The following is a 57,671-nucleotide window of genomic DNA, read 5'->3' on the forward strand; positions in this document are numbered from 1 at the left end:
GGCGGGACCACAAGGAGATCCAGGGCCAGCGGGAGCACAAGGCCCAGCAGGACCGGCGGGATCACAAGGAGATCCGGGGCCAGCGGGAGCACAAGGCCCATCAGGACCGGCGGGACCACAAGGAGATCCAGGGCCAGCGGGGACTTCTTTTACCTCGGAAGGATTTTCTGTTACGGGTACGACATACTCAATCGCTAGTAGCACGCTATTTACGAATTGGAGTGAGGCGTCCCCTTATTACGCAAGCCCTGCATTTAATCCTGCTACAGGGATATTTACGGCACCGGCCACTGGCAAGTATGCTATACATGCAACTGTTAACTATAAGACTAACGTTCCAGTTAGTATAAGCTTAGGAAGTGGCATTGATCCATTTTTTACCGTAAAGAAGAATGGCAGCACTGATTTAATAAAAGGTTATATGCCTATCTTGGACGTCAATATAGCGTTAATTTTAACTATAAGGACCGTACTAAGTAGTGCGACGGTGACGCTATCCGGTGATGTAGAGCTGCAAGCAGGTGAGGAAGTTGGATTATATTACGAAGCTGACGGTCTAACCCTTGGTTTCAGTACGGATATAGTATGGTCGATTCATCGGCTATCCTAATACAAGGTTGCATGAGGTGAAGTTGAACCTTTGGTAATAGAAACACATCTTAACAGATATAGAGTCGGGCCATTCTCTTTGGTAGAATGTCTGGCTCTATTTTTGAATAGGACTCTTTAACGAGGATAGTTAAGCAACTGTCTACAACAAATTATTGATCTTTAGGGGTGACTGGTTCAGAGTAGAACTGTTGATATCGTTCCAACAATTTCTTACCATTCTTCTTGACATAGTCTCGTTGCTTTCTAACATTATATCCTTTATAGGAACCATAGAAAATTCCTGAAGATGTGTGTAGATTTACAGCGTTTGATGCCACGCGGTTTGTAGGTTCTGTATTAATTTCTACACTGTCATAAAAGCGACTTCTTTTTGCATCTACAACAGTTGCATTCCAACCTTGCTTGTTTTTAATATCAGCAATCCGTATCCTAGCAACTATTGCTACAACCACTTCTTGCTCATTGTTCTCATCAGTTACAAATGCGTCGATAATATGTTTATTACTAGCTAGGTCAAGAACTTGTGTAACATCAAGTGTTTTTATTCCATTTGATCCGTTCGCCATATAAAACAACCCAACCTTTCATATTCAGATATAAATTGTATCGGAAATATATGGGTAGCTTATTACATCAAATGACGAAGGTAAGCCTGTGATTCAATTTCGGGGCTTTCTCTGACAAAGGAAAAGCCCCTTCCGCTTGTCAATCAGCTTCGTTATCCCTCGTTTGTTTCAAATGAAGAAACAGGCGTAATCGCGATTCGAGCTTCCTGTGCATTTTGACTTAAGAGAGTATACCCCTCCGGATGATCGCCACTTGCGAGTTCATCTTCGATTTAATCATGATCTCGCAGATAAGGTGAAGGAATCCAACTATCATTACATTGAAGAAATGAAAGAGCATCAAGCTGGATTAGATATGGTTTTACGCGTACGCCAACTGGATGAATTACTGCAATGGGTACTCGGCTGGGGAGCGGGTGTAATCTTATTGGAGCCTGAATCATTCCGGAATAAGATTCGTGAGGAAGCCCGAAAAATTTCAGAACGCTACTGACATAACGCTGTCAGTAGCGTTGTTTTATTATCGGGTATGTAAACATAAAGGAGTATAGAAAGGATGGTATTTTGTGAATTTTGCTTCTGTACGCATCATTACCGACGATGTGAATCGTCTCGTCGAGTTCTATGAAAAAGTTCTGGGTGTTTCGGCGGTGCACCCCGCGCCTGTTTTTGCCGAACTCGTTATGCCAGCATGTACCCTGGCAATCGGCCACTCCCAAACGGCGCAGCTATTCGGCGCTGGTTCCGTAGTGGCAGCGAGCAATCACACTGTCATCATCGAGTTCCGCGTCGACGATGTCGAAGCCGAATATGCACGCTTGAAGCCAATTGTCTATGATTGGGTAAAAGAACCGACCACGATGCCGTGGGGAAACCGTTCTATGCTGTTCCGTGATCCCGACGGCAACCTTGTAAACCTCTTCGAGCCGGTGACCGAGGAAGCGATTAAACGGTTTAGTGGCAGGCATTGATTAACTGATCTTCATGAGGGTCATGTCGAGGTCGTATCTAATTAATAGGTTTGTCATGTGGTCCTGATAGTAGTCAAAATATAACTAATTTTGCGTACCTCTCACGGCATAGAACCATCGGAGACAGACTTGCTCTGCTGCCGCAGCACCTGCTCCAGCCATTGACGGTCAACCTGTTGTGTACGAGATTATCTTCCATGATTTTGCCTCCATAATCAGTTCAACAGGGAACGACTGGACGGCCGCGGTGTGCAGCTTCAGATCTTTGCCGATTTTCAAGCGCGGTCTTGGACACGGGGAAAGAGATGCGAAGAAGGCCAGCAGCGATACGGCGATGAGCTAATGGTTGAGCTTATCGTAAACGCCTTTTAAGGTCATACCATAAGAATGGCCTTAAAATTTGCCGTTACAGACAGCGCGGTGAACCGTATCATAAGTAACGGCAAGTTATTGCTTAATTAGTCTGGATGCAGAAAGACCGACCTGCCTTGCATATGGATAGTCCAGCTGAAAGACCGTGTCCAATTGGCGACGGTGAAGCACGAATTTAGCTAACCCTTTGACCTCAGTATATTCATCAAGGAATGGTTCGAAATAAAATGTGCATTGTGCACATAATTTGTGCGATGCACATAATTTCGAATGAGAGCTGGGTGTAATAACTATGAAGGCAGCAATAGTGAAGAAGAAGGGGACCATTCCCGTAATGGGTCATTTTGATTCCCCTGTTGCGACAGGTGGGCAAGTTATAATTAACGTTTCGGCAACAGCCTTGAGTCGAGTTAGCAAGTTCCGTTCAATGGGTAAGCACTACTCATCAGAAGTTAATTTTCCAATTGTAGCTGGTATTGACGGTGTTGGAACTTTGGAAGATGGGTCTCGAGTTTACTTTGCACTGCCAACGGCACCGTATGGTAGTTTGGCTGAGCAAACCGTTGTCAACGAGAAGCTAGTTGTTCGTTTACCAGATGGTATTGATGATCTCACTGCTGCCGCTATTGCCAACCCAGCTATGTCGTCATGGGCTGCATTGGTATTTCGGGCTGGCTTCAAATCCGGCCAAACGGTTTTGATTAACGGCGCTACTGGGGCATCCGGTAGCTTAGCAGTTCAGATTGCTAAGGGCCTTGGGGCCAAGAAAATCATTGTAACGGGACGCAATGAATCGAAGCTACATTCACTTGGAGCCGATGAGGCCATTGCATTTGATATGACAGCTGACTACGGACAAAAAATGTTTGAAAACGGCCTAATGCCAGTTATTGCTGAAGGTGTTGATGTTATATTGGATTACCTTTGGGGTGATAGCGCATTCGCCATCATGGCAGCTCTTTCTAAGAATAATACGGATCGTGTAACCCGCTTTGTAAGCATTGGAACTTCATCTGGACAAGAAAACATAAATTTACCTTCATCTATTTTACGCTCATCAACAATTGAACTGGTAGGTAGTGGAGATAAGAGTGTTTCTAAAGCTGATATGTTATCCGCTGTTCAAGGTGTTTTTGAGATGGCCGCCGAGGGGAAGATAAAGATTGACACAACAGAGTTTGCTCTAGAAAATATCGAAGAGGCTTGGAATGCTCCGCTTACACCACGTCCAGTAGTAAAGGTGCGATAAAAAGAAATGGAGAATGAAATTTTTAAAGCGCTAATTGATTTAGTTTCCATTATCAATCGGCCAGACCGTGATAAGAAAATGATTGCTGATGCTGGTGTAAATTTGGAGGCAGCAGCCTTTCGCGTCTTTGTTGGTATCGAGCATCTCCAACCGACTAGTGTTGGTGATTTGGCTGCTATGATGGGGAAAAACTATTCGAGTGTTAGTCGGCAAATCGATAAGTTAGAGACCGCCGGGTTGGTTTATACTTATCCATCAAGTTCAGACTCTCGAATTCGTGTGTCTGAATTGACAAAATACGGGGAGGAAATCAATACAATGATTAACCTCGCCCGTGAGCGCAATATGCATGAAGCTTTAGCTGATTGGACTTGGGATGAAAAAAACGCATTATTAAATAATTTAAAGCGTTTATTCGAATCGTTGCAAAAGTTCGACTGAGTACTGTTGTTGCAACTTTTTCTCTCCATGTTCGAATGCGACTCTTGTGTTGTGTTGTTTAATCATCCAAACTCATAAGTTCAATAGACGTTTCTCTACGACCAAGAAAGGAGCTGCCACGGCAGCTCCTTTCGCATTTTTCGCCGTTAGCCCTGTTACGGTGAACCGTATCACAAGTAGAGGCAAGTTTTTTGAAGAAAAACTCACAGGAGCCTGTGTTTACAGCAAGCCTAGTGGCCGTATCTGTCTAGTACAAAGAGACGATTGCCTGTACGGTTACGTCTCGGAGTTGGGAAGGGAAGAGGCTAGCTGGGGGCAGCGTAATGAAGTCTTGTTGGGTTTTGAAGATTCGTATATTCAGCTCTCCTGAAACTAAAAAAAGCTCATTCTACATCCGGGTGAACTTTTTTATAGAGTGTATAATAATTATTGGGACACAGATACTTCACTCATTAGAGCATGTACATTTTGGTCGTGGTCATGAAAGAACGTCAATGTAGAAGCAGCGATGTTAAAAATGATAGTAGGTACCTAGGTCACTGGACCCGACTCATGTGGTGTGCAGCCTCTCATGCTGGAAATAGATGAGAAGCACGAAAAAACAAGCCTAGTCGCCAATAACGTGGAGACTAGGCTTGTTATTCTTGAAAATCTCAGCAGCTGAATCAATCATTCTACAGAAGCTCCAGATAACGTCCCTAAGCGTTATATTGTGCCTGATGCAGCCGGCTGTATATGCCACCGGCATGGACTAACTCTTCATGGCGGCCTTGCTCGGCGATGCCTTCTTCGTTCACGACCATGATCCGGTCGGCATTCTTTATCGTCGTCAATCGGTGGGCGATGACGAGTGTGGTTCTACCCACGGACAGATCCGCCAGCGATTGCTGAATCGCTGCTTCCGTTTCTGTATCCAGTGCGGAAGTAGCTTCATCCAGAATCAGGATCGGCGGATTCTTCAGAAACATGCGGGCGATCGCTAGGCGCTGCTTCTGTCCACCGGACAGCTTCACACCGCGCTCGCCGATCACCGTATCCATGCCATCTGGAAGATTCTGAATGAGATCTTCCAGATGGGCACGCCGAGCAGCTTCCCAGATTTCAGGCAGCTTCGCATCCAGCTTTCCGTAGGCAATATTCTCACGAATCGTACCGGAGAATAGGAACACATCCTGCTGTACGATCCCGATCTGCTTACGTAACGACTCCAGCTTCATGTCACGGATATCGATGCCATCTATGGTGATAGCCCCGCCTGTGACATCATAGAAACGAGGGAGCAGGCTGCAAATAGTTGTTTTGCCTGCGCCAGAAGGTCCAACAAAGGCAATCGTTTCGCCAGCCTTAACTTTTAGGCTGATATTTTGTAGAACCGGACGGTCTTCGTCGTATCCGAAAAAGACATTCTGGAAGGTAATATCACCGTGTAAAGTACTTACCTCTACGGCATCCGGCTTATCGCTGATATCTGGCTCCGTATCAATAATTTCTAGATAACGTTTAAAGCCGGCAATTCCTTTTGGATAACTCTCGATAACGGCATTGATCTTCTCGATCGGACGGAAAAAGATATTGGACAACAGAATAAATGCCACAAACTCACCGATTTGCAACTCGCCATTGATGAAGAACCAAGCGCCGCTGATCATCACAAGGATCGTAATGAGGCGTGTCATCATATAGCTGACGGATAAGCTTTTGGCCATGATTTTATAAGCGAGAAGCTTAGTTTTACGGAACATTTGGTTATCTACTGCGAATAGCTCTTGTTCATGCTGCTCATTGGCAAAAGATTGAACAACCCGGATACCACCGACATTATCTTCGATACGGGCATTGAAACTACCTACATTTCCAAAAAGCTGGCGGTAGGTGGAAGTCATGTTGCGTCCGAAGTAGATGATCACCCAAGCCATAATTGGAACGATAATAAAAGTAATAATGGCCAGCTTCAGATTAATATCAGCCATAAGGAGGAAAGCACCGACAAGTGTCATGATGGCGATAAATATATCCTCAGGACCGTGATGCGCCACCTCGCCGATATCATTTAAATCGTTGGTGATTCGCCCGATGAGGTGACCTGTTTTATTGTTATCGAAGAATCGGAAGGACAGTTTCTGGATGTGATCGAACATTTTTTTACGCATATCGGTCTCGATATTAATGCCAAGCATATGCCCCCAGTATGTAACGATATACTGCATAACTGTATTCAAGGCGTAAATAGCTAGGAGCGCGACACACGCAATAAGAATTAGCGGCCAATCTTGACCCGGAAGCAAATCATCAATAAATTTATTGACAGCTACCGGAAAAGCTAGTTCTAGAAGACCTGCAAAAACAGCGCAGGAGAAGTCCAATATAAATAGTTTTTTATACGGACGATAGTAGGAAAAAAACCTTCGAAGCATTCTGTTCACTCTTTTCTATAGGAATATGTAGGAGATCGAATGAAATTGATTCTCAATTGTCTTGATTATATGGATACTAAAGATGTCATTCGATTTTGTCAATAATAGGGTTATAAAATTACTTAAGGCTTGTAACTTTTATAATAATAGTGGATGATAGGTCTTAATGCCATGTAATAAACATTTTTATATTTCTGGCGTAATCGCTCACCGTCCTTACAGGAATGTCAAAGGCGTTTATGCTTGTTGCAATTTAGGAGGATACATGATGAAAGCATCGCAACGAGAAGGAAACATTCAGAATAGAGGTTTAACGGATACCAAATATGATCGCTGGCTGCTAGTGTTGGGGATTGTGTTTATCGCAGCGGCACTTAGAGCGCCTTTCACATCCGTCGGTCCACTGGTACAAATGATTCAGGATGATCTAGGCTTATCGAACACTTTAGCAGGAGCTATAACTACTCTACCATTGTTGGCTTTTGCCATTTTGTCCCCGTTTGCTCCAAAGCTAGCTCGCCGTTTCGGCTTGGCTAATGTGTTATTAATTGCAATGGTTATGCTTGCTATGGGGATTCTAATCCGGTCGGGATCTGGAACGGGACTGTTGTTCACAGGTACGGCGATACTCGGGCTTTCTATTGCAGTATGTAATGTATTGCTTCCGGGTCTGATTAAAGGGAAGTTTCCTCACAAAATTGGGTTAATGACAGGTGTCTACACCGTCTCAATGAATTTATGTGCAGCCGTCGCTTCAGGTATTAGTGTACCGCTAGCTAGTCATGCTGGATTTGGCTGGAGAGGGACTTTGGCGATTTGGTTTATGATCGCTGCGCTAGCAACCCTGTTCTGGATTCCGCAAATGCGCAAGCTCGATCAAGGGACTGGGGCCAAGGGGTCGATCTCTAGTGGAAATATGTGGCGTTCTTCGCTTGCTTGGAAGGTAACGATTTTTATGGGCTTACAGTCGTTGCTCTATTATGTCTTCATAGCTTGGTTCTCTGTTCTCCTTGGTGAGCGAGGGATGTCATCAAGCCATGCAGGTTGGTTACTATCACTAATGCAAATGGCCCAGCTGCCGTTTACTTTCTTCGTGCCGTTGTGGGCAGGTCGGATGAAGAACCAACGTATTCTAGTAATCATCACGGCTATTTTGTATTTCATCGGAATCGGTGGCATATGGTTGGGAAGCAGTGCTTTAATGGCTGTCTGGGCGATCTGTTTTGGGATTGCCGGAGGATTTGCCTTCGGACTTGTGATGATGTTCTTCAGTCTACGGACCAGAAGCACTCAAGAAGCAGCGGAACTGTCGGGAATGGCCCAATCCGTAGGTTACGTGCTTGCAGCAATGGGCCCGGCATTATTCGGATGGCTTCATGATGTAACGAATAGCTGGACGATGCCGCTTGTTTTATTGCTGGGTGCAAGCGTATTGCTGCTGGTTGTCGGACTTGGTGCTGGTAGCGATCGATATGTGGGAGATAGAAGATAGATGGTCATAAAAAGAGTGTACTGGTGCGGACACGCGACAGTACACTCTTTTTTTTGTTGCATAGGAAGAAGCCACGCCCTTCATTGTTAGACGCGTTTGTAAGCGACGACCCGGATTCTTCGATAATCCATCACCCAGCGGCCATCCTGAAATAATGTCGGTCTAAGTTTCTGTTCCATATAAGAGAGGACTTCTTCTCGTTCAGATGGTGTTAGGACACTTAAGATTCCATTAGCAAAAGTGTTCAGCCAGGACTGGAACCCTTGCTCTCCAGCCTCTAGTGGGGTTGGACGGTCGAAACAAAGGGCGAGGTCAACAGTCAGTCCATGTTGTTCTAGTAGTGTTGTATATTGTCCGATGCTTGGGAAGTACCAAGGTAATTGAAGCTTATCACTACACCCTATAGCGGTAAAAGCATTTGGAAGCTCAGTAATGATAGAAGCGATATTGCCCAGCCCACCGAACTCAGCAACAAAACGCCCGCCTGTTCGTAGGCTAGCTGTGATAGAAGCAGCTGCTCCGTTCGCGTCGGTCAACCAGTGTAGAGCAGCGTTGCTGAACACGGCATCGACTGGCTGTTCCGCCACATAGTTTTGCCCATCTGCTAAGATGAAGTTTAGCTGGGGATGCTTGTCACGGGCAGTCTGAATCATTTCGGCTGAAGCATCAATACCTGTTACAGTGGCACCACTAGCAGCGATGGCTGCTGCCAAATCACCAGTTCCGCAGCCCCAATCAACAATTTGTTCGCCAGGCTGGGGGCGAAGAAGTTCAATCAAAGACTCTCCAAACTGAGACACAAAGGCCATATCAGTATCATAGGTTCCGGTATTCCACTGCTGGTTCATACGTATTCGTCCTTTCTGGTTTGGAATTACAGTGATACTTCTGATGCAGCACATTCTTTTAATTATGTTGTATCATACCAGCCTCTTATAAGTGAAATATATAAACTGAATAACTGTGATTGGTTATGCCTATGGGTATTTGAATATGTTATATCGCTTATATCGCTGTTGTTAGATTTATCTGTACATCGATTTAAAAATATGTTGCTATTTATCCGAAAAAAGAGTATAGTCTTATGTACAGTGATTATTTCATTGGTGTACATAATGTGCGGTCGTGGCGGAATTGGCAGACGCGCACGGTTCAGGTCCGTGTGGTAGCAATATCGTGGAGGTTCGAGTCCTCTCGACCGCATCATCAAATAGGCTTATACAATTGCTCTTGGGCAGTTGTATAAGCCTATTTTTTATGTCTGAAGAAAGTGATGGTGGTCCAATTCTAGTGGCTTCTAAGTCCGATACACCCCATGCGTAGTGGAAGGAATAGATTTAATTAGATGGGGTAGATCCAAGTTGAGGGGATTGCGATCATGAACCGTCTATATCCATGGGCTATAGGCTTTTTTTCGTGGTTATGATCGGTTAGGTTTACTAAAAATAGGTATTTTTGTATTGACAATTATATCGGCTTCCGTAATAATATTATTACGGTAACCGATATATCGCTAACAGTAATAGAATGGAGATGGAATCATGCCTGAAAGCTCAGAAAGAGGAGCCTTAACGGAAGCTGTATTTTACATTTTATTGTCTTTATACACCGCAATGCACGGTTACGCGATTATGCAGAATGTGAAGGATTTAAGTCATGGTCGAGTGGAACTTGGAGCGGGCACTTTATATGGAGCTATCAACACCTTGCTTGAGAAAAACTGGATAAGAGCTATAGAAGGGGAAGAAGGCTCCCGAAGAAAGGAATACGAAATTACTGAATTAGGGAAGACAGTGATTCAGGGGGAGCTTATTCGGTTGGAAGAACTGATTGCCAATGGGAAGAGAATAGCTGGAGGTGAGTCCAAATGAAGCATGTGGTTCGCAAGCTGTTTTGGGATTTTGAGAAGGAAGAACAGTGGCTTAATGAAATGTCTGCCAAAGGGTTAGCCCTTTCAAGCTACTCCTGGTGTAAATATGTGTTTACTGACTCGCCTCAGAATGAGTATACGTATAGAATTGAGCTTTTAGATAATGTGCCTACTCATCCGGAAAGCATGGCATACCTCAAGTTTCTAGAAGAAAATGGAGTAGAGTGTGTTAGCAGCTATGTTCGCTGGATTTATCTTAGAAAGAAGTCATCCGAAGGTGCGTTTGATATTTACACAGATCTGGAATCCAAAATAAAACACTTTAAGCGAATCAACACACTATGGAATTCTGTCATGTGGTTAGAGTTCGTTGTTGGTTTGGCCAACATTCTCATTGGGGTAACGAATTATTTCAATTCATCCAGCAGAATTAGTTTGATAAACGTTGTTCTAGGCGGGCTTTTAATCCTTTTAGGACTTGTTTTTTTAAGAGCAGGCGCACCTATCCGTAAGAAAATTAAGAAGCTTCAGCAAGAGAATTTAATAAGAGAATAGTCATTTGAAGTTGTGATATGTACTAACAGCAAGCTTCCCGAGTGTTGGGGGCTTGCTGTTTATTTTTTGTCTGTGAGGATAACGCGCAATCTCTTTGATTTATACCCGCCTATCATTTAGGACTCAGCTATCAAGCTTAATTACCGAAAAAAAGGTATACTGGAATAGATTACGAGATTGTAATAAAGTTTGTCCCCATCTCAAAAGAGGAGGCTACTCAGGTGTCTGAATTTCTTTTTAAGCAACTATACTTACGGTCTTCTATAGGGGTTGCTGTAGTCTCTCCCAAGGAAGGAACCTTGATTCAATCTAATCCAGCACTTTGCCGTATGCTTGGTTATTCTGAAGAAGAGCTTTTAAATATGCACTATCTAGATCTTATTTATCCAGACGATGTAGCTGATGATGATCATTACGTTATCCTGAACAATCTCTTAGCAGATCCTGGGACCGCAATAGAGTTAGAAAGACGGTTCTTATGTAAGGGTGGCGAGATAATCTGGGTAGCTCAACATATATTTCTGATTCTTCAGGAGAACTCTAGTGAACCCCTTGTCTTGATCTCAGAACTTACGGATATCACAGACCGAAAGCTTGCGGAAGATAAGATTCAGGAAGATCAGCATTTATATAATTTGATCACACAAAATACGCCAGATATGATTTCTTTTGGCGGACCAGACGGTACACTGCACTACGTTTCTCCTTCAGTGGAGTTGTTGCTAGGATATCCTCCAGATGAAATGATCGGTACGAAAAGACCTGAGTATTATCACGCAGAAGATGCCCTTGAAATGACAAAACACGGAAAGCTCTATTCTGATACGGATGTGTATACACGCAGGGCCCGGCATAAAGACGGACATTATTTGTGGATTGAGAGCAGCTCACAGGTGGTACGTGATGAGCAGGGGGAAATCAAGCAGATATTAACGATCGGCCGTGATATTACGCAGCGTAAGAAATATGAGGATATGCTGGCGCAAGCCCAATATCTTGCGAAAATGGGATCGTGGGAATGGGATGCGACGAAAACGCGGTTGACGGTTTCTAGAGAGATGCGTAACATTTTTGGCTTTTCATTGGACGACAGCAATCATTCCTATTTTGATTACAAACGAGTGCTTTCCTGTATTGATCCAGATGATTTTACTAGACTTCAAAAGCTGGTTCACCAGTCTTTAGCGAATGGGACGAATGGCGAAGTTATGGTTCGAATTAAAAGTGCGGATGGAAAATTGAAGTTTCTGGATGCACACTGGGAAGTGACTAAAGATGAGGAAGGAAGAGTGCTACAGATCAGTGGGATTGCCCAGGATGTGACTGAACGTCATCGTATGGAGGAACAGATGCGTGATAGTGAGCAGAATTACCGACTCCTGTCGGAAAATTCAATGGATTTCATTTCACGTAATACAGCGGACGGAGACCTCATCTATCTATATGCATCACCCATTTGCCAGACGATGTTCGGCTATACACCGGAAGAAATGTACGAAACGAGAGGTATTGATTACATACATCCTGAAGACAAGGAGAAAGTGGTGTCCTATCTTAGCAACTGTATGGAAGGGAAGAAGCTCGACCCTGTGACCTTTCGGTTTCTATGCAAAGATGGAACGTACATTTGGACGGAAACAACACTTCGCTATATTTACTCGGAGACCTTTGGAGGACGGGAGCTTGTGTGTGTAACCCGGGACATTGCGGAACGGGCGCGGCATTTTGAAGAAATAGAGAAGTTAAGTAACGAGCATGCTCTAATATTGAATTCGGTATCTGAAGGCATATTTGGTATGAATCTTGAAGGGGATACGATGTTCATCAATCCAGCGGCGATTACTATGCTAGGACACGATCCAACGGAATGGTTGAACAGCAAATTCCATACGATTCATCAGACTTGGCTGGATAATGAGCCATTCTTGGGCATTCAGAAGACGCTGATTCCCTCGCACTTCAATAATCGCTCTTTTGATGAGAAAGAGGGTGTGTTTTGGAGGCAAGATGGTTCCAGCTTTTTGGTCAGATATCACATGACTCCTCTTTTTGATGGAGAAGAGCGGATCGGGGCTGTAGTGGTTTTCCGAGATATCACAGAAGAGAAGGAGATTGTGCGAGCGAAGGAGTCTGCAGAGGAAGCGGATCGGGCGAAATCGGAGTTTCTAGCGATCATGAGCCATGAGCTGCGTACGCCTATGAACGGTATTATAGGAATGGCAGACTTGCTCTCAGGGACAGAGTTAAATGAAGAGCAGAGCTACTACACACAAATCATTACAAGTAGCGGAGAAGCATTGCTTCATATTTTGAATGAAGTGCTGGATTTCAGCAAAATTGAAGCAGGCATGATGACACTTGAACTGCAAATGGTGGACTTGCGTGAAGTGATACAGAACGTTAGTGAGCTATTCTATCCGAAGGTCAAAGAAAAAGGGTTGTTATTAACTATCAATATTGCACCTGATCTTCCATTTGTCATTGTGACGGATGAGGCAAGATTGCGCCAAATTCTCGTGAACTTAGTGGGAAATGCGGTGAAATTTACGGAGACAGGTGAAATTAGTATTTCTGCCAGCCTGGAAGATTCTCAAAAGTCAGGAAATATTATCGTTAAATTCATGGTTAAAGATACGGGCTTGGGGATCCCGGTTGCCAGTCAAGGGTTATTGTTTCAATCGTTCTCGCAATTGCATCCTTCCATTAATCGAAAATATGGCGGAACAGGACTTGGACTGGCGATTAGCAAAAAGCTGGTGGAGCTGCTCGGAGGAGCGATTGGTGTGAGGAGCTGTGAGGAACATGGCTCAGAGTTCTTTTTCACCGTGGAGGTCTCTTTGCCAAAAGAGGAATGGAATCAGAAGGTTACGCTCCACCCTTCAGTGGATACAGACAAAAGCAATAAACCTAACGCCAGAGCATCTGATACGGGAGAATATGGACCGATGTCTATTCTCATCGCTGAAGATCATCCTGTGAATCAGCAGCTGATGCTGGCTTATATGAAGAAGAGGGGATACTTCCCTGACATTGCATCAAATGGCGAGGAAGCAGTTCGAGCTGTGCTGTCCAAGGATTATGATCTCGTCTTTATGGATATCCAGATGCCTATTATGGATGGGATAGAAGCAACAGGAATCATACGTGAGAAGCTTGGGCTGTCTCCCATTATTATTGCGGCCACAGCTTTTGCCAGAAATGAAGATAAAGACATGTGTCTGAGTGCAGGAATGCAGGATTTCATCTCCAAGCCTATCTCCATAAAGGAGCTTGACAGGGTATTAAAAGATTGGTCTACTCGGATTCGTTAAGGATGAGGAGTGTCATTGACAAAAGGGCGTAAGATTAATATATTTGTAATCGTAATTATTACGAATATATTGTCAATGAAAGGATCCATACCTTGTTAAAGATGAAGCGTGGCGATTTTGTAATCATTTTTTTAGCTCTATTCGCAGCGGGTTTGATTTACGGAATCAAGTGGTGGGACACCCATAATGAACAGTATCAACAAGGCGATTTGAAAGCTATAATTACGGTTGATGGTAAGGAATACAAGACCGTTTCTTTGACCAAAGAAGAGCAAATTATAGATATTCAATCGAAGTTTGGTCACAATACCTTAAAGGTATTTGATTACGGGATCCAAATGACATATTCTGACGCTCCTTTGCGAATCGCTTTGGAAATGGGGTTTATTTCTAGGCCAAAGCAGCAAATCATCTGTATACCCGCCCGTATTATGGTTGAAGTATTTAACCCTAACCGATCTGTGAATGATGAGGATGAGCTGGACGCAATTATTTAGTAGGGTTGGCCGTATTCGTCAAAGCTTTCCATGCGGTTATGGAGTCAGCACTCGTGTAAATGTAGGGTGTTGTTGGTTGCGCGATAGGTGTAATTGCTTCTGCGCGTATTTGCATCATTTCTTGGCCTTTGTCTTGCACAATTTGAAGCTTGCCCCGAACCTCTATCCAGGTATCGGTGGGCAAGCTTTTTAATTTGCCGGAATCAACCAACATCCCAAACGGAGTAGCATCGGCGGTACAGCACTGAACCAGAAATCTGCCAATGGCAAAAGCATTCTCTGGCGTTTCACTGTCATCGCGGTATAGAAAACCGGAAACGGAAATTTCTTTGCCTTCAAATTGTTGTTTATACATGTCAATAGCGCCTAGTGTTTCAGAAAAAATATCAGAATACACAGGGATAGTAGGCTGCCCATATAAGATCTTAGCTAGCTCGGTGAGCTCCTCATGATAAGGATCAATCGATTCGAATCTAACAGCGTTGGTAGTCTCTGATGGTAAAGAGGAGAACGAAATCCCCTTTTTACTAGCGGCCATACTTCCCAAGGCACGATCAGGAAGTGCAAATCCAAGCAGCAGTGGAAACAGGAATAATCCATAAAGCGCTGTACTTTTAAATATGGAATGTGGGAGGCGATGCTCGCAGTCACATAGCACACTTCCCTTACCAAATAAGGCTTGAATGGCCAAGCTGAGCGCCATTAGTGTCAGAGGAATCGGACATAACTGAACCCAGCGTGCTAGCTTAGGCGCTACATAATAATGCAAAGCGTCCTGCTGCACTAAATGCCCAATATAGAGAGCAAAGGCGAGCAGAATGACCGCCCTTAACAAATAGTGAAATCGGATGCTTGGAGAGTCATTCATGCGCTTCCTCCTAACAATGGGGTAAGCATCTGCTTGCCACCTCTATGATTACAGCCATAAGGACATGAGTACGGCTCCGATAAATACGCTCGAAAAGATAAGAAAGAACAAATAAAGAGCGAATTTGGTCTTAAACAGCGAGAGTAACATCAATGAATTTTTGAAATCTAACATCGGCCCAAATACCATAAAAGCGAGCAGTGCTCCTGCTGGAAAAGAATGTACAAAGGTGGAAGCTACAAAGGCATCTGAGGTGGAACAGAGCGAAAGCACAAATGCCAGTCCCATCATGAAAAAATAAGACCCGAGCGGCTTATCTCCGATCGCAGCCAAACTGTCCTGAACCATAAACGTCTGAGTGCCAGCGGTCAATAGGCAGCCAATGATTAAGTATTTTCCCATCTCGAAAAACTCATCCGAGGTATGCACGAAGACGGCGGCTAACTTTCCTCCACGAGAATTATTATGATGTGTGTTATCGGTTTCGCGCTGAACGCTAAGGCGTATCGGGGACTTTTTCACCGTTGCATAGATAATCAAGCCTATAATACAGGCGACTACAAAAGCTAGACCCATCCGGGCATAGGCCAGTTCTGAGTGGTTGCGAAATGCCGTCAGTGTTGCTCCATAGACGACTGGATTTAGGATGGGTCCGGATAAAATAAACACGATCGCCACGTAGACAGGCATCCCCTTATGGATTAGTCGGCGGACGAGAGGAATCATTCCACATTCGCATACTGGAAAAATAATTCCGAGCAGGCAAGCGAATAAAATGGCCGGAAGCGCCTGCCGTGGAATCCAGCGGGAGATCATTTCATCTGGGATAAAGACGCGAAGCAGCGAGGATAATAAAGCTCCTGCTAACACAAACGGCAAGGCTTCTAGCAAAATCCCGATAAAGCCGGTTTTGAACGTGTCGATGTACGCGTTGTCTAGTAGCTCCAGGTGATTTGGCACCCATATAAAACCAATGATAATCAGGAATGAGATCGGTAGAAGCAGCGGCAGTAGTTTTAAAGGGGAAAGGGTAGTCAAGGTTCGAATAAGGTGGACCACCGATCTGCCAGCAGTTCCTCATCTAAATTTATCCCGATGAATACCACATAAGGCATTCCGGGGTAACGTGATGCCTCCCAGCTTGTACGCATTCCCGCATATTGGACAAGTTGAACCGGTTCCTGTTCGGACAAAAGGATATGCCCTTTGGCACGGAGCAGGTTGTCACCCCATTCTTGAAAGAATGCCTCTAGCTGTTCTTTGGAAGGCATTGTAGTCACTGCTTGCGGAATGGTTAACGTGATGGCGGTCACTTGGGAAAAAGAAGCGTGGGGCTCTTCTTGCCGTTCTTTTACTGCTGTAGCTCCCTGTTCTGAATTCATTTGTTTAAGTGTTGCGCCTTTAAAGGTTTGAGGTGCTCGTTGTGGCGCGGGAGCGATGATTTTACGTGGGATGATTCCTGATAATATCGGAGAAAGGTTGATCTCGCTGTAATGGGTATATACGATTTCAGCCTCTGTATTTTGTTTTCGGACTCCCTTTTCAATTCGCCATAAGGTTTCAGGCTCTACAAGATCGCTCTTATTAACAACAATGAGATCGGCAGTGGACAGCTGCTTGCGAAGGGTACGAACCAGCTGTTTGTCAGAGGAGAGTCTGCTGTTATATTCCAAGGCGTTTTCTGCATCCAATAAGGTGATCGTAAAATGCAATTCGACCCTTTCTTGAAGAGCGGCTTCTTGTAATGTTTTGGCGATTTCTTCCGGATTCGCGACGCCAGTAAGCTCGATATAAATAGCATCGGGGCGTCCTCTTAGCAGTACCAGTAGGCTGTCTGCCAAATCCTCTTTACGGCTACAGCATACACATCCGTCCAGTAGCTTAGTCACGGTTGTACCCGTATGCTCCTGCAGAATATACCCATCTACATCTCTCTTTCCCAGCTCATTCATAACTACGCCAGGGTTCAGACCCCTTACCTTGCTCTCTTTCAGCAGGGACAACAGCAGAGTTGTCTTCCCGCTCCCCAGAAACCCGCTCAAAATAATTACTGGTATCTTCATGATCTCCACTCCTGCCTGATTCTCTTGGAAATACAAGAATCATATTTTTATATTTCCATCTATACGTGATTTGTTCGCAAGAAAGACCACAAAATTAAGAGAGTTGGAATTTTTACAAGATCATAGTTGACAGATTGTGAATAAAACGTGTACGATATGTTAATCGTAATTATTACGATTTAAAAAGGAGATGGAACAATGAGAGTAATCATTACTTTGGCATGCACGGAGACAGGAGACCGTAACTATACCACTACCAAGAATAAGCGAAATCACCCAGAACGTATGGAAATGAAGAAATATTGTCCACGTCTGAAAAGAGTTACATTACACCGCGAAACCCGGTAAGAGCATAAATGCCAAACATAAATGCTAATCAATGATAGGAGTGATCGGAATGAAAAAAATCCCCGTTACGGTGCTAAGTGGCTACTTAGGCTCTGGAAAAACAACACTGCTAAATCATGTCTTGCACAACCGTGAAGGCTTGAAAGTTGCTGTTATCGTTAACGATATGAGTGAAGTGAATGTGGACGCCAACCTGGTGAAGTCAGGTAATGTGCTTTCTAGAACGGAAGAGAAATTAGTGGAAATGTCTAACGGTTGTATCTGCTGTACACTCCGCGACGATTTGATTGTCGAAGTACAAAAGCTGGCTGCTGAAGGCCGTTTTGATTATATCCTCATTGAATCATCTGGCATTAGCGAGCCTGTTCCGGTGGCACAGACTTTTACTTATGCGAACCCAGAACTGGATATTGATTTGACTTCACTCGCTCAATTGGACACGATGGTGACCGTTGTGGATGCTGGACGATTCTGGCATGACTTCTCTTCTGGTGATAGTCTGATCGATCGTAATCAAACGGCTGGCGAAGACGATTATCGCGATATTGTGGATTTGCTCATTGATCAGATCGAAACTTGTGATGTGTTATTGCTTAATAAGTGTGATCTGCTAGAAGAAGAAGAGCTTAACAAGCTTGAAGCTGTGCTTCGCAAACTTCAGCCGACAGCCAAGCTGATCCGTACGGTTAACGGAGTGGTAGATCCGAAGGAGATTCTTAATACTGGATTATTTGATTTTGAAAAAACAAGCTTGTCCTCCGGTTGGATTACGGAGCTTAACAAGGAGACACATACGCCTGAGACGGAGGAATACGGAATATCTTCTTTTGTCTATCGCCGGAGAACCCCCTTTCATCCGCAAAGGTTAAGCTTTTTCTTTAGTCATTGGCCGGAGGAAGTTGTCAGAGCGAAAGGGATTGTATGGGTTGCCGCAGAGGGTGATCTTGCAGCGAGTATCAGCCAGGCTGGACCCTCGATTCAGTTCGGACCTGCCGGCTACTGGCTAGCTACAATGCCTGAGGATCAGCAGCAGGAGGTATTGGAAAGCGAACCTGAAATGAAAGCCAAGTGGGACGAGCTGTGGGGCGATCGAATGAATGAAATCGTGTTTATCGGTGTTAGTATGGACTCAGCACAAATCGAAGCGAGATTGGATCGATGTTTGTTGACGAAAGATGAGTTGAAGCAGGATTGGACAACGTTTAATAATCCGCTTCCGTGGCCTGTTGAAGAACTCCTTGCGGCAGCGGCTGAGGAATAGAAATTCAGATGAAATAGCAGATGAAAATCCGGAATCCAGGAGGTTGAGGTTCCGGATTTTTGCTGTGCAATTATAGTGACTATGAATTATCATAGAAGGAATATATTTCAATTAAAAATAGAGGTGATGCCCATGAGTTATACAAACACTTTCATACGTGTAGCAGAGGATTGTCCTGAGGAAACGGGAATCCCGCCGATGTCTTGTCGTACACTCCCGCCTGCGCATGTGATTCAATATGAGCTGCTTATTAATGAGCCTTACAAATACAATCATGAAGAGCTTCTGTTTGAGGTTCATGTACGCCATAAACAAATTCCGCTAGAAGATCGTGTGACCCGTAGGGAAGAAATATGGAAGGAGCTATTCTCTAGAAACCATCCATGCCTGCGAGCCTCTCTACTTCCGAAGCGATTCGGCTGGGGTGTCCATTACAACCATGAGGGGAAAATAGCCATTTATGGTAAGGAGTCTCCCGAATATGACTATTATATTTCGTATGCTGATGAAGCAGTGAAGCTGCTACCAGCGATGCGTAATAAGCGGGAACATGGCTAATAAGGAGGAGATAACTTGTATAAAGCGATTGAAGAAATCACACTTAATACTTGGCCAGCGGAGCAGAGTGTTCTCCTGAATGGCTGGGTTCTGCGCACAGCAGCTGGATATACGAAAAGAGCTAATTCGGTCAATCCGTTATACGGAGAAAAAAGCTCTCTTGCGGATCTTACAAACCAAATTAAGCTTGCTGAGCAGTACTATAAGGATGCTGGATTAAAGCCAGTATTTAAAATAACGCCGTATATCCAGCCTGCGAACCTGGATGAGGCGCTAGCGGAGCGTGGTTACACAGTTGTCGAGCCATCATCTGTTAGGCTATTAGAACTGGAGGGATTAGCTACTCCTGATCTTCGATATGAGATACAAGTTCAGGAGAGCTTAACTGAAGAGTGGTTAAATGCATTTACAAAGCTCTCTGCGCTCTCAAAAGACAATCGGAGCACCTTAACTAGAATGTTATCCGCTTGTCTTTTGCAGCAGGGCTATATTCTGTTGATTAACAATGGCGTTCCTACCGCTTGTGGTCTGGGTGTTATTCAGAACGGCTACATAGGTCTCTTTGATATTATCACTGCTTCCGATCAGCGTAGACAAGGTATGGCGGAACAACTGCTGCTTGCATTACTACACTGGGGCAAGACGCAGGGTGCAACAACCGCTTTTTTGCAGGTTGTACAAGCTAATACTGGAGCTTCGGCTTTGTACGACAAGCTCGGATTTAAGGAGATATATCAATATTGGTATAGAGTGTAGTCTTGAATGATGCGGGGGCGCATTGGCTATTTCAGCAAAATGGGACCCCGTAAGGAAATCACACGAACTTCCCTTGACCCGGCAACGCCATTTCCTTGAAATTCTTGCATAAATGAGCAAGCTGAGTAGATAATTTTTCACCCTCCATAGGCACCCCATGTCCAGAGAGAACGATATGAGGATCTAGCAACGCAAGTGTGCGGACCGACTTTTCCGCGTCTTCCCAGTCCGTCGTGAAATAAGAGGGTGGGCCGTGCACCACCTGATGCTGGGTAGCTACTGCGAATACGGACTCTTGTTTGACTGTAAGAAAGGTGTCACCAGCAATCAGTAACTTATCTTCTGGTCTGAATAGTGAAATATGTCCGGGACTATGTCCAGGTGTATGGATCCATTTCCAGCCCTTTGCTCCGGGGACGGTTCTGTCTTCGGGTAATGGATGTATGGCTGATCCAAGGTCGATGCCATGATGTGAAAATAATGAGGACACCATACTCATCAGCCCGCCGCCTACGGCCGGATCGGCTGGAGGATAATCCGCTTTACCTGTTAGATAAGGAATTTCTAGTGGATGAGCATACACGGGTACATTCCATTCCTCAATAAGCTTTTTCACACCCCCGATATGGTCGAAATGCCCATGAGTCAGGATAATTGCCACCGGAGGCTTCTCATACTTCTCCTTAGCATAATCTATAATTCTGTTTGTGTAAGAGCTAAGTCCCGTATCTACAATGATCCAGTCCGAATTGGGCTGGCCGATGAATGCGCAATTTACGAACATGGTTCGTAGTCCGATGACACCGGGGGCCACGTCCCAAGTATCGGTGTAGCCTTCAGATAGTATTCCGTCAAGTCTCATCTTACGCCTCCTGTTCCGTTCTTTAGTACTGAACAATGTACCTAAACAGTAGTATGACCCTTTTTTAAGAAAAAAATATGGCAAAAAACCCTTCTCCTAATTAAGGAAGAAGGGCTGGCCTTGAACTTATTAAGCGATAGGATCACATTAGAGCGTTCCGCAGTCTGCAAATAGAATATGTCGTGGAATTCGGAAGAAGGTTTCGGCTTTTTCCTGCAGAGCAGGGGTAGGCAGATGGCTGCTGTGCAACCATTTTCGAAACGTCCCGGGATGAACACCTATCCAAATACTTACATCGGTTACGGAAAAATCGTAAACCATACAGAGGCCGGTTAGAATCACATTGCTGCGGGGCGAACTGGTAATACTTCTTTTCATAAATCGTGAAGGAGTTGGTTGACATACAATTGGACTCTGACGAATCAGTGCTTCATTGAACAAAATGTGGGGCGGGTACCCGAGTAGGCGGCAGGTCTTGTCAATGTTATTGTTGGAAGGGATACGACCTTCGTATACCCAGGCGCTTACGCTGCGAGAGGATATACCAAGATCTTCTGCGAGTCGTGAAAGTTTGATATCCTTAGCCATCAATACAGCAAGTAACACACGGTTTCTAATCTGGCTGCGCTTTGGACGGCGGAATCTTTTTACACGAACGCCTTGTCCAAGATATTTGCGGTTGATCAGAGACCACGCCTGGATATTATGAGTTTCTTGTTGGTTACTAGGCATAATTCCTCCGATTTTTTAAAAATATACTACAACACTTTCATATACATCGGCAATGGTTAATGCTGCTATTTCTGACATCACTTTTTAAGTTTCTTCCAGAACGCGTACGCTTATGATATATTTTTAATATCTAATTACAATATTACAACAGGGAGCGAGATAGAATGATCAAGCATATTGTGTTTTTTAAATTGAAGGACCGGTCCGAAGAAAGCGTTGCGGCAACGGTAGCCGTACTGCGAAATATGGAAGGTAAAATCCCGCAGCTCCTTTCGATTGAAGTGGGTGCTGATATCATTCATTCTGATCGATCCTTTGATATTGCTTTAGTTACGGTGGTAGCTTCTCTAGATGATTTACAGGCTTATCAGGTTCATCCGGCGCATAAGGAAGTTATAGCTCATATTAATGAAGTTAAAGAACTTTCAATTGCTGTGGATTACGTAATTTAAGCGATCTACTGATTAACAAGCATCATCATTTTATACCGGAAGCGGTGACAGGAATGCGTGAGCTCGAGTATCCGATGGAAGCGTTAACTTATTTGGTCGTTTTTCTTGCGGCATGTTTCATTATGTTCTTTTGGCTGAAACGCCGCGGCAAACGCGGTAAGTAGGGATAATGCAGATTTCTCTAACTATTTTTGACATGGGGGTATTGCTGTGTATTATGTCAACCGCAAACAAATCGAAACCATTCTTGCTCAAATCCCAGATATAACTACAGGTCTTCGGACTGTAACAGCTTCATGGGATGGCAATACTTTAACCGGACTAATACAAGAACGCTGCCTTCATCTGGCGATAGAGGTGGTTACGGACGTTGGTAGTTGTCTGATTGACGGTTTTATTATGCGTGATGCCGGAAGTTATGAGGATATCATTTCAATTATACATGAAGAAAAAGTGCTAGGTAAAAGTGAGATCTACGAGCGATTGATAGAGCTTGTCGCACTTCGTAAGCCGCTCGTGCAGGATTATTTTGCCTGGGAAAGAGAAGCACTACACCCGCTCACACCAATCCTTTCAGAGGTGCTAGAGAAGTTTGCTGTTGAAGTAGGGAATTATTTGGATCAGGAACTTGGGTCCGGTGTAACGCTATAATAGCATAAGATAGAATCATATAAAATAGGCGGTAGCCGTGAAAGAGAGGGGGTTCCTTTATGATGAAGATGGGGCAGGAAAATGGATCGACAAGGCACTTGATTATGACGCTCCTGAAGACGAAAGGACCACTGACCATCGGCGCGCTGGCAGAAGAATTGGGAATTACAGAGATGGGTGTCCGTCGTCATGTGCTTCAGCTGGAGCAGGAGGGACTTGCTAAGACAAAAGTGGTTCGGCAAGCGATGGGGCGGCCTTTACATATGTATTCTTTAACGGAGAAGTCCGAAGAGTATTTTCCAAAAAGCTATCACAATCTGGCTTTGGAGCTTTTGCGTGAATTGGATTATGGCAGTGGATTGGAAGCTGTTAATACATTGTTTGAGGGACGCCGTCGCCGGATGCTCACCCAGTATGCACCGATGATGGAACGCCGGAATTTGGAAGAGCGAGTAGCTGAGTTATCGTCGATCCAAAACGCTGGTGGATATATGGCAGAGTGGAACCGTGAAGAGGATGGTTCGTATGTCATAAAAGAATACAACTGCCCGATTCGCCAGGTGGCTACTCAGTATCGTAAAGCTTGTCAATGCGAGCATAGCCTATTTGAGGAATTGCTGGATGCTAAGGTTACACGAAGTGAATGTATGGCAGAAGGAGGACAATGCTGCCGATACGCAATTGCACCCAAAAATGTAACAGACAAAACTTCTGAAAAGTCGTAATAATTAGTCACAAGACAAACTCCTGCTGCTTATGATATAGCAGATATAGGCATTAGCCCGGTAGAGCGGGGAGCAATGAATTTAAAGGAGAGATGAAACGATGAAAAAGGACACAAAAGGTTTGTTATGGGGAGCTTTAGTCGGAAGTGTGGTTGGATCAGTGACAGCACTTCTGTTTGCGCCTAAGCCAGGTAAAGAGCTGCGCAAGGATATTGCGGAAGGAACAGCTGCTGGCATTGAAAAGGTACAGGGAATTGCCGTGCAGGCTGGAGACAAGAGCGTTGAGCTGTATGACAAAGCTAAGGATTCTATAGGTCATGTAGTCCATGAGGTTCGCGAATGGAGCAAATCATGTTCGAATGCTGTAGAAGAAGATACTGCTACTGTAGCAGTAAGTGGAACTGTTACGGAAGAAACGATTCAAGAGGCAGCGGCCACTTTGGAAGAGGTAACGGAGTTAGAGGTATCGCCTGTAAATGAAGAAGTAAGCAGTGAAGAAGCTAGTCTTGAAGAAGCTCAGCCAGATGACAAGGATAATAACGAAATCGCATAATGAAACAGTGGATGGAGTGTTTGGTTTTACGGTCAAAAAGTACTTATTCTCTTTTAATAGAGCCGCTTTTTCGCATTGGGCGGAAGGTGGCTTTTTTATTTCATTCTTATAGACCTGTTAAATGATGGAAAAAGTCTTGGCTTGAACTAAGAGTCCAAAAGGAGTAATATCTGCAATTGGGGCTGAAAGTCAGGTACATTTTGTTTTCGGCTTACATAAGCTACACAAAACAAGTAGAAGGAAGCGGTGTGTTCGTGCAGCAAGCTATTGCAATATTAGACTCAGGTGTGGGAGGGCTAACAGTTGTCAAAGAAGTGATGAGGCAGCTCCCGCGGGAGAAAATCATTTATTTCGGAGATACGGCCCGAGCTCCGTACGGACCCCGTTCGACCGAGGAAGTAACACTGTTTACAGAACAAATTGTAGATTATTTGATCCAGTTTAATCCTAAAATGATTGTTATCGCTTGTAATACCGCAACAGCAGCGGCACTCGATTATATCTCAGCCAAGGTCTCTATCCCTGTCATTGGGGTGATTCATCCCGGAGCCCGTGCTGCAATTAGCGCGACCAAAAGCGGACATGTCGGCGTGATCGGTACAATAGGAACCATCGGCAGCGGGGCTTATACTAACGCACTAAAGCAGCTGTCTCCTTTTGTTGAGGTTGTAAGTCAAGCCTGCCCAGCACTTGTCCCACTCGTTGAGCAAGGTATGTTCCGCTCTGAGATAAGTTATGAAATTGTAGAGCAGGCATTGGAAGGCATTAAAGATAATAACATCGATACTTTAATTTTAGGATGCACTCATTATCCATTTCTTGTTGAGCCTATTGGAGAGACCATGGGACCGGGAGTCAAACTGATCAGTTCCGCAGATGAGACAGCTCGTGAGATCAGCACGATTTTATACGATAAAGGCAAGCTGTCCATCGGGGATGAAAGTCCAATTCATCAGTTCTTCTGCAGTGGTGATGCTGAAATGTTTCAGCGAATTGCCCGAGACTGGCTTGGAGAACAAATTAAACGTACCCCAGTAGTATGGCAAGTATCCACGTTATAAGCAGAGCAATGTTGAATTGAATAGGGACAAACTCTACGGAGTGTAAGATAAAATAGGCTGAGAAGCATAATTCCCAGCCTATTTTCTTGTGATTCATTTCTCCTTCATGCAGGGTAGTGGCTCTTGCATACAATAGAGTTAAGTGCTGTTTGCTGCTATTTTTGTATCCACCGTATCAGCAATTTAAGGCCGAGAGGATGAGACCTAATGCGACAATATATTGCAAGCAGGGGAGATACCGTAAGCCGAATTGCCGCCCTGCATGGATTAACCCCTGAGCATGTCATTCAAGGCAATCCATGGGTTGGGAGACAGTCTTATTTATATCCGGGTCAGGTTTTATTCCTACCGTCTTCGCCGCGTAAAAGGTATGCGGTGCAGGAAGGGGATGATCTTGAACGCATAACCTCATTATTCAATGTGAGTTTAGATGATTTGGAGAAGCTTAATCCAGGTGTGTCCTCAGGGCGCTTCTGTACACCGGGAAAAGTCCTCGTCATTCCGCCTCCGATTCCAGAGCGAGTGGTATTCTTACGTGGAGAGTACGGTCCGGTTGATGTTGAGAACGACATCAGCAGCCTGATTGCACAATATCCTTTTATACAAGCACATCCAATTGGCAACAGTGTGCTCGGCAAGCCAATTCCTGTGCTTAAAATAGGCAATGGAACCCGCCATTTGCATGTTAATGCGGCTCTACATGCTAATGAATGGCTGACCTCGCCTTGCCTGATGTCGTTCATAGAAGAGTATGCAGCAGCTTATGCTAAAGGTTTGGCATGGAATGGTCATCGTCCAGAGGAATGGTACAATAATTGGACCCTATGGGCTGTACCCATGGCTAACCCTGACGGCGTGGAGTTAGTGCAGGAGGGCGTTTTACCAGGCCACCCTTATTATGAGGACCTTATGAAATGGAACGGGGGACGGCGGAGTTTTCGCCATTGGAAGGCCAATATACGCGGTGTGGATCTCGGGGATCAGTTCCCTGCTCATTGGGAAGAGGAACGGGAACGCCGTGGTGTAATCCTGCCCTCTCCGCGTGATTACAGTGGTCCTGAGGCGCTAAGTGAACCTGAGGCAGCCGCTCTAGCGGTACTTGCTGAGAACGCGCCCGGAGAAGCTGCAGTGTCTTTGCATAGCCAAGGGGGAGAGATCTACTGGAATTACCGGGGATATGAACCTCCCGAAAGCCGCGAATTAGCAACACGGTTGGCCGCTGCGAGCAGCTATCGTGCAGTCGAATTAACTGGCAGCGATGCCGGGTATAAGGATTGGTTCATCCAGACCTTTCGTAAACCAGGATTTACAGTAGAGCTGGGGATCGGTAAAAATCCGTTGCCATTGGCAGATTTTGAGGATATGGCGCTAGAAACGGGTCTAATTTTGGGAACGATACTATCCAATGTGAAATAATTATGAAACAATTACAGTAAACTTGCGTAACATAAACCATAGGGTATGGCCGCTGTCGTCACTACACGTTATCCGCGGCTGTATCCTTTTTACTTGGGAGGAGGGTCACTATGAAACTGAAAAAACTGCTGTCACTGAAACAATGGTCTACTATCTTCAGTAGTTCCTGGCGATATGTGATCTCCCCTAAAGTCGCAATAGGGGACAAGCTTTTATTCACAATCCCAGTACTGCTCTATTGGGTGTTGCCGGATTTTATGCCTTTTTTACCGATCGATGATATTGGTGTGACGATGCTTCTTATGGGCTGGTTCGTGTCACGGATGGGACGAAAATACCCGGCACTTCAGGCCGGAAAATGAGGCAGTGAAGTGAGATCTACCTCGGATTGTGTATCTAATTTGTTAATATAGTTGCTTTTAGATATCATTTACCTTTAAAATAGGTAATTGAGTATTTAATTTAAGTACTAGGAGATGGATGATAGATGAAGGTCAAAATTACCCGCAATGCGGCTAAAGTGATAAAGAAACAAATGGAACTTGAAGGAAACAGCGAGTTGAAGCTTCGCGTAGCTATTACGCATGCTCACGGTGATCATGCTCACTACGGACTGGATTTGGACACGCCTAATGAGAATGATGTTGTAGTCTCGACAGATAAAGAAATCGATGTTATTCTTGATCCGAATCAACCGCTCCTTGATGGTGTGGTCGTTGATTATTTATATCTTCCTGAAGAAGGTTTTGTTATTACTAATCCGTCTAAAGGTAATCACGGCGATCACTAAACGTTTCGCCTTAAATTTGGGACATAAAGAAGGGTTGCTCCATGGCTAACGATATACAAGTGTGCGATGAATGTAATTTTATGAAATTGAAGAGTATCATACCCAAACTGCAAAAGATGGCGCCTGATGCAGAGATCAAGGTCGGCTGTAAGTCGTACTGTGGTCCATGTGGCAAACGGGCCTTTGTATATGTTAATGGTCGTTATGTGAGTGCTCCAACAGAGGAAGAAGTGTTGAAGAAGGTAGAAGCTTTTATCAAGCAACCGGCCGTTCAGAAATAATGCAGAGGTCTTATCCATCAACTTAAAAAGCCCTAAACCCGTGTTGATGACGGAGTTTAGGGCTTTTTGTTTTATAAATGAAATTTTTATGGTGCAGATTCTTCCTTTCGGAGCATCTTGATGCCATCGTATTTCATGATATCGTCTGAGATTTGCAGTCGCTGCTTACTTGTCTCGAACCCGGTGCTGCACCCCGCAACGTCAATGGCTTCGCGGCTGTCGAGGCTATAACAGGTGCCACTGTTGAATTGTCCATTTTCACTTGGAAGATAGGAGCGCTTCGCATCGGCAAAGGCACCGGTTCGCAGTGTCACAAGTCGCTCTTTGCCACTGAACAGATTATTACCCATGAGATAATAAGGATCTTGTGAGATCCCAAGCAGATGGAGTAAGGAAGGTGTGAGATCCAATTGACCAGCCGGATTAGAATCAATCACCGAGGTGTTATTACCCGGCAGATGAATGAGTAATGGAACTTGATGCATGATTTGATGCATGTCGAGCTTATTTAAGCTTTTACCAAGAAATTGTTCGTAATAAGAGGTTTCTTGGATCGAGTTATCATGATCTCCATAAAAGGCAAGGATCGTGTTATCCCACAACCCACGCTGCTTCATATCACTCACCAATTCACCTAGAGCTTCATCTGTATAATGAACAGCCTGCAAATAATCTCCGAAGATGGTACCTTTAAACTCCCCGGTATCAAGCCCTTGCTTAGCCGCAGGGAGAGAATATGGGTGATGACTAGATAGTGTAGTCAAAAAAGAGTAAAAGGGCTTCTGGATCGATTCTACAGAATCCATAATATTTAGGGACTGCCGCAGGAATGATTTATCTCCCAATGACCAGCCTAGGGGCTCGTCGATCTTAAAGTCTTTTTTGCTATAAAAATGGTCGTACCCCATCGCCTTATACATAATCTGCCGATTCCAGAAGCTTCCTTCATACGCATGGAAGGCATTGGTGCTATAGCCCTTGGACTTCAAAATGGCAGGTAACGTGTCAAATTGATGATCCGGGTAACGGACAAATACTGAGCCGGAGACCAGCGGATACAGTGAACCATTCGAGGCGAAATCCGCATCGGAGGTTCGTCCTTGTGAGGTCTGATGATAGTAATTACTGAAGTAGGTATTCTCTTTGATTAGAGCGTTCAAATTAGGTGTGACCTCTTGTCCATTGATCGATCGTCCCACTACAAAATTCATAAAAGCTTCGGCCTGAATAACAACGATGTTGCTTCCGCTGTATTTTCCAAAGCTGTCGTTAAGAACACTTTGCTCAGCATTGTGTTCATTGAACCAGAGCTTCATGGAGCTGGCTTCCTTTTGTGAAAGCTCAGGCTGCGGGCCTAAATGATCTTTGGCATACAAGTAAATATCATAACCGTGAAATCCAATGAGTCCAGTAACGTTATACATCGCCAAGCTCCACCAGTTACCAGTGAATAAACCCTTGGCCCACGTAGTGGCGTAAGAGTGGATAGGGCCAAAGGTCAGAATACAGCCTAATACCAATGCAACGACCCCGTTAACGCTCCGTCTTAGTCCTCTCATAAAGCGTGAAGAGGGACGAAAATGACTTGTGCGAGCATAATAGGAAGGCTGTCCATTATTATAGGCAGGCGTGTTCCGACGGAATAACACTACCCAAATGGTGTAAACCAGAAATATCAGCCAATCCGCGAACAAGTAGAGATCAGAGGGACGGAGTAGTGCAAAGATACTTCCGCCAAGTGCATCCATCTGTCCGGCTTGAAAAAGAACGGGAACGGTGATGAAATCCTGAAAGTAGCGATAGTAGACAATATCAGAATAAATAAGTAATGTCAGGAGCACGTTTATGATTATCAGGGCTATGGTTTGTCCACGTCGGGGGAGCCATAACACCCAAAATGATAACAGCATAACTGAACCGAGAGCAATGAGCTTGTCGAGACGGTTCATATCAATATTAGGGGCATGCAGGCCGCTGTGAAGAAACATTAGCTTAGCGAGCATAAGGACAAGAAAAAGGATGTAACCAATATAACGGGAGCGGACAATAGTGATCATTCTATCCGTTATGGATGAGCTGATCCTACTAAATGGATCTCGTGACACGTTAAAGCCTCCTAGCACAGAAGTTGAGTATGTAAGAAGAAACGGACACCGTCCTCAATCGAGGTAGATGTCCGTTCTTATATTTCTCGCATAAACGCTTACCGTCCTTTTAAGGACGCCGAAGCCGTTCATGCTTGGCGTAATTGTCTTCCGAATTATTTCGGATTTCTAGGTGGAAGTGGACCCAAGTATTGATAATATTGACACTCAATACGTCCGTTATACAACTTGCGACGCTTGTCCGCTTTACGGCCGTAATATTGTTCGAATTCCTTATAAGGACTAATCGCGAAGAATGACCAAGTCGGTAGGTACAGCATCATTTCACCAAACTGGCGAGTCAGCTTCTCCACCTCTTTATCATTACTGATCCGTTCACCATATGGCGGGTTGGTAATGATACAGCCGTATTCGCCTTGGGGTCTTGCTTTGGCGGCAGCCATCACGGTGAAGGTTATTTCTCCGGACAGGCCGGCGCTTTTAGCAGCGGCTTCAGCAATTTCTATAGCAGCAGGATCGATATCCGTGCCGGTTAGCTGCAATGGATAATCATCTCGCACGGCATCGAAAGCTTCTTCGCGAGCTTCCTCCCACAGATACTTAGGGATGACTGGCCAATGTTCTGAAGGGAAGGAACGCCGTAGTCCCGGTGCGATATTCCAAGCGATCATCGCGGCTTCTATCAACAATGTTCCCGAACCACAACATGGATCATATAGCGGACGGTGGCCATTCCAGCGGCTAAGCTGGATTAAAGCGGCTGCCATCGTTTCCTTCAGTGGCGCTTCTGTAGCCTGTCTGCGGTATCCGCGTTTGTGAAGAGCAGGTCCGGTGGTGTCTAGCGTAATAAGCGCGATATCGTTTAACAGAATCACTTCGATCACATATCGAGGTCCGTTCTCTGGGAACCAGTCCGTATGATAGGAGAGCTTCAGCTTCTCGACGATAGCTTTTTTGACAATCCCTTGGGAAGCGGGTACACTCGTTAGTTGTGATTTATGGGATCGTCCTTCAACCGGAAATTCTCCATTCTCGGGAATCCAGTGTTCCCAAGGCAGCGCTTTAACACCCTCAAATAACTCATCGAAGGTTTTAGCGGGGAATTGACCCATTTTTACTAATACGCGGTCGGATGTACGCAGCCATAAATTACAGCGACAGATGTCGATATAATCACCACTGAACAATACACGACCGTTCTCGACCGTGGTCTCATAACCCAGTTCGTTTAATTCGCGCGCTACTACAGCTTCTAATCCCATAGGGGCAGTAGCGATTAATTGTAATTTGCTCAAATACTCTCAACTCCGTTTAACTTGTAGATAAATACAAAAAGCCAGTACAATAAGAAGAAACGACATTGTCGTCCTTTAAAGACGATAAGCGTTTCTCGCAAAAATATAAGACATAAACAATAGCGTGAAGCTATGGTTTCTTATATTTTAAGAAAAGCATCCATACAAGTATAGGGGAATGCGGGACACTTCACAATGCCCGGCATTCCATAAATCATAAAATCTTCCCCGTCATCCCTTCATTCGAGAAAACGGGGGATCATCAAAGGAGAATCTTTATGCTTACCCAAGAAGAATACAGTGAACAACTTTATACCGAGGACGAAATCCTGCTTCAGGTAAAAGAAGCTATCGTCCAAGCGGGTATGCCGGAGGTGTCTGTCGAGCCGGGGTACGGAAGACTACTCACTATGCTTGTTAGATTGTCTCGCTCCACGCGTATTTTGGAGATTGGAGCACTTGGCGGCTACAGCGGGATTTGCTTATCTCGCGGCTTCACTGAAGGTGGCACGCTGACTTCGCTAGAGCTGAGGGCCGATTATGCCGAGCTTGCTCGCCGTAATTTAGAACTGGCCGGATTCGGTGATTCTACGGAATATAGAATTGGTCCTGCAATGGACAGCCTGAAGGCACTTGAAGCAGAGGGCGCTAAGTTCGATTTCTTCTTTATCGACGCAGACAAGATTAACTATACCAATTACTTGGAATATGCCATCAAGATGGCTAATCCAGGAGCGATTATTGCTGGTGATAATATCTTTCTCCGCGGACGGACGCTAAATACAGATCGAAATGGACCTGCCATTCTGGCTGTACGGCATTTCAATGAAATGATCGCCACCGATGACCGTCTGATCAGCACTTGTCTGCCAGCCTATGATGGACTAGCGTTGGCAATGGTGAAATAGCAGAAGATTAGCGAAATAGCCGTGGCGGAGTAGCTTTGTATAGCTTAACCCGGACCCATACGGTGTTCAACAGCAACAAGCTTCCGGAGATGATAAACAGTCCCTCAATACCAATATAACCAGATAGAAAGCCGCCTATGATAGCTCCCAGCATATTGCCCAGTGACAATGTGCTGCCGTTGAAGCCGAATGCGCGGCTTTCTTTCCCGTCAGGGGTATAAGACCGGATAAGCGCATTAACGCTGGGCAAAAGGCCGCCCATAAAAATCCCCATGAGAAAACGGACAATAATTAGCTGCCACACGCTAGTAACGAATGCTTGCGGAATCAGGAATAGCGAAGCCCCGATTAACGCGTAGGTCAGAATGCGGTGTGCGCCGACTTTATCACTCAGCTTGCCGAGCAAGGGGGAAGCCAGCATGTTGGAGATCCCTGTAACTGCGCTGACCATTCCGGCTAAAAAGGCTATATTCTCAGCAGGCCCATTTAACTTTTCAACATAAAGTGGCAGCAAGGCCATGGGGCTGATCATTGCAAATTGCAGCAAAAAGGTTACACCAAACAGCGCCGGGAGCTGAGGGATTTTGATCAATTCCTTCAAGCCCTCCATTACTGACACCTGTGGCTCTTGTGCCGCTTCTGCACGATCGAATTTCTCTTTAACGAGAAATAATGCCAGCAGAGAGGCGATGAAGAGCAAGGCGCCAACGACATAAAAGATAGGACGAAATCCGATTAAATCAGCAAGAAAACCACCAATAAGTGGTCCAAGGATGGTACCTGCAACAGAACCCGACTGCATCAGCCCCATCGAAAATCCCATACGTGCTTTCGGAGTAGTACCCGAAACGAGTGCGATGGAAGCGGGATTGAAGCCGGAGATTGTACCGTTTAGCAGTCGCAGTAAGAGCAGCTGCATAGGGGATTGTGCGAAGCCCATCAACACCATAACGATAGCCATACCAAAGCTGGAGCGCAGGAGCATGATTTTACGTCCATATTTGTCAGCAAGTTTTCCCCATAGTGGCTGGAAAATGAAAGAAGTTAAAAAGTTTGCGGCAAAAATAAGGCCCGCCCAAATTCCAATTTCATGCTCACCCTGAACTCCAAGATCCTTAGCAAGATACAAGGTCAGGAACGGTGTGATCATCGTCATTCCGGCATTTACCAAGAATTGTCCGAACCAAAGCACTAAGAGGTTGACCTTCCATGTCTCCCATTTCTTCAAAGTGCTTTCACTTCCTTTCAAAGAATTTCAGAAAATACATGATTCACAGAAAAATAGACATTTTATCAGTATATCATTTTTTTAGCTTCAAAAGTGCAATACATGTCATAGTAATGTCATAGGATTGTCATTCCACGATCTTCGTTTTGCTTGTTACAACCTTTTAAAAAGGGCATAATAGTAAGTATGCCGATCAAGCATAAACGCCATCGGCGTCCTTGTTAGGACGGTAAGCGTTTATTTTAAAAAATCTTATAAAATATAATGGAGATCTTATCATGACCTACAACGACACTTTTATCCGCGCCTGCAGAAAGCAGGATACGGAGCACGTTCCCGTATGGTACATGCGGCAGGCCGGCCGTTATGATCCCGAGTACCGTAAAATCAAGGAAAAGTACTCATTGCTTGAAATCTGCAAACAGCCTGAGTTGGCGGCTGAAGTAACCTTGATGCCTGTGCGCAAGCTAGGTGTGGACGCGGCCATTTTGTATTCAGACATTATGAATCCGGTCGCTTCTATCGGTGTGAAATTTGATATCGTCAAAGATATTGGCCCTGTGATCGAGAATCCGATTCGCTCTGCAGCAGATGTCGAGAGACTGAAGCCCATTGATGTTGAAGGCGATCTCGGACATATTTTGGAGACGATTGCAATTCTGGATAAGGAGCTGGACGTGCCCTTGATTACTTTCGCAGGCGCACCGTTTACAATTGCCAGCTATCTGATCGAAGGCAGACCTTCCAAAGGATATATTCGGACTAAAGAGCTAATGTACAGTGAACCCCGTGTCTGGGAAATGCTGATGGACAAGCTCGGCGATATGATTATCGCTTACCTCCGCAGTCACGTGCGTAGTGGTGGAAAAGCGTTTCAATTGTTCGACAGCTGGGTCGGTGCCCTTGCGCCTCGCGATTTTGAAAAGTATGTGTTACCGACGGTTTCTCGTATTTTTTCCGAATTATCCGATCTTGATGTACCGAAAATATACTTTCCTGGCGTAAGCTCTGGCGAATTGCTACCGAGTCTTACGAAGCTTCAAGCGGATGTAATCGGGGTGGACTGGCGTGTGAGCTTGTCCGAAGGTCGACGCAGAACCGGTGGGAAATTTGCGATTCAAGGCAACCTGGATCCGTATTTACTTACAGCGCCGATGGACGTCTTGAAGGAGCACGCGAAAGCGTTAATTGATGAAGGGGTACAAGAGCCGGGATATATCTTCAATCTGGGTCATGGTTTATTCCCGGAGGCTTCTTTAGAGAAGCTTAGAGAATTAACGGAATATATTCACGAATATTCACAGGAAGTATTGAAAGAATCAGCCAAACTGCGTTCTTAAAAATAGCCTATTAAATCTATAAGGGGATGGAATCCGTGACAGCAAAAATAGGTGTTCTCGTCATGTCGTATGGCACTCCTAAAAGCTTAGAAGACGTTGAAGCATATTACACTCATATTCGGCGAGGTAATCCGCCGACAGCGGAGCAGCTTAAAGAATTAACAGATCGCTATGAAGCGATCGTCGGGGGTGTATTCCCGCTGCGGGAGAACACAGACCGTCAAGTAGCTGCATTACAGGCAGCATTAAACGCGGATAAAGCTGGGGCGGATGTTGAATTTGTCTGCTATCAGGGTTTGAAGCATGCCTATCCGTTTATTGAGGACGGCGTCGAGGCTATGGCGAAGGACGGCATTACCCAAGCGGTTGGTGTTGTGCTTGCCCCTCACTATTCAAGCATGAGCGTGGGTGGCTACATCAAACGTGCTCAGGAAAAGGCTGATGCATGTAAAATCAACATGGGTTTTGTGGAGAGTTACCATATGCACCCAGTATTAATCGATGTTCTAAGCCGGAGAGTAACTGCGAAAATAGATCAATATATCGAAGCAGGCGCTACTCGCGATGAGATAAGGGTATTATTTAGCGCGCATAGTCTTCCAGAGCGTATTCTAGCTATGGGGGATCCTTATAAAGATCAACTATTGGAGACCTCAAAGGCTATTGCAGATCAAGCGGGGATAACCAATTGGCAGTTTACGTGGCAAAGTGCAGGACGGACTGCTGAACCATGGCTTGGACCAGATATTCTGGATACACTTCAGCAGCTTAGCAAGGAACAGGTAGAGTATGTTCTAGTGGCACCGATCGGGTTCGTATCCGATCATTTAGAAGTGCTGTATGACCTTGATATCGAGGCAACAGCCGTAGCTTCAGAGCTGGATATGCGTCTTATGCGGATTGAATCATTAAACAGCGATCCTGCGTACATGTCCGTATTGAGCGATGTTGTTCGTACAAGACTGAATCAAATGTCGGCCGGTCAGTCATGACTGGTCCCTCTAGGCGAATTGTTATCATAGGCGGTGGGCTGAGTGGACTCAGCGCCGCCTTTTACATTCGTAAGTTTTACAAAGAAGCTGGCGTGAAACCTGATATTGTACTGCTAGAGAAAGACAAGACTCTTGGTGGGAAGATCGAAACATTGCACCGGGATGGATTTGTGATTGAGAAGGGTCCGGATTCTTTTTTAGCTAGCAAAACAGAGATGATTGAATTGGCTAAGGAATTAGAGCTAGATCACGAGCTTGTGAACACAAATCCAAAGGCAGAGAAGACCTATATACTACAGCGTGACAAGCTTCATCCTATGCCTTCCGGTCTTGTGCTTGGAATTCCTACTGAACTAAAGCCATTTCTATCAAGTGCTCTGGTTTCATTCGGTGGCAAAATACGCGCGCTGATGGACTTGATCCTTCCTCCTAAGCGGAGTAATGACGATGAATCCCTCGGACAGCTGATTGAGCGACGTTTAGGTACTGAAGTGATGGAGAATTTGACCGAACCGCTATTAGCCGGTATGTATGCTGGGGATTTACGCAAAGTCAGCCTACAGGCTACCTTTCCGCAATTTGGAGAAGTAGAGCGGCAGTATGGTGGTCTTATTCGTGGAATCATTAAAGAACAGAATTCCTCCAAGACAAATACGAGCACAAAGAACAGCACTTTTCTGACATTTCGAAAAGGACTACAAAGTCTCGTGCATGGCTTGATTCATGAACTGCATGATGTAGAACAGCGAACTGAAGCTGCGGTGGTCTCTATACATGCTACAGGAACTAATGCTTCTCGTTATGAGCTAGAACTGGAAAGTGGCGAACGGCTGCTTGCGGATGAAATATATATCACCACACCAAATTCTTTTGCTGCCGAACTTTTGCGTCCACATGTGGATGTTTCAGCACTCGATGTGGTAAATTATGTATCGGTTGCGAACTTAGTCATGGCCTTCGACAAGAAGGATATCGAAATTGATGATGCTGGAGCAGGTTTTCTTGTGCCACGTAAGGAAGGGCGCAATATTACTGCCTGTACATGGACGTCAACGAAGTGGCCGCATACGAGTCCAGATGATAAAGTACTTATGCGCTGTCATGTAGGCCGTTCCGGAGATGAGCAGAATGTTCAACTTCCAGATGAGGCTCTTACGGAGCTAGTGAGTAAGGATTTACGAGAGATCATGGGCATTACAGCGAAACCTATATTCACGGAAATTACTCGTTCGGAACATTCGATGCCACAGTATCCTGTTGGACATCTTGACAATCTTTCTAAATTCCATAGGGAGCTTGAGACCACACTTCCTGGGATATATGTCTTTGGAACTGGATATGATGGAGTGGCAATGCCCGATTGTGTTAAGCAGGCTAAGCTTACAGCACAAAGCGCTGCAAAGCGTATATCGAATTAATTGTTCATTTACGGGAGAGTTAGAATTATATAATGAACGGTGAAGCGAAGATTTTTTTGCTTCACCGTTTTTGTTTGAAAATTAGATTATACTATTTTAATGGACTCTCGTATTTGGAGGGACAGGTGCTAGGTATGCTATAATAGAACCAATTTGAGAGTAGAGGAGATCATAGAAACAATGTATCCGCCGCGATCGCGTTCTAGACAGAAGAACAAACATAAGAGCAAACGTAAGCGCAGAACGGCCTGGATGTGGGTCAATGCAGGTCTACTTCTGTTGATTATTGTGGCGCTCAGCTATAGTTTTATGGATGACAGATTCAAGGGAAGTTCTGAGCCACCTCCAGTGGCGCAAATGACGGCTTCGCCTACGCCGGATAGTACTGCTCAGGAGACAGCACCTATAGTGACTGCAACGCCTGAAGCCACGGAGTCTCCCATCCCTTCTCCAACGGTAACCCCGGAAGCTACACCTACACCAGAGCCAAAGAGAGAAGAAAATGTTGAAACACAGGCGCCTGTACCAACTGAGACCCCTTCGCCAGATGAAGGTAGCTCCCAAGTCGCAGATGGTGGTTCTGTGTCTGGACTTCCATCAGATGACCAGGCTTCTGGCAATACAGTGACCTTGAATTTTGGTGGAGATGTTATTTTTTCGGGGAAAGCCGGGGAATTGCTCGAAAAGAAAGGTTACGACTATTCGTATGCCGCGCTCGATGGAATGTTCAAGAAGGATGATCTTACGATTGTGAATCTGGAGACTCCTGTGACCACGGGTGGGGTTGGCGCCGCTAATAAGCAATACGTATTCAAAGGCTCGCCCAAAGCACTAGATGCTCTTAAAGCAGCCGGAGTGGATGCAGTAAATATGGCGAACAATCACACGCTTGATCAAGGGGAGGAAGGCCTGCGAGACACGCTGAGTCATCTCTCGGAAAGAGGCATTCCTTATGTTGGTGCTGGACTCAATAGTAAAGAAGCATTCTCAGCGCAATATTTTGAGCGTAAAGGGATTAAGATCGCCTTGCTGGGGTTCACACGGGTGATTCCTGCATCTGATTGGATGGCGGGAAAAAATAAACCCGGGCTTGCTTCAGTATATGATAGTAGAGAAGGACTTAAAGCGATTGCTGCAGCTAAACAAAAAGCTGATTTGGTTGTCGTAGTTGTCCATTGGGGTAAAGAACGGGTAGAGCAGTTCGATAATACTCAGCAGACCCTTGGACGTAGCTTTGTTGATGCGGGAGCTGATCTTGTCATTGGTGGTCACCCACATGTATTGCAAGGTGTGGAGCCGTACAAAGGCAAGTGGATCGCCTACAGCACTGGTAATTTTATTTTTACGAGATCAACGGTACCTGCCACTTGGGAAACTGCTGTATTTCAGGCGGAATGTAGTAAAAAAGGTCAATGTTCATTACAGCTGAAGCCTATGACTGCTGAGCTAGCTCAGCCCGTGCCCATGAATCAGGTGAACGGACAGCTTTTGCTGAAAAAAATAGAGTCTTTATCTGCTGGTCGAGTTAAGATCAACAGTGACGGCAAAGTGACTCAAGTTACAAAATAGGGTTCCTGGGAGGTCCTTATGATGAACAATTTATGTGTTGCCCATCGGGGATTTTCCGGTAAAGCTCCGGAGAATACATTAGCAGCGATCCGGATGGCCATTGCCATGCCTTTTGTACACTGGATGGAATTGGATGTCCAGCTCTCGAAGGACGGTGTTCCTGTTGTCATTCATGACTTTACACTGGACCGTACAACCAATGGTCATGGTAAGGTGAAGAATATGGATTGGGAACATATCCGGCGTCTCGATGCGGGTAGCTGGAAAGGGCGTTCTTTTCGGGGAGAGCGGGTGCCTTCCTTGGAAGAGGTGCTCTCATTAGCCTCCGGTAGACTTCGTCTCAATATTGAACTGAAAACAGTGGGCAATATGTATCCTGGCATCGAACAGAAGGTGACGGATCTTATTTCCTCTAAAGGCATGCGGGACGACGTGATTTTGACCTCTTTTGACACAGATGTGTTGAAAAAAATCAAGGAAATAGACCCCCGCTTTCGTACAGGCTTAATTTTTGATTCAAGGTTTGGTAATCCTGCTCGAAGGCTGCATGAACTGGAGTGTTCTCTTTTGTCGATTAGCTTCTCGCGTTTAAATCCTAGATTGGCTAAGGTTTTGACGGAGCAAGGTGTGAAGATTATGGCTTGGACAGTGAACAAAGGAAAAGAGATGCGTCGCTTAGCAGATATGCATTCTGATATAATGATTTGTACAAACCGTCCGGATATCTGGGGCGATACATTTCTAAAAGTATAAATAATCCAATTCGATGGGAAAGAGAGCTGATTGTCTGTGTGCGCTGCTGTTAATAATTTGTATTGTGTTGGACGGAACTACAAGCTACATGCGGAGGAATTAGGAAATAATGTCCCCGTAGAGCCACTCATTTTTTTGAAGCCCTCACATGCGGCGGTTTCCCTCGATAAAGCAGTCATTCAGCTTCCAAAGGATTCAGGTCAGGTTCATTATGAAGGAGAACTTGTGCTACGGATCGCGCGTGATTATGTACCGGGTATGAGCGTGGAGGATTTGGTGGATGTTATGGCTCTGGGACTGGATTTCACACTGCGTGATGTGCATAATGATCTGCAGAAGAAAGGTCTGCCTTGGACTCCGGCTAAAGGCTTTAAGAACGCTGCTCCACTCACACCTTACATTGCGTTTCCTGACAAGGAAGAGCTGGAAGGAACGGATTTCACGGTTTTAAAAAATGGTGTTGAAGTTCAGCGAGGTAATGTTAAAAATATGATTTTTTCGCTCCAAAAAATTGTCGATTTTATCGCTGCGCGTTACGGGCTGGGTAAAGATGATGTGATATTCACAGGAACACCAGAAGGTGTAGGCTCTACCGTATCAGGAGATTCGTTTGAATTGTACTGGGGTGACAAGCTGATGGGGACTTGCCTGATCGGCTAAAAACATCTGTTGGAGATGAATCTATGTTATGGATTATCGGCGCCCTTGGCGCTTTGTTAGTTGCGGGGGCGGCTTATAGGAAACAATCCTTAAGCCTTTCCGGCATGCTTGCCGCGGTAGCCATGGGGACCATTTATTTTGGTGCTGGAAATGCCTTTTGGTTTGGAATATTGTTGGTTTTTTTCATCTCTTCAAGCCTGTTGTCTAAGCTTCATCATGATAATAAGGCAGAGCTTGAGCTGACTTATGCCAAGACAGGTCGCCGAGATGCTGGGCAGGTCTTTGCTAATGGTGGGCTTGGGATGGTTTTCGTTCTATTGAATGCGATTGTTCCGATGGAACATTGGGAATTTTTATTTATCGGCGTTATGGCAACGGTAACCTCTGATACATGGGCTACGGAGATTGGTACACTCAGCAAGAAGCTGCCTCGGTCTGTCCTGACAGGTAAAATACTTCCTGCCGGTGCCTCAGGTGGCGTATCAAGCCTGGGTACGCTGGCCGCCGCCGCAGGAGGTGCACTTATCGGTGCATCTTCATGGCTGCTACGGATGATATCTGGCATGCCAGATCAATCCTTCTTGTTGCTTACATTGGCAGGACTCACAGGTGGACTTGCGGGTGCGTTCACGGATTCTATTCTAGGGGCAACCGTTCAGCTGATGAATCGTTGCACCGTTTGCGGACGCGAAGTGGAAAGTACACATCACTGCGGTAAAAAGGTTGAATACGCACGTGGCTGGAAGTGGATGACTAATGATGCAGTCAATGCTATTAGCTCTATCGTCGGAGGGGCTATTGCCTTATTGTGTGGGATGATGTTTTAAAGGAGGAACCGATGAGCAGCACGTCCAATCATAAACATACTGCCATTCTGGATGCCGCATATGAGCTCTTCGGTTCAGGTGGATTTTACGAAACGAAGATGTCGGAAATTGCGGTTCAGGCCGGAATTGCTAAGGGCACCGTTTATTTATACTTCAAGAGTAAAGAAGAATTGTTCATGGCGGTAACGCGCCGGGATTGTGAGGGATTCCTTCAGCAATTACAGGAAAAGCTGAAGGCTAGTGATACTTTGGCAGGTAAACTGTCAATTATCGCCAAACATCATCTTTACTATTATTATGAGCGTAAGCGACACACGAAGCTCTTTTTCCGCGCACCGAACAATAACCCAGAGCTTGTGGCGTATATGACACTTTTTATGGAAGAATATATGCAGGCAGTGGTGAAGGTATTGCTGGAGGGCGGAGTGTCTGAGCCTGAGCTTATGGCGCAGTCCTACATAGGGATGTTGGATCGACTGAAGATGGATATTTTGTTCGATCCATCTTTTAAGGAAGAAGATGCGTATAAACGCGCTGGTTTCGCTGCGGGTCTTTTTATTAAAGGGGCTATGGATTACTTGAATTTAGGTCAGGATGATAGACCGGTGGAATAGCAGCTTCATGCTGCGACCGGTTTTATGAAAATATAAGGCAAGCGAGGAAATAGCATGAATATTATGACCGTGGAACATCTTTCCAAAAGTTATGGAGAGAAAGTACTTTTTAGTGATGCTTCATTTGGTATGGACGATCGGGATAAAATTGGTTTGATCGGTGTGAATGGAACGGGTAAATCAACGTTTTTACGTATTATTGCCGGTCTGGATACCCCGGATGGTGGGCAAATTGCGATCGGAAATAATGTTCGAGTGCAGTACTTAGCACAGAACCCTCCTTATGAGCCGACAAATACAGTACTGCAACAGGTCTTCGCCGGAGATGATCCAGATCTTGCCATCATGCGTGAGTATATGGAGATCATGTCTCGCCTTGAAAAAGAGCCAGGTAATGCAGAACTGGAAGGCAAACTGGTGCGGATTGGGCAGGCTATCGATGCAGCAGGTACTTGGCATTTGGAGAGTGAAGCTAAGAGCGTACTTACTAAGCTGGGTATAGTGAAATTCGATGCGCTGATGGATACGCTGTCTGGTGGTCAACGGAAACGTGTAGCACTTGCGGCTGCCCTGATTACGCCATCTGAGCTTCTTATTCTGGATGAGCCTACGAACCATATTGATACGGACTCCGTGGCTTGGCTAGAGCAATATTTACAGAAACGGCGCGGCGCTCTCTTAATGGTAACGCATGATCGTTACTTCCTGGAGCGTGTCGCAAGTGTCATGCTAGAGCTGGACGGAGGAAAGTTATACCGTTATGAGGCCAACTATTCCCGTTTTCTAGAGCTAAAAGCCGACCGTGAAGAGCGTGAAGCCTCTGCGGAGCAAAAGCGTAAGAACCTGCTTCGTACGGAGCTTGCTTGGATTCGTCGTGGAGCTAAAGCACGATCAACGAAACAAAAGGCAAGAATCGACCGTTTTGAGAAGCTGAAAGAAAGTACAGGAAGCAGTTCGAACGGTTCGCTGGATATTTCGGTGGCATCCACACGTTTGGGTCGCAAAATCATTGAAATCAATGAACTGTCGAAATCGCTGGATGGTCGTCAGTTGATTAAAGATCTGACCTATATTGCTGTACCACAAGATCGCGTAGGTATTGTAGGTCCAAATGGTAGCGGTAAATCAACACTTCTGAATCTGATTGCAGGTAAGCTACAGCCGGATAAGGGTGAGGTTCAGCTTGGCGCGACGGTTAAGTTGGGTTACTTTACGCAAGAACATCAGGATATGGATGACAGCATGCGAGCTATTGAATATGTGAAGGAAGAGGCGGAAGTCATACGTACAGCTGATGGTAGCGTCATTACGGCAGGCCAAATGCTCGAACGCTTCTTGTTCCCTCCTGCGATGCAATGGACGCCGATTTCCAAACTGTCTGGTGGCGAAAAACGACGCCTGTATCTGCTTCGTGTATTGATGGGAGCACCAAACGTATTGCTGTTGGATGAGCCTACGAACGACTTGGATATTGGCACGTTGGCTGTTTTAGAAGACTATCTGGATGAATTCCCGGGCGTCGTCTTTACCGTATCCCATGACCGTTATTTCCTGGATCGGACTATAGACAAGCTGATTGCCTTTGAAAATGGAAAAATTCGGCTTCATGTTGGCGATTATACGGAATATGAAGAATGGCTGGCCAAAAATGTTCCTTCACGCAATGCAGAATCGAACAAAGATGACGGTAATGCAAAGGGTAAAGAGACTACAGAAACAGTCAGTAACACAGCGGCATCATCAGCTTCCAAGACCAAACTCAAATTCAGTTTTAAGGAACAGCGTGAATATGAAGGAATTGACGAGCAGATCGAGCTTGCAGAACAGCGCTTGACTGATATTAGTGCGGAGATGGAAGCAGCGTTTGCTGACTCTGGGAGACTGCAGGAGCTAGTGGAAGAGCAGCGGCTTGCCGAAGCCGAGCTGGAGCGTCTAATGGAGCGCTGGACCTATCTGAATGAGCTTGCAGAGAAAATCGCTGGTAAAGCATAAAACGGATTGTCCATGTGTGACAATAAGGGAGGGCTCAGTTTGGAGAATCAACTTGTGGAAGCTGTAGCCCTGCGAAACGAAGGTAAAGCTGAAGAAGCCAGAGTGATGCTGTTAGAGCTATATGAGCAGAATAGTAATGATGCAGAACTTCTGTATCAATTAGCGTGGACGCATGATGTGCTCGGTCTGGAACGCGAGGCAGTACCCTATTATGAGAAAAGCTTAACACTAGGCTTATCAACGGAGCAGAGAGTCGGCGCTCTATTGGGACTGGGCAGCACCTACCGAACACTCGGAGAATATGAGAATTCCAAAGCAATATTGGAGCAGGCCATTCAAGAGTACCCAGAGAATAAGGAATTTCCGGTGTTCCTTGCAATGACCTTGCACAATCTCGGAGATCATAGTCTGGCTATGGGGATGTTACTAAAATTGCTGGCTGAAACCTCAGCGGATGAAGGAATAAGAAGTTATAGTAAGGCCATTTCATATTACTCAGATAAGCTGGAGCAAGTCTGGGATTGAATAAAATCACAAAAAGAAGCGATCTCTAATAGTAGAGTATCGCTTCTTTTTGCTTTATTTCGTTCCGTCCACCGCGATCATTTGCACCACGGCACGAGAGTCGCCAGGTAAGATGATTTCATCAGCATTCATCTGTGAGGAGCCATCACCATCTAGAAAAATACCTTCGAGACCTTCAGCAGGCACGCTCTGTAGGATGGCTGAACGGAACTCTGCCGCCGTCGAGAGTGTTGGCGTAACAATCAGCCACAGCTTGCCATTATCGTCATACAGCATGCCTGAGCGCATTCGTTTCTCATCCGAATAAGGAAGATGTTCTTTCGCTATCACATCTTCCCAGAGATCCTCATCTTGCAGATTCATACTAATGCCGCCTTGCGCAAAATAATGCTGGCGATCCGTAACGTTCAATTCTTCTCCCGATGAGACGACCTGTACGGAAAAGCTACGACTGGCACCATCCCAGACCAGGGTTCCGCGCACATATTTAGCGTTAAACCAGCCGGAGCCGTACGCCTTTTTAACACCGTTAGTGGGGATATCATTCATGATGGCAATGGATAGAAGTGCATCTCCATAGAAGAAACCTCCATTAATCCCATAAGCAATCACTTGCTGAAGGGGTGCACCAGCGGCTCTGAGTTTAATATCTTCGGGTGAAAGTGACATCATATAGAGTTGAACATTTTCTGGACTCACGGTCTCTAAGTAAGTGTAAGCGTGTGGAAGACCATCAAAGGGATTTTCCTTGTGGCTTCTGGAAAACAGGAACATCGAGATTGCTAATGCTGCTATCATGAGCAGCAGAAGTGAGACTATCAGCCATTGTCTACGTCTCCAGAGCTGCTTTAACTTGCCAGTGCTTGCCTCAGTTAGTGCCCACATAAGCAGCGAGAAGCTTAGCAGTGTTTACTACAGCTTGCTTATGTGTACGTTCCATGGAGTGGGAGGCGTGTACGCCTGGGCCGATCAGTGCGGCACGAATATTGTTGCCGCCTCGAAGGGCAGCGGAAGCATCGGAGCCGTACATTGGATAGATATCAACGGCATAAGGAATAGCAAGTGCTTCTGCCAGCTCAATCAAACGGCCAGTCATAACATAATCATAAGGGCCGGAAGAATCTTTTGCACAGATGGACACATCGGTTTCTTTACAGCTAAGATCGTCGCCCATGGCGCCCATATCGACTGCGATCATTTCATTAATCTCGCCAGGAATCCAAGCTGTGCCATGTCCTACTTCCTCGTAGTTGGAGATGAGGAAAGAAAGGTTGTGGAGTGGTTTCCAGCCCTCACGTTTCATACTTTCCAGCAGGCCAAGAAGGGCAGCAACGCTTGCTTTGTCATCCAGATGTCGGGATTTAATATACCCGCTAGGTGTAATCACCGCACGTGCATCGAAGGAAATGAAATCACCAACGGAGATGCCTAGCTTAAGTACATCTTCTTTGTTAGATACTAGCTCATCAATCCGTACTTCCATGTTCTCCTCTGAACGTTTGAAATCACGAGCATCTGGATATACGTGAACGGATGGATGGCTGGTTAAGATGGTTCCAGTATAGGTTCTGCCGCTGCGGGTATGGATCACACAGTATTCGTTCTCGATGCTGTGCATAGTGAAGCCACCAACAGAGGTCAGTCGCAGTGTACCATCAGATTTTATAGAGCGAACCATGCCTCCAAGTGTATCCACGTGAGCGCTGATGCCGATAGTACGGGAAGGATCTAGGCCTGGGACGGTTAGAATTACGCCGCCTTTTTCATTCCAGCTTAGCGGTACATTTAATGCTGCCGCTTCTTCGGCAACAAGGTTCATTACTTGTGCTGTGAAGCCGCTGGGGCTCGGTGTATCCAGCAATTTTTTTAGGATTGAGAGTATGTAATCTTCGTTTGGTTGAATAGTAATCATTAGTTAAGTCCTCCTGTCAGGCCATCATTGTCTGTGTTAAAAGAATCTAAAGAAGTGTCGGCATCACGAAGTTTGGTTAGCTCAGCATTTAAGCTTTTAATTTGTTTTTGTAGTTTGTACTGGCGAAAAATACCGTAAGAACCCACGATGATTCCACCAATTAACGCGCAGCCCAGAATAACTAGGATCAGCGGTATATTAACTACATCAAAACCGAAATTGACTTGAACGGGATCCACGTTGATGACTGCAAATATGGCTGTTAGCAGCGCAAAGATTAGACCTGCAATTAAAGACCATTGAATTCTCATTGAATTCTTCCTCCTCAGGGGATATAACAGAATAAAATCCCTTGCCCAAATAGGGCAAGGGATTAATGCAATACTAAGCTCTCTGCCTTATTTGGTCAACTGTTCCATTTGAGCGATAACATCTTCGAAGACACTCATCGCTTCGCGAATCGGCTCAGGAGAAGACATATCAACACCAGCTTTAGACAGAATATTAATGGAGTAGTCACTGCCGCCACTCTTCAGGAAGCCGAGGTAACGATCTACCGCAGGTTTACCTTCTTCAAGAATTTGTTTGGCAAAGCTAGTCGCTGCTGAGAAGCCGGTTGCGTATTTATAAACATAGAAGCTGTTATAGAAATGCGGAATCCGCGCCCATTCCATCTCGATATCCTGATCTACAACCATTTCTTTACCATAGTATTTAACATTCAGGTCATAGTAGATGCTCGAAAGATCTTGTGGAGTAAGCGATTCACCTTCTTCAACACGCTGATGAATGATTTTCTCGAACTCAGCGAACATCGTCTGCCGGAAAATCGTTGTCCGGAACTGATCAGCATAGTAGGTGAGCAAATACATTTTTTCTTTAGGATCTGTAGACTTTTTGAGTAAATAATCCATTAGCAGTGCCTCGTTAGTAGTAGAAGCAACCTCTGCTAGGAAAATCGTATATTGCGCATCCCGATAATTCAGAGCGTTATCCGAAAAATACGAGTGTAATGCATGGCCCATCTCATGTGCCAGTGTAAACATACTGTTTAAATTATCATTATGGTTCAGCAGTACGAAAGGATGCGTACCGTATGGCCCCCAGCTGTAAGCCCCGGACCGTTTATTCTCGTTCTCATACACATCGATCCATCCGTTGTCGTAGCCTTTTTGCAGCACATTCAGATAATCTTCACCGAGCGGTTTGAGACCCTCTTTAGTGATTTTCTTGGCTTCTTCATAGGTGATATCTAATTTATATTCATCAACAAGCGGTGCAAACAGATCATACATATGTAACTCATCGACACCCAGCAGCTTCTGACGCAGTTTCATATAACGGTGCATCAATGGAAGGCTTTCGTGAATCGTATCAATCAAGTTGGTGTAAACCTCTTTAGGAATGTTATCACCATAGAGTGACATTTCCATTACAGAAGGATATTTGCGAATTCGTGAGTAGAACACATTTTTATTCACATTCGCGCTAAGCGTTGCTGCGATAGTGTTCTTCTGCTTCCGGTAGGTATCGTAGACTGCCTTAAAAGCATTTCGGCGAACCTCACGGTCGTTACTTTCGAGAAACTTGATATAGTTGCCATGAGTCAGCTCAACTTCTTTGCCATCCTCATCTTTGATCTTAGGGAATTTCAGATCCGCATTGTTCAGCATACTGAAAATATTCTGAGGTGCTTGAGCTAAATTTCCGACCTGAGCTAGCAGTGCTTCTTCAGCCTTAGAAAGCACATGGGCTTTTTCACGTTTCATTTCAGTTAAGGTGAATTTATAAGCGGATAGGTTCGGATCAGCGATGAACTGGTCCAACTTCTCAACTGGCAACGCCAGAATTTCTGGGGTTACAAAAGATAAAGCTTCACCTGCTTCAATACCAAGCTTTTTCGCTTTGGAGGACAAAGCTTGAGAGTCAGGATTAGCTGTGTCTTCATCTTGACGCATATGTGCATACACGAAGAGTCGTTCAGTTAGGATGGACAGCTTGTCATCCATTTCAAAACATTTTTTTAGAGCATCCGCGGAATCTAGTGTACCCTGAAAATCCGCAGCTTTTTTGATTAAGGATTTAGCTTCAGCAAATTCTGCATCCCAATCCTTCTGAGAAGCAAACACATCTTCAAGCTTCCAACGATTCTCAGCAGGTACTTCGCTTCTTTTCAATAATTTTTCCATAGAAACCCTCCTAGAATGATGAGATGTAGTAGGCATAATCTCCCTCGGCAATACTGTAGATGATAAATCACCCGGTAGCAAGCTGAGCACAAGTAGAAGAGGGATGGACTTGGGTGAAATAGGCATAACATCCTCCTCTTGAAAGTAGAGTCGGCTTATTATGCCCTATTAAGTCCTGATTATTAATATTTAGTCTTCTTTAAATATATGAAAGTATAAGTTATGCCAATAAGCTATAAATAACAAAGATGAAGGCGAACAGAATCATAATGACTGCAGTTAAGGCCATGCCCCGCTTAAACTGCGGCGGGACACGATCCTTGGTCATAATTAGAACTGCGCCTAGACATAAGACTAGGACAACATAAATCGCGATATTTTCTGTGTTCATGTTCTGTTATACCTGTTTGAAGGCTGCGATGATATTTTTATACTCTTCTTCATTATCTTTATAAGATTCTTTGTTGAATCGGTTGTTCACCCACTGCATCATAGCTGGACGACTAAGGAAAGTATGTGTTTCTTCTCCCCATTGATCGGAGATTTCGCGAAGTACGATATAACGTCCTTGAACTTCTACCGTCATCATATTCCATTTGTCTGTTTTGTATATTTCATGTTTTTTGATCATTATCATTACCACCCTGGCGATTTTTGGCTTTTGGCTCAATGATAACGCACTGGTCAAGGGAAAAGCAAATTAAATCACATATTTAAAGATCCAGATAGATTGATTTGAGTAGAAGATTGCAGTATAATATAGTTATACGCCATATATGGCGGTTATTTTTAGGAGGTTGTTCAATTGAAAGGTACAGTAAAATGGTTTAACGCAGAAAAAGGTTATGGTTTTCTTCAAGTAGAAGGCGGCGAAGATGTATTCGTACACTTCTCAGCAATTCAAGGTGAAGGATTCAAAACTTTGGACGAAGGTCAAGAAGTAGAATTCGATATCACTGATGGTAATCGTGGACCGCAAGCTGAAAACGTAGTAAAATTATAAGAAACGGCAAAGACAGTTAAGCTGTCTGCTATAAATATATAATTTACTTGGCAAGCCCTTGCAAGAGTGGTTACCATATAGAACACAGTTCTTTCGGGAACTGTGTTTTTTTACGTCTAATAGACATCAATTTAAATGAAAGGTCTTTGCATTCCCAAGTGAAGGGATAGCAAAGACCTTTTAATATTTTTGAGTATCAGAAGTGTTCTATTATAGGGAAGCTTTTTTGTTCTTATTCTTGAAATAGCGCATTGAATCTCGATGGGTATCCAATAAATGCTGTCCTAAAAAGCCTACAAAAGCAAGAAGGCTGAAGCCAACCGCTACCATATAGAAGGTGAAGCGTCCAGCTTCCTGATAGATCATTCCACCAAATGTACCACTTAGAAGTCCAGCTGCACTTGACCAAACAACTGTGTAGATTGCAAGACCGGTTGCTCGGAGACGATCAGGAATAATCCGAGTGATATAACGGACACATGTTACAAAAAAGACGCCAAATGTCAGGCTATGCAAGGCTTGAATCGCGATTATAGAGCCTGGGTGATCGGCGAGCGCCATTAGTAGAAAGCGAAGGGCATACATGAGACTGGCTAAAATTAATAAGGGCAGTTCTTTAAATTTGTCGCCGTATTTGCCGAGTATAAATAATACAGGGATTTCACTTAGTGCCGAGGCAAGTAATGCCCAGCCGATCACTTCCTCACCAGCGCCCAGGTTCTTTAAACTGATGGTGAGAAAAGCTTCGTTCATTCTATGTCCCAGTGCGAGTACAAAGACACATCCGAAGAACCACAGCACTTCTTTTCGCAAAAGAATATCTTTAAGCCCATGCTCTTTCTTGCCTGGTTTGGTAGTAACAGCCTTCTGATTGGGGAGCTCTGGAACAGTTTTTTTGACATCCTTTAGGCCAATTGTAATTAGAAGTGCGATTATAATGATAATAATACATAAGGTAAGACTCCAAGTAGCACCTAAAGCTCTAAGCGCATACCCGACGGTTAAAGCAAAGAAAGAATAGCCTAATGAGCCAAATACACGAATTGTAATGAAGTTTCGTCCGTGTCGCTCCGCAATTTTGATGGCCATTGTATCAGCAAGCGGAAAAACTGGGTAATAGAAGAAGTAGAAAAAGGACAAAATAAGCATAACGGAAGAAAATTCGGTCGCTCTGGCTAATAGAAGTCCGGTTACTAATTGCCCCGCGAGTAAAATAAACATGATTTTTCGAATGGTACCTAGCTTATCGCTCATCATACTCCAGAAGAGATTGGATAGGATGGAGATGAGGGGACCGAGAGAATACAAGTAGCCCACCTGAGAACTGCTAAACCCTAAATGTGTGTAGAATAAAGGAAAGTAGGATACTACAAGAACGCTAGTGCCATAAATCGTAAAAAGAAAGGAACGAAGCCAATTCTGATCACTGTAAGGGCTTCCGGTCCGTTTTGAAAACATGAAAGTGCACTCCTCTGAGATTGAAATATGGCTAGTATAGCATAAAGCAATGGAGGGTTATGTGTTTTATTCTTGAATTGCGTTATTTCTGAATCTTTCATAATTTTACGAAAGTGATTTTGTTGTTTGTACAAATACGTCTGATCATATTATAATAAGTGGTGATTTGGATAAGGAGACAACAATGTGGAGGCACTATCATTGAGTGAATTAGAGCAAGGCCGTTACCTTAGCCCGCGTGGCCCTATTGGGCTTATGAACAGGGTCTATAAGTACGTGCTGCCAGAAGTGAGAGAAAGTCTGGACTTCTGGCGCCAAGATGCGAATGGGATTCCCGATCCCGAGCTCCGGAAGCAAGCACTTGCCAGCATTGAAACAAAGGAGTTTCACTGCATAGGTGGAGGTATTTATGCCGCCGGCAATTTATCGATGAGACATATACTTATTCCGCTTATTGTTGCTTATCAAACTATCAGTGATTATCTAGATAACTTATGTGATCGCAGTACTTCGCTTGATCCTGCAGATTTCAGGCTGCTGCATCAATCTATGCTGGATGCCATTGATCCAAACGCTGAACCTGTCAATTATTATGCGCTTCGTGATGAACAGAATGACGGCGGGTACTTGTATAGGCTAGTTCGAAAATGCCAGGAGATGATCTCTTTGCTGCCAGGTTATTCCGCTGCTGCAGCGGAGATTCGTGATTTGGCTGTGCTGTATACAGATTTGCAGGTATATAAGCATATCCGCCCGGAACTCAGGGAAACAGCCCTGAAGGAATGGTGGGAGCAGCAGGGTAGCCGTGCTCCGCATCTGCATTGGAACGAGTTTGCAGCTGCAACGGGCTCAACTTTAGGCGTATTCATGCTTTTTCTATCTGCATGTGATCCGAAGCTAAGTAAGTCTTCTTCGGAATCGATTCGAGCTGCATATTTTCCACATGTTTGTGGATTGCACATTATGCTGGATTATTTGATTGATCAGGAAGAGGACCGAGCAGGCGGCGATCTTAATTTCTGCAATTATTATGACGACACGGATACCATGTTAAGTCGGATCGCTTCCATGGTTGAGTGGGCCCGTAAGGATGTACGTGAACTTCCGGAATCATCTATGCATCGTATGGTGATTGAGGGATTGCTGGCACTTTATTTATCTGATCCGAAAGTTAGCGAACAGCGGGAAGTTCGCTCAGTGTCTAAAAGCCTGATGAGAGGAAGTCCGCTTACAAGGCTGTTCTTCTTCGCTAATAGCCGCTGGATACGCAATCGTTTTTTGTAACAAGGCTGCGAAGCTTCATCTATACAACGGATGGGGCATTGCACAACTTTAAGGAGGAACAACAGAATGTCAAAAATCAAAAAAATTGCAGTACTGACTAGTGGTGGAGATTCACAAGGTATGAACGCCGCTGTTCGTGCGGTTGTAAGAAGCGCACTTTATTATGGCATTGAAGTTTTTGGAGTTCAACGTGGATATCAAGGTCTTCTGAATCGCGATATCTTCCCTATGGATCTTCGCAGTGTTGGTGACATTATTCAACGTGGGGGAACCATTCTGCAATCTGCAAGATGTCTGGAGTTCACAAAACCAGAAGGTCAGCAAAAGGGTGCAGATATTCTTAATGAAATGGGCATCGATGGCCTAGTAGTTATAGGCGGAGATGGTTCTTATAAAGGTGCTAATAAACTAAGTAAACTCGGTATCAAGACGATGGCATTACCGGGAACTATTGATAATGATATTTCCTACACGGATTACACCATTGGGTTTGATACAGCAGTTGGTGTCGTTGTAGATGCTATTAACAAGCTGCGTGACACGATGTCCTCCCATGAGCGTTCTTCCATTGTAGAAGTTATGGGACGTCATTGCGGAGATATCGCGCTACATGCAGGTCTGGCTTCTGGAGCAGAAACAATTCTCGTGCCAGAAATGCCATATGACTTGAATGAAGTTGCGGATCGTATGCGCGACAACTTTGTCAGAGGTAAACGTCACAGTATCGTCATCGTTGCAGAAGGTGTGGGTAAAGGCGAAGATGTGGCCCAAGCGTTGAAAGATCGTCATGCTTCTCTGGATGCACGGGTTACTGTACTTGGACATATTCAGCGGGGAGGAACACCAACACCTGGAGACCGGAACCTTGCTAGCCGTCTTGGTGACTTTGCCGTTCGTAAACTAATTGAAGGTGAGTCTGATAAAGGTTGCGGTATCATCAAGGGAGAACTAACCCTTACAGATATCGATCTTGTAGTGAATACGAAGAAAGACTTTGACGTGGAGTTGTACGAGCTTGCATCCCGTCTTTCTCAATAATTAACATACAAAAAAGGAACAGCTGCGAATTTCGCACTGTTCCTTTTTTGTATTCTTTTGATTATTAGTGATGTGCTTGAGCGTCTGCATATTGTGTGGCATAACGGCGTTGAACTTTAACAAGCCGAGTCAAGAGCAATGTAGCCCCAATCGCAAGACCGGTGATCAAGCCGATCCAATAACCATAAGCTCCTAGATCCGTATAAGTAGCAAGTACATAGCCTGTAGGAAGCCCTATAACCCAATAAGCTATAAAGCAAATAATGAAGGCTGGATTAACATCCTTATAGCCACGAAGTGCTCCTTGTGTAGGTGTTGCAATCGCATCGGAAATCTGGAAAAAGATCGCATAGATTAAGAAATGCTGAATTAATGAAATGACATCAGGTTCATCAGTGTATAAACCAGCTACATGATGGCCGGCAAATAAGAGCAGGAGTGCAGTTGCCAGGGAGAGGATAGCCGCAAGTCCAATTCCCATAATGGCATATTGACGGGCATCCTTTTGCCTGCCGGATCCAGTCTCGAAGCCGACGAGAATGGTAAGGCTCATACAGATACTGAGCGGAATCATATATAACGTAGTTGCAAAATTAATGGCTGCTTGATGAGCTGCAATCGTTACAGTATCGAACCGACTCATCAACAAGGTTACAGCGGAGAAGACTGCAGTTTCAAAAAAAATCGAGAAGCCAATAGGTACACCGATCTTCAGTAGATCTTTGAAGCTTTTTAGCGATATAAAGAAGAACTTTCGGAAGATTCTAAGGCTTGCAAAGGGTTCTACCCGATAAATGAACAGCAGGGCAACCGAAAAAATTACCCAGTAGGTGATAGCTGATGCCACTCCAGCTCCAACACCACCAAGTCGAGGAAACCCGAATTTTCCGAAGATTAGTAAGTAGTTCAAACCAACATTCACGGGTAGGGCTATGAGTGTGATCAACATGGACACTCGTGTTTGTCCCAGAGCGTCTATACAACTACGGAGAACTGTATATCCAAACAGCGGGATAATTCCGAAGGAGATCGCACTTAGGAAACGAAATGCAACATCTCTTACAGTCGGCTCCAGATTCATAAAATTAAGGATAGGTGACAAGGCGAAGCTCCCGATTAGTAAGACAATTACAGAGACGATCAGTGATAACCAGATTCCCTGTGTGACTTGATAGGCTACATCCTTTTCTTTTTTGCTTCCGATGAGCTGAGAGACGATGGGGGTAATCCCCATAAGGATTCCACTTAAGCCCGTTTGAATTGGAATCCAGAGACTGGTTCCTATCGCCACACCTGCCAGATCGGCTGTACCAAACTTACCTGACATGTTTGTATCAAAGAAGGTTATCGCTGACAAAGCAATCTGTGTAACCAGAATTGGAAATAAAATATGAAAGAATTGTATTGCTTTTTGTTTTAAAGAGGTGGTTTGTATCATCGTTCTTTGCCTCATTCTTTGTTGGTTTTTAATGATTACAGTAAAAGTTCCCTTTTTCTCCATTAAAAGACCCGGCAAATGCCGGGTCTTTATCTTTATATATCATACCTGATTTCAATTATACATAATTAGGGCTATATACATTATTTCTCATAATCGACATCGGAGGTATATCGGTTATTGGCGTTCCAGAGTAGAAACTCCTCTACATTTTCATCTTTTAAAGCGCGTATTTGATCTTCCACCTGTTTTTTACCGTATTTAATATAATGACCTTTACCGAGCCAGCTTGCTGTAAAATCTTGAATCCAAGGACGAATAACAGGTTTGTAGCTGCCTAGAGGATCAAGCTTCTTATGGGTATCAACCATGGAGCCTTTAATGGTAGCATACGGATCTAAGTCAGGCTCTTTCACTCCAAACCATCCTGTTGAATAATGACTCGGATAAATCATCGGGCTGATGACATCCACATTCTTGGATATTTTAACGAAGTCTTGTCCTATGCCCTCAGCAGGAGCAGATGCGGCATATCCAAAAATATCTACGGATACACGAACACCAAGTGGAGCAAGCTCTGCTTTTGCGTATTTTACAAAATTAGAAATGATATCTACGCGAGAATCGCTAGTTTTGGTGTATTTAAGTGTGTCTGCACGTTTTTCGAATCCTTCAGGAAAGCGCACATAGTCGAATTGAATTTCTTTAAAGCCGAGTTTGACAGCTTCTTTGGCGATATCGACATTGTACTTCCAGACATCTTCATTATAAGGATTAACAAAGCTATCGCCGCCTTTATTCTTCCATACTGTGCCGTCTGCATTAACAAAGGATAATTGCGGATTCTTTTTGGCAAGTATAGAGTCCTTAAAGACAACAATTCGAGCGATAGGATATACATCATGTTTATTCAATCTTTCCATCAGTTTGTTGATGTCGCCAATAAATGGCTGCGGATTACCGAGTTTCTGAAGTTCAGGATTATCGGTTTTATACGTGATGTAACCTGCATCATCCTTAATGTCGATGACCATAGAATTTAGTTCCGTCTGATCAAGTAAAGAAAGAAGCTTTTCCATTCGTTCTCCACCGGCACTGTATGCGGTAACATAGATGCCTTTTACTTTTGGCGCATCCGGCTGAGGATCTGCGTGTAGCATGCTTTGTGAGTCATTTGCTTCTGCTGTAGCATTTGGAGCTGGAGTTGAACCATTTGAATTATTATTTTGCGTAGCGATGATGGGGGGATTCATGGCGGACTTCAATGCAATTGCCACTTCAGCGTCATGTTGATTCTGTTGCACGCCTACACTTCCCAAGGCCATCATCAGTAGAGCCCAGGTGATGTTCATTCGTATTCTCTCCCTTTATGTACATTTCCTAAATTATATAGGAACGGTTGCTTCTAAAAAGAACAGTGTTGTAATAATGTTGGCTCAGATCGGGTCTGAAAATCCATCCTTGATGTATATAACCGGGACGCACAGATTCTAAACGTATTGTTAAAAAGTAAATGCCGCCTCAAAACGGCAACATGGCCGAACTTAAGGCGGCAACTATCAAGACTTCTCTTGCGGCTTACTCATTGAAGATACGCAGAATTCTGATGTTCACAGATACTGTAATGGATGATATCCATGGCATCTGCAGGTTCCAGAATACTAAGCCCGTCACGCAGAACGATTACGGAATTTAATTCGTCCTGTTTGAGAAACGGCATCATATCAGGATACCACCTCATGACGATTGCTGACAGCTTTACCGTTTCCATTTCCACAAAAATCACCCTTTCCTTTTTCGATAGGTCTGAATGGAATTCAGTAATCATCGGAAAACGAAGTGCTTGGAAAAAAGAGGGGTAAATCTCAATCTTTATGAAATTGTTAGGGTTCTGCGTGATTATAATATATCACAATTCTGTGATTGGTGCATTTTCCAAATTAATACTTTTCATTGCCAGTTTTTATCTTTTTCGGAAGGAGCCCATAACACCAACTGTCTCGACAATATTTACAAATGCTTGAGGATCTGTCGTGCGGATAATACGTTGCAGTTCAGCAAGTTCGTAGCGGGTTGTTACTGTCATTAGCATGTCCTTTTCAACATGAGAATAAGCGCCTTCTGTTTTAATCTTTGTGACACCGCGTTGAAGCCCCATTAAGTGCTGAAGGAGCTCATCTGTACGATTTGTTACTATATATACGGTTACCTTTAAATGGCTGATGTGAATCATGTCCAGTACCTTACCAGTTACGTATATAGATACCATCGATGCAAGAGCCAAGTTCCAGTTGTTATCAAAATATGCCGCGGCAAGAATAACGAGTCCGTTTAAGCTAACCACCACGTTTCCAACTGGGAAATCGCGGAATTTAGTGATGATGGATCCCAGGATATCAAAACCTCCGGATGAACCACCTGCACGGAAGCTGAAGCCACAGCCAATACCGACCAGCACTCCACCAAATACAGAAGAAAGCAGCATATCAGTAGCTACCAAATATTCGGGAATGATCGTCAAGAACCAGGTTGTTGCCACAACGGATAACATGCTTAGCATAATAAATCTCCGGCCTAGCTGGAACCAACCAGCTACAAGCAATGGAATATTAAAGAGAAAGTACAAGAGGCTTATGTTTAGTGGTGTAAAGTAACCCACTAACATCGAAAGCCCGGATACTCCTCCGCTGAGTAAGCGATGAGGGATTAGAAAAAGATTAAATCCACTGGCGATCAACGCTGCCCCAAAAATAACTGCAATACAATTCCAAATCTGTCTTAACAAGCAAATCCACCTCTATAAATAAATTTAAAAATAAACCATGTATGCAATGAAAAGAAAGGAACCCACTGGTATTCCTACTTAGAGTTGTGATATAATGTACAGGATATTCTTGAGTAGGACGTTACAATGGTATTTTTGCATTGCATCGGATGTAAAGCTACAGTTGCTCAGGTACAATGAAGTACCTGATGAAAGGGAGGCTTTTCGTCCCAAAAGCGCTATATCATGCAGAAAAAAGAGCATGATTGGACAGCATATAAATGTGTTTACCGCTACTTAAGAATACAGACAAGCATGTGGAATGTCCACTGTATAGAAGGAGCATGAATAATTTGAAAACATTCGCAGAATTTGGCTTGGAGCCAAAAGTGCTACAAGCAATCACAGAGTTAGGATTTGAGGAGGCAACACCGATACAGGAGCAGTCAATTCCATTGGCATTGACTGGGTCGGATCTGATCGGTCAAGCACAGACTGGTACAGGTAAGACTGCTGCTTTTGGTATCCCCCTCATTTCGAAGATTAATCGCGAAGACGAAAAAATTCTGGCACTTATTATGGCACCAACACGTGAGTTGGCCATTCAAGTATCAGAAGAAATCGGTAAGCTA

59 protein-coding genes, 1 tRNA gene and 1 pseudogene (1 of these 61 running past the window's edge) are annotated in these 57,671 nt (G+C 44.6%); 39 read left to right on the forward strand and 22 right to left on the reverse strand.

The genetic code is table 11. The annotated features are described in order from the left end of the window. Positions 1 to 610: pseudogene (locus MKX60_RS30280) on the forward strand (collagen-like protein); the annotation flags it as partial. A gap of 151 nt (positions 611 to 761) precedes the next feature. Here MKX60_RS30280 and MKX60_RS30285 read toward each other — a convergent pair. Further along, positions 762 to 1,178 (reverse strand): hypothetical protein, encoded by a 417-nt coding sequence (locus tag MKX60_RS30285; RefSeq protein WP_341061974.1) that lies wholly within the window; start codon positions 1,176 to 1,178, stop codon positions 762 to 764. A gap of 253 nt (positions 1,179 to 1,431) precedes the next feature. Between MKX60_RS30285 and MKX60_RS30290 the strand changes: the two genes are divergently transcribed. The 4 genes from MKX60_RS30290 (at position 1,432) to MKX60_RS30305 (ending at position 4,211) form a co-directional block, all read left to right on the forward strand. Beyond that, on the forward strand, positions 1,432 to 1,671 hold the full coding sequence (locus MKX60_RS30290; protein WP_443189889.1) for a WYL domain-containing protein: 240 nt from the start codon (positions 1,432 to 1,434) through the stop codon (positions 1,669 to 1,671). A gap of 73 nt (positions 1,672 to 1,744) precedes the next feature. Further along, on the forward strand, positions 1,745 to 2,149 hold the full coding sequence (locus tag MKX60_RS30295; protein ID WP_076283207.1) for a VOC family protein: 405 nt from the start codon (positions 1,745 to 1,747) through the stop codon (positions 2,147 to 2,149). 664 nt (positions 2,150 to 2,813) lie between these two features. Next, positions 2,814 to 3,770: a quinone oxidoreductase family protein gene (locus tag MKX60_RS30300; protein WP_341061975.1), complete on the forward strand. Its 957-nt coding sequence runs from the start codon at positions 2,814 to 2,816 to the stop codon at positions 3,768 to 3,770. A gap of 6 nt (positions 3,771 to 3,776) precedes the next feature. Then, entirely contained in the window at positions 3,777 to 4,211 is a 435-nt protein-coding gene (locus MKX60_RS30305; RefSeq protein ID WP_341061977.1) for a MarR family winged helix-turn-helix transcriptional regulator, read from the forward strand. Between the two features lie 698 nt (positions 4,212 to 4,909). On the opposite strand, the gene MKX60_RS30310 is transcribed toward MKX60_RS30305, so the two are convergent. Then, positions 4,910 to 6,625 (reverse strand): ABC transporter ATP-binding protein, encoded by a 1,716-nt coding sequence (locus MKX60_RS30310; protein WP_340968657.1) that lies wholly within the window; start codon positions 6,623 to 6,625, stop codon positions 4,910 to 4,912. A gap of 268 nt (positions 6,626 to 6,893) precedes the next feature. Between MKX60_RS30310 and MKX60_RS30315 the strand changes: the two genes are divergently transcribed. Beyond that, on the forward strand, positions 6,894 to 8,117 hold the full coding sequence (locus MKX60_RS30315; RefSeq protein ID WP_076283203.1) for a CynX/NimT family MFS transporter: 1,224 nt from the start codon (positions 6,894 to 6,896) through the stop codon (positions 8,115 to 8,117). Between the two features lie 86 nt (positions 8,118 to 8,203). On the opposite strand, the gene MKX60_RS30320 is transcribed toward MKX60_RS30315, so the two are convergent. Then, complete coding sequence (locus MKX60_RS30320) at positions 8,204 to 8,965, reverse strand: class I SAM-dependent methyltransferase (RefSeq protein ID WP_341061978.1); 762 nt, start codon at positions 8,963 to 8,965, stop codon at positions 8,204 to 8,206. A 271-nt stretch (positions 8,966 to 9,236) separates the two neighbouring features. Between MKX60_RS30320 and MKX60_RS30325 the strand changes: the two genes are divergently transcribed. The 5 genes from MKX60_RS30325 (at position 9,237) to MKX60_RS30345 (ending at position 14,350) form a co-directional block, all read left to right on the forward strand. Further along, positions 9,237 to 9,320: transfer RNA gene (locus MKX60_RS30325), tRNA-Leu, on the forward strand. Positions 9,321 to 9,658: 338 nt separating this feature from the next. Continuing rightward, entirely contained in the window at positions 9,659 to 9,988 is a 330-nt protein-coding gene (locus MKX60_RS30330) for a PadR family transcriptional regulator (protein WP_042186765.1), read from the forward strand. Then, positions 9,985 to 10,542, forward strand: a complete 558-nt coding sequence (locus tag MKX60_RS30335; RefSeq protein ID WP_076283200.1) for a DUF2812 domain-containing protein — start codon at positions 9,985 to 9,987, stop codon at positions 10,540 to 10,542. Before MKX60_RS30330 ends, MKX60_RS30335 begins: the two co-directional genes overlap by 4 nt. Positions 10,543 to 10,763: 221 nt before the next feature. Further along, positions 10,764 to 13,853 carry a PAS domain S-box protein gene (locus MKX60_RS30340; protein ID WP_341061979.1) on the forward strand — a complete coding sequence of 1,030 codons (3,090 nt, stop codon included), beginning with the start codon at positions 10,764 to 10,766 and terminating at the stop codon, positions 13,851 to 13,853. Positions 13,854 to 13,954: 101 nt separating this feature from the next. Then, positions 13,955 to 14,350, forward strand: coding sequence for a NusG domain II-containing protein (locus MKX60_RS30345; RefSeq protein WP_076283407.1), 396 nt, complete (start codon positions 13,955 to 13,957; stop codon positions 14,348 to 14,350). Here MKX60_RS30345 and MKX60_RS30350 read toward each other — a convergent pair. From MKX60_RS30350 to MKX60_RS30360, 3 genes are all read right to left on the reverse strand, one after another. Next, positions 14,343 to 15,218, reverse strand: coding sequence for a TIGR03943 family putative permease subunit (locus tag MKX60_RS30350; RefSeq protein ID WP_341061980.1), 876 nt, complete (start codon positions 15,216 to 15,218; stop codon positions 14,343 to 14,345). The two genes, MKX60_RS30345 and MKX60_RS30350, sit on opposite strands and share 8 nt — an antisense overlap. Before the next feature lie 48 nt (positions 15,219 to 15,266). Continuing rightward, complete coding sequence (locus MKX60_RS30355) at positions 15,267 to 16,184, reverse strand: permease (RefSeq protein WP_445670780.1); 918 nt, start codon at positions 16,182 to 16,184, stop codon at positions 15,267 to 15,269. A 68-nt stretch (positions 16,185 to 16,252) separates the two neighbouring features. Beyond that, positions 16,253 to 17,281, reverse strand: coding sequence for a CobW family GTP-binding protein (locus tag MKX60_RS30360; RefSeq protein ID WP_341061981.1), 1,029 nt, complete (start codon positions 17,279 to 17,281; stop codon positions 16,253 to 16,255). A 198-nt stretch (positions 17,282 to 17,479) separates the two neighbouring features. Between MKX60_RS30360 and rpmG the strand changes: the two genes are divergently transcribed. From rpmG to MKX60_RS30380, 4 genes are all read left to right on the forward strand, one after another. Beyond that, on the forward strand, positions 17,480 to 17,629 hold the full coding sequence (gene rpmG, locus MKX60_RS30365) for a 50S ribosomal protein L33 (RefSeq protein ID WP_076283195.1): 150 nt from the start codon (positions 17,480 to 17,482) through the stop codon (positions 17,627 to 17,629). Between the two features lie 49 nt (positions 17,630 to 17,678). Next, positions 17,679 to 18,890 carry a GTP-binding protein gene (locus MKX60_RS30370; protein WP_341061982.1) on the forward strand — a complete coding sequence of 404 codons (1,212 nt, stop codon included), beginning with the start codon at positions 17,679 to 17,681 and terminating at the stop codon, positions 18,888 to 18,890. Between the two features lie 132 nt (positions 18,891 to 19,022). Continuing rightward, entirely contained in the window at positions 19,023 to 19,448 is a 426-nt protein-coding gene (locus MKX60_RS30375) for a DUF6157 family protein (RefSeq protein WP_081382746.1), read from the forward strand. A gap of 15 nt (positions 19,449 to 19,463) precedes the next feature. Continuing rightward, on the forward strand, positions 19,464 to 20,204 hold the full coding sequence (locus tag MKX60_RS30380; protein WP_341061983.1) for a GNAT family N-acetyltransferase: 741 nt from the start codon (positions 19,464 to 19,466) through the stop codon (positions 20,202 to 20,204). Between the two features lie 58 nt (positions 20,205 to 20,262). On the opposite strand, the gene MKX60_RS30385 is transcribed toward MKX60_RS30380, so the two are convergent. Further along, on the reverse strand, positions 20,263 to 21,066 hold the full coding sequence (locus MKX60_RS30385; RefSeq protein ID WP_341061984.1) for an MBL fold metallo-hydrolase: 804 nt from the start codon (positions 21,064 to 21,066) through the stop codon (positions 20,263 to 20,265). A gap of 147 nt (positions 21,067 to 21,213) precedes the next feature. Continuing rightward, positions 21,214 to 21,798: a helix-turn-helix domain-containing protein gene (locus tag MKX60_RS30390; RefSeq protein ID WP_076283191.1), complete on the reverse strand. Its 585-nt coding sequence runs from the start codon at positions 21,796 to 21,798 to the stop codon at positions 21,214 to 21,216. Positions 21,799 to 21,962: 164 nt separating this feature from the next. On the opposite strand from MKX60_RS30390, the gene MKX60_RS30395 reads away from it, so the two are divergent. The 9 genes from MKX60_RS30395 to MKX60_RS30435 all read left to right on the forward strand — a co-directional run bounded on the left by MKX60_RS30395 (position 21,963) and on the right by MKX60_RS30435 (position 27,727). Next, positions 21,963 to 22,250, forward strand: coding sequence for a Dabb family protein (locus tag MKX60_RS30395; RefSeq protein ID WP_042126253.1), 288 nt, complete (start codon positions 21,963 to 21,965; stop codon positions 22,248 to 22,250). A 210-nt stretch (positions 22,251 to 22,460) separates the two neighbouring features. Next, positions 22,461 to 22,901 (forward strand): DUF86 domain-containing protein, encoded by a 441-nt coding sequence (locus MKX60_RS30400; protein ID WP_042186787.1) that lies wholly within the window; start codon positions 22,461 to 22,463, stop codon positions 22,899 to 22,901. Positions 22,902 to 22,960: 59 nt separating this feature from the next. Further along, a complete protein-coding gene (locus MKX60_RS30405) occupies positions 22,961 to 23,626 on the forward strand; it encodes a helix-turn-helix transcriptional regulator (RefSeq protein WP_042186789.1) in 666 nt (221 codons plus the stop codon). 100 nt (positions 23,627 to 23,726) lie between these two features. After that, positions 23,727 to 24,179 (forward strand): YtxH domain-containing protein, encoded by a 453-nt coding sequence (locus tag MKX60_RS30410; RefSeq protein WP_339270230.1) that lies wholly within the window; start codon positions 23,727 to 23,729, stop codon positions 24,177 to 24,179. 254 nt (positions 24,180 to 24,433) lie between these two features. Then, positions 24,434 to 25,240, forward strand: coding sequence for a glutamate racemase (gene racE, locus MKX60_RS30415; RefSeq protein WP_076283405.1), 807 nt, complete (start codon positions 24,434 to 24,436; stop codon positions 25,238 to 25,240). A 207-nt stretch (positions 25,241 to 25,447) separates the two neighbouring features. Beyond that, the gene (locus MKX60_RS30420) at positions 25,448 to 26,656 is read left to right on the forward strand and encodes a M14 family metallopeptidase (protein WP_076283189.1); all 1,209 of its coding nucleotides are present in this window, start codon (positions 25,448 to 25,450) and stop codon (positions 26,654 to 26,656) included. Between the two features lie 110 nt (positions 26,657 to 26,766). After that, complete coding sequence (locus tag MKX60_RS30425; RefSeq protein ID WP_076283188.1) at positions 26,767 to 27,018, forward strand: hypothetical protein; 252 nt, start codon at positions 26,767 to 26,769, stop codon at positions 27,016 to 27,018. A 125-nt stretch (positions 27,019 to 27,143) separates the two neighbouring features. Then, positions 27,144 to 27,446: a HesB/IscA family protein gene (locus MKX60_RS30430; RefSeq protein ID WP_042126263.1), complete on the forward strand. Its 303-nt coding sequence runs from the start codon at positions 27,144 to 27,146 to the stop codon at positions 27,444 to 27,446. 41 nt (positions 27,447 to 27,487) lie between these two features. Continuing rightward, complete coding sequence (locus tag MKX60_RS30435) at positions 27,488 to 27,727, forward strand: DUF1450 domain-containing protein (protein ID WP_042126265.1); 240 nt, start codon at positions 27,488 to 27,490, stop codon at positions 27,725 to 27,727. Between the two features lie 86 nt (positions 27,728 to 27,813). On the opposite strand, the gene MKX60_RS30440 is transcribed toward MKX60_RS30435, so the two are convergent. Both MKX60_RS30440 and MKX60_RS30445 read right to left on the reverse strand, forming a co-directional pair. After that, on the reverse strand, positions 27,814 to 29,784 hold the full coding sequence (locus MKX60_RS30440; protein WP_445670781.1) for an LTA synthase family protein: 1,971 nt from the start codon (positions 29,782 to 29,784) through the stop codon (positions 27,814 to 27,816). Positions 29,785 to 29,987: 203 nt separating this feature from the next. Then, positions 29,988 to 31,127, reverse strand: coding sequence for a THUMP domain-containing class I SAM-dependent RNA methyltransferase (locus MKX60_RS30445; protein WP_341061986.1), 1,140 nt, complete (start codon positions 31,125 to 31,127; stop codon positions 29,988 to 29,990). Between the two features lie 278 nt (positions 31,128 to 31,405). Between MKX60_RS30445 and MKX60_RS30450 the strand changes: the two genes are divergently transcribed. After that, complete coding sequence (locus MKX60_RS30450; protein ID WP_076283186.1) at positions 31,406 to 32,035, forward strand: O-methyltransferase; 630 nt, start codon at positions 31,406 to 31,408, stop codon at positions 32,033 to 32,035. Between the two features lie 7 nt (positions 32,036 to 32,042). Here MKX60_RS30450 and MKX60_RS30455 read toward each other — a convergent pair whose 3' ends face one another. Continuing rightward, positions 32,043 to 33,263 carry an MFS transporter gene (locus MKX60_RS30455; protein WP_042126273.1) on the reverse strand — a complete coding sequence of 407 codons (1,221 nt, stop codon included), beginning with the start codon at positions 33,261 to 33,263 and terminating at the stop codon, positions 32,043 to 32,045. A gap of 278 nt (positions 33,264 to 33,541) precedes the next feature. Between MKX60_RS30455 and hemE the strand changes: the two genes are divergently transcribed. From hemE to MKX60_RS30505, 10 genes are all read left to right on the forward strand, one after another. Next, positions 33,542 to 34,603: a uroporphyrinogen decarboxylase gene (gene hemE, locus MKX60_RS30460; protein ID WP_042186799.1), complete on the forward strand. Its 1,062-nt coding sequence runs from the start codon at positions 33,542 to 33,544 to the stop codon at positions 34,601 to 34,603. A 35-nt stretch (positions 34,604 to 34,638) separates the two neighbouring features. Continuing rightward, positions 34,639 to 35,595, forward strand: a complete 957-nt coding sequence (gene hemH / locus MKX60_RS30465) for a ferrochelatase (protein WP_139328657.1) — start codon at positions 34,639 to 34,641, stop codon at positions 35,593 to 35,595. Beyond that, complete coding sequence (hemG, locus tag MKX60_RS30470; protein ID WP_341061987.1) at positions 35,592 to 37,013, forward strand: protoporphyrinogen oxidase; 1,422 nt, start codon at positions 35,592 to 35,594, stop codon at positions 37,011 to 37,013. The genes hemH and hemG overlap by 4 nt, the downstream gene beginning before the upstream one ends. A gap of 180 nt (positions 37,014 to 37,193) precedes the next feature. Then, complete coding sequence (locus tag MKX60_RS30475; protein ID WP_076283182.1) at positions 37,194 to 38,582, forward strand: CapA family protein; 1,389 nt, start codon at positions 37,194 to 37,196, stop codon at positions 38,580 to 38,582. A 21-nt stretch (positions 38,583 to 38,603) separates the two neighbouring features. Next, positions 38,604 to 39,335, forward strand: coding sequence for a glycerophosphodiester phosphodiesterase (locus MKX60_RS30480; RefSeq protein WP_445253225.1), 732 nt, complete (start codon positions 38,604 to 38,606; stop codon positions 39,333 to 39,335). Positions 39,336 to 39,371: 36 nt separating this feature from the next. Further along, a complete protein-coding gene (locus MKX60_RS30485; protein ID WP_042186808.1) occupies positions 39,372 to 39,995 on the forward strand; it encodes a fumarylacetoacetate hydrolase family protein in 624 nt (207 codons plus the stop codon). 23 nt (positions 39,996 to 40,018) lie between these two features. Beyond that, positions 40,019 to 40,822, forward strand: a complete 804-nt coding sequence (locus MKX60_RS30490; protein WP_076298545.1) for a DUF92 domain-containing protein — start codon at positions 40,019 to 40,021, stop codon at positions 40,820 to 40,822. An 11-nt stretch (positions 40,823 to 40,833) separates the two neighbouring features. Then, positions 40,834 to 41,436 (forward strand): TetR/AcrR family transcriptional regulator, encoded by a 603-nt coding sequence (locus MKX60_RS30495; protein WP_076283179.1) that lies wholly within the window; start codon positions 40,834 to 40,836, stop codon positions 41,434 to 41,436. A 54-nt stretch (positions 41,437 to 41,490) separates the two neighbouring features. Then, positions 41,491 to 43,428, forward strand: a complete 1,938-nt coding sequence (locus MKX60_RS30500; RefSeq protein WP_076283178.1) for an ABC-F family ATP-binding cassette domain-containing protein — start codon at positions 41,491 to 41,493, stop codon at positions 43,426 to 43,428. 12 nt (positions 43,429 to 43,440) lie between these two features. Next, positions 43,441 to 43,953 carry a tetratricopeptide repeat protein gene (locus MKX60_RS30505; RefSeq protein WP_076283177.1) on the forward strand — a complete coding sequence of 171 codons (513 nt, stop codon included), beginning with the start codon at positions 43,441 to 43,443 and terminating at the stop codon, positions 43,951 to 43,953. Positions 43,954 to 44,007: 54 nt separating this feature from the next. On the opposite strand, the gene MKX60_RS30510 is transcribed toward MKX60_RS30505, so the two are convergent. From MKX60_RS30510 to MKX60_RS30535, 6 genes are all read right to left on the reverse strand, one after another. Beyond that, the gene (locus MKX60_RS30510) at positions 44,008 to 44,838 is read right to left on the reverse strand and encodes a hypothetical protein (protein WP_341061988.1); all 831 of its coding nucleotides are present in this window, start codon (positions 44,836 to 44,838) and stop codon (positions 44,008 to 44,010) included. Then, complete coding sequence (locus MKX60_RS30515; protein WP_042193612.1) at positions 44,822 to 45,862, reverse strand: M42 family metallopeptidase; 1,041 nt, start codon at positions 45,860 to 45,862, stop codon at positions 44,822 to 44,824. The genes MKX60_RS30510 and MKX60_RS30515 overlap by 17 nt, the downstream gene beginning before the upstream one ends. Positions 45,863 to 45,864: 2 nt before the next feature. Continuing rightward, positions 45,865 to 46,176, reverse strand: coding sequence for a LapA family protein (locus MKX60_RS30520; RefSeq protein ID WP_042186819.1), 312 nt, complete (start codon positions 46,174 to 46,176; stop codon positions 45,865 to 45,867). An 87-nt stretch (positions 46,177 to 46,263) separates the two neighbouring features. After that, complete coding sequence (gene pepF / locus MKX60_RS30525; protein WP_042186822.1) at positions 46,264 to 48,054, reverse strand: oligoendopeptidase F; 1,791 nt, start codon at positions 48,052 to 48,054, stop codon at positions 46,264 to 46,266. A gap of 220 nt (positions 48,055 to 48,274) precedes the next feature. Then, positions 48,275 to 48,445 carry a hypothetical protein gene (locus MKX60_RS30530; RefSeq protein ID WP_167348490.1) on the reverse strand — a complete coding sequence of 57 codons (171 nt, stop codon included), beginning with the start codon at positions 48,443 to 48,445 and terminating at the stop codon, positions 48,275 to 48,277. 6 nt (positions 48,446 to 48,451) lie between these two features. Further along, on the reverse strand, positions 48,452 to 48,685 hold the full coding sequence (locus tag MKX60_RS30535) for a hypothetical protein (RefSeq protein ID WP_036689271.1): 234 nt from the start codon (positions 48,683 to 48,685) through the stop codon (positions 48,452 to 48,454). Between the two features lie 174 nt (positions 48,686 to 48,859). Here MKX60_RS30535 and MKX60_RS30540 point away from each other — a divergent pair, with 174 nt between their 5' ends. Further along, a complete protein-coding gene (locus MKX60_RS30540) occupies positions 48,860 to 49,057 on the forward strand; it encodes a cold shock domain-containing protein (RefSeq protein WP_042126303.1) in 198 nt (65 codons plus the stop codon). Positions 49,058 to 49,267: 210 nt separating this feature from the next. On the opposite strand, the gene MKX60_RS30545 is transcribed toward MKX60_RS30540, so the two are convergent. Further along, on the reverse strand, positions 49,268 to 50,515 hold the full coding sequence (locus MKX60_RS30545) for an MFS transporter (protein ID WP_076283175.1): 1,248 nt from the start codon (positions 50,513 to 50,515) through the stop codon (positions 49,268 to 49,270). 201 nt (positions 50,516 to 50,716) lie between these two features. Between MKX60_RS30545 and MKX60_RS30550 the strand changes: the two genes are divergently transcribed. Together MKX60_RS30550 and pfkA are read left to right on the forward strand one after the other, a co-directional pair. Beyond that, entirely contained in the window at positions 50,717 to 51,799 is a 1,083-nt protein-coding gene (locus MKX60_RS30550; RefSeq protein ID WP_076283403.1) for a tetraprenyl-beta-curcumene synthase family protein, read from the forward strand. A gap of 66 nt (positions 51,800 to 51,865) precedes the next feature. Continuing rightward, a complete protein-coding gene (gene pfkA, locus MKX60_RS30555) occupies positions 51,866 to 52,837 on the forward strand; it encodes a 6-phosphofructokinase (RefSeq protein ID WP_042126307.1) in 972 nt (323 codons plus the stop codon). Between the two features lie 64 nt (positions 52,838 to 52,901). On the opposite strand, the gene MKX60_RS30560 is transcribed toward pfkA, so the two are convergent. The 4 genes from MKX60_RS30560 to MKX60_RS30575 all read right to left on the reverse strand — a co-directional run bounded on the left by MKX60_RS30560 (position 52,902) and on the right by MKX60_RS30575 (position 57,060). Continuing rightward, entirely contained in the window at positions 52,902 to 54,275 is a 1,374-nt protein-coding gene (locus MKX60_RS30560; RefSeq protein ID WP_341061989.1) for an MATE family efflux transporter, read from the reverse strand. Positions 54,276 to 54,418: 143 nt separating this feature from the next. After that, positions 54,419 to 55,627 (reverse strand): putative glycoside hydrolase, encoded by a 1,209-nt coding sequence (locus MKX60_RS30565; RefSeq protein ID WP_076283173.1) that lies wholly within the window; start codon positions 55,625 to 55,627, stop codon positions 54,419 to 54,421. Between the two features lie 230 nt (positions 55,628 to 55,857). Next, the gene (locus MKX60_RS30570; protein ID WP_036689649.1) at positions 55,858 to 56,046 is read right to left on the reverse strand and encodes a hypothetical protein; all 189 of its coding nucleotides are present in this window, start codon (positions 56,044 to 56,046) and stop codon (positions 55,858 to 55,860) included. Between the two features lie 192 nt (positions 56,047 to 56,238). Further along, entirely contained in the window at positions 56,239 to 57,060 is an 822-nt protein-coding gene (locus tag MKX60_RS30575; RefSeq protein ID WP_076283172.1) for a YitT family protein, read from the reverse strand. A gap of 332 nt (positions 57,061 to 57,392) precedes the next feature. On the opposite strand from MKX60_RS30575, the gene MKX60_RS30580 reads away from it, so the two are divergent. Beyond that, positions 57,393 to 57,671, forward strand: the 5' end (the start) of a protein-coding gene (locus MKX60_RS30580; RefSeq protein WP_076283171.1) for a DEAD/DEAH box helicase. 1,368 nt of this gene lie beyond the right edge of the window; only the first 279 of its 1,647 coding nucleotides appear in the window; it begins with the start codon at positions 57,393 to 57,395; its stop codon lies beyond the right edge, outside the window.

The sequence above is a fragment of the Paenibacillus sp. FSL R5-0914 genome (assembly GCF_038004525.1).
In the GTDB taxonomy this organism is placed as follows: Bacteria; Bacillota; Bacilli; order Paenibacillales; family Paenibacillaceae; genus Paenibacillus_AQ.

Excerpts from the sequence above, each read along its gene's own strand:
- pepF (WP_042186822.1), bottom strand. The coding sequence starts at position 48,054 with ATGGAAAAATTATTGAAAAGAAGCGAAGTACCTGCTGAGAATCGTTGG.
- MKX60_RS30495 (WP_076283179.1), top strand. The coding sequence starts at position 40,834 with ATGAGCAGCACGTCCAATCATAAACATACTGCCATTCTGGATGCCGCA.
- MKX60_RS30310 (WP_340968657.1), bottom strand. The coding sequence starts at position 6,625 with ATGCTTCGAAGGTTTTTTTCCTACTATCGTCCGTATAAAAAACTATTT.
- MKX60_RS30395 (WP_042126253.1), top strand. The coding sequence starts at position 21,963 with ATGATCAAGCATATTGTGTTTTTTAAATTGAAGGACCGGTCCGAAGAA.
- MKX60_RS30480 (WP_445253225.1), top strand. The coding sequence starts at position 38,604 with ATGAACAATTTATGTGTTGCCCATCGGGGATTTTCCGGTAAAGCTCCG.
- MKX60_RS30500 (WP_076283178.1), top strand. The coding sequence starts at position 41,491 with ATGAATATTATGACCGTGGAACATCTTTCCAAAAGTTATGGAGAGAAA.
- MKX60_RS30345 (WP_076283407.1), top strand. The coding sequence starts at position 13,955 with ATGAAGCGTGGCGATTTTGTAATCATTTTTTTAGCTCTATTCGCAGCG.
- MKX60_RS30385 (WP_341061984.1), bottom strand. The coding sequence starts at position 21,066 with ATGAGACTTGACGGAATACTATCTGAAGGCTACACCGATACTTGGGAC.
- MKX60_RS30450 (WP_076283186.1), top strand. The coding sequence starts at position 31,406 with ATGCTTACCCAAGAAGAATACAGTGAACAACTTTATACCGAGGACGAA.
- MKX60_RS30520 (WP_042186819.1), bottom strand. The coding sequence starts at position 46,176 with ATGAGAATTCAATGGTCTTTAATTGCAGGTCTAATCTTTGCGCTGCTA.
- rpmG (WP_076283195.1), top strand. The coding sequence starts at position 17,480 with ATGAGAGTAATCATTACTTTGGCATGCACGGAGACAGGAGACCGTAAC.
- MKX60_RS30510 (WP_341061988.1), bottom strand. The coding sequence starts at position 44,838 with ATGTGGGCACTAACTGAGGCAAGCACTGGCAAGTTAAAGCAGCTCTGG.
- MKX60_RS30405 (WP_042186789.1), top strand. The coding sequence starts at position 22,961 with ATGATGAAGATGGGGCAGGAAAATGGATCGACAAGGCACTTGATTATG.
- MKX60_RS30535 (WP_036689271.1), bottom strand. The coding sequence starts at position 48,685 with ATGATCAAAAAACATGAAATATACAAAACAGACAAATGGAATATGATG.
- MKX60_RS30530 (WP_167348490.1), bottom strand. The coding sequence starts at position 48,445 with ATGAACACAGAAAATATCGCGATTTATGTTGTCCTAGTCTTATGTCTA.
- MKX60_RS30305 (WP_341061977.1), top strand. The coding sequence starts at position 3,777 with ATGGAGAATGAAATTTTTAAAGCGCTAATTGATTTAGTTTCCATTATC.
- MKX60_RS30475 (WP_076283182.1), top strand. The coding sequence starts at position 37,194 with ATGTATCCGCCGCGATCGCGTTCTAGACAGAAGAACAAACATAAGAGC.
- MKX60_RS30315 (WP_076283203.1), top strand. The coding sequence starts at position 6,894 with ATGAAAGCATCGCAACGAGAAGGAAACATTCAGAATAGAGGTTTAACG.
- MKX60_RS30570 (WP_036689649.1), bottom strand. The coding sequence starts at position 56,046 with ATGGAAACGGTAAAGCTGTCAGCAATCGTCATGAGGTGGTATCCTGAT.
- MKX60_RS30565 (WP_076283173.1), bottom strand. The coding sequence starts at position 55,627 with ATGAACATCACCTGGGCTCTACTGATGATGGCCTTGGGAAGTGTAGGC.
- MKX60_RS30335 (WP_076283200.1), top strand. The coding sequence starts at position 9,985 with ATGAAGCATGTGGTTCGCAAGCTGTTTTGGGATTTTGAGAAGGAAGAA.
- MKX60_RS30285 (WP_341061974.1), bottom strand. The coding sequence starts at position 1,178 with ATGGCGAACGGATCAAATGGAATAAAAACACTTGATGTTACACAAGTT.
- MKX60_RS30425 (WP_076283188.1), top strand. The coding sequence starts at position 26,767 with ATGAAACTGAAAAAACTGCTGTCACTGAAACAATGGTCTACTATCTTC.
- MKX60_RS30435 (WP_042126265.1), top strand. The coding sequence starts at position 27,488 with ATGGCTAACGATATACAAGTGTGCGATGAATGTAATTTTATGAAATTG.
- MKX60_RS30330 (WP_042186765.1), top strand. The coding sequence starts at position 9,659 with ATGCCTGAAAGCTCAGAAAGAGGAGCCTTAACGGAAGCTGTATTTTAC.
- pfkA (WP_042126307.1), top strand. The coding sequence starts at position 51,866 with ATGTCAAAAATCAAAAAAATTGCAGTACTGACTAGTGGTGGAGATTCA.
- MKX60_RS30320 (WP_341061978.1), bottom strand. The coding sequence starts at position 8,965 with ATGAACCAGCAGTGGAATACCGGAACCTATGATACTGATATGGCCTTT.
- MKX60_RS30430 (WP_042126263.1), top strand. The coding sequence starts at position 27,144 with ATGAAGGTCAAAATTACCCGCAATGCGGCTAAAGTGATAAAGAAACAA.
- hemE (WP_042186799.1), top strand. The coding sequence starts at position 33,542 with ATGACCTACAACGACACTTTTATCCGCGCCTGCAGAAAGCAGGATACG.
- MKX60_RS30360 (WP_341061981.1), bottom strand. The coding sequence starts at position 17,281 with ATGAAGATACCAGTAATTATTTTGAGCGGGTTTCTGGGGAGCGGGAAG.
- MKX60_RS30300 (WP_341061975.1), top strand. The coding sequence starts at position 2,814 with ATGAAGGCAGCAATAGTGAAGAAGAAGGGGACCATTCCCGTAATGGGT.
- MKX60_RS30370 (WP_341061982.1), top strand. The coding sequence starts at position 17,679 with ATGAAAAAAATCCCCGTTACGGTGCTAAGTGGCTACTTAGGCTCTGGA.
- MKX60_RS30440 (WP_445670781.1), bottom strand. The coding sequence starts at position 29,784 with ATGATCACTATTGTCCGCTCCCGTTATATTGGTTACATCCTTTTTCTT.
- hemG (WP_341061987.1), top strand. The coding sequence starts at position 35,592 with ATGACTGGTCCCTCTAGGCGAATTGTTATCATAGGCGGTGGGCTGAGT.
- MKX60_RS30420 (WP_076283189.1), top strand. The coding sequence starts at position 25,448 with ATGCGACAATATATTGCAAGCAGGGGAGATACCGTAAGCCGAATTGCC.
- MKX60_RS30390 (WP_076283191.1), bottom strand. The coding sequence starts at position 21,798 with ATGCCTAGTAACCAACAAGAAACTCATAATATCCAGGCGTGGTCTCTG.
- MKX60_RS30490 (WP_076298545.1), top strand. The coding sequence starts at position 40,019 with ATGTTATGGATTATCGGCGCCCTTGGCGCTTTGTTAGTTGCGGGGGCG.
- MKX60_RS30545 (WP_076283175.1), bottom strand. The coding sequence starts at position 50,515 with ATGTTTTCAAAACGGACCGGAAGCCCTTACAGTGATCAGAATTGGCTT.
- MKX60_RS30350 (WP_341061980.1), bottom strand. The coding sequence starts at position 15,218 with ATGAATGACTCTCCAAGCATCCGATTTCACTATTTGTTAAGGGCGGTC.
- MKX60_RS30505 (WP_076283177.1), top strand. The coding sequence starts at position 43,441 with ATGTGTGACAATAAGGGAGGGCTCAGTTTGGAGAATCAACTTGTGGAA.
- MKX60_RS30410 (WP_339270230.1), top strand. The coding sequence starts at position 23,727 with ATGAAAAAGGACACAAAAGGTTTGTTATGGGGAGCTTTAGTCGGAAGT.
- MKX60_RS30375 (WP_081382746.1), top strand. The coding sequence starts at position 19,023 with ATGAGTTATACAAACACTTTCATACGTGTAGCAGAGGATTGTCCTGAG.
- MKX60_RS30560 (WP_341061989.1), bottom strand. The coding sequence starts at position 54,275 with ATGATACAAACCACCTCTTTAAAACAAAAAGCAATACAATTCTTTCAT.